Source organism: Acinetobacter sp. 243_ASPC, assembly GCF_001054715.1.
Lineage (GTDB): Bacteria > Pseudomonadota > Gammaproteobacteria > Pseudomonadales > Moraxellaceae > Acinetobacter > Acinetobacter soli.
This window is the reverse complement of sequence record NZ_JVOR01000086.1, coordinates 1-57,671: the sequence shown is the minus strand read 5'-3', so window position 1 is coordinate 57,671 and position 57,671 is coordinate 1. Positions and strand designations below refer to the sequence as shown.

52 protein-coding genes and 1 pseudogene (1 of these 53 running past the window's edge) are annotated in these 57,671 nt (G+C 41.5%); 35 read left to right on the top strand and 18 right to left on the bottom strand.

From position 1 onward, the window contains the following. The 9 genes from ADA42_RS10220 to ADA42_RS10180 form a co-directional block, all read left to right on the top strand. Window positions 1-614, top strand: partial view of an MFS transporter gene (locus tag ADA42_RS10220; RefSeq protein ID WP_048765049.1) — the 3' portion only. The gene continues 742 nt to the left of window position 1, outside the view; 614 of the gene's 1,356 nt are visible here — the last part of the coding sequence; the start codon falls outside the window, past its left edge; it ends in the stop codon at window positions 612-614. 15 nt (window positions 615-629) lie between these two features. Next, complete coding sequence (pcaC, locus tag ADA42_RS10215) at window positions 630-1,034, top strand: 4-carboxymuconolactone decarboxylase (protein ID WP_004937808.1); 405 nt, start codon at window positions 630-632, stop codon at window positions 1,032-1,034. Window positions 1,035-1,063: 29 nt separating this feature from the next. Next, window positions 1,064-1,789: a protocatechuate 3,4-dioxygenase subunit beta gene (pcaH, locus tag ADA42_RS10210; RefSeq protein WP_004937806.1), complete on the top strand. Its 726-nt coding sequence runs from the start codon at window positions 1,064-1,066 to the stop codon at window positions 1,787-1,789. A gap of 17 nt (window positions 1,790-1,806) precedes the next feature. After that, on the top strand, window positions 1,807-2,436 hold the full coding sequence (pcaG, locus tag ADA42_RS10205) for a protocatechuate 3,4-dioxygenase subunit alpha (protein WP_004947542.1): 630 nt from the start codon (window positions 1,807-1,809) through the stop codon (window positions 2,434-2,436). A gap of 170 nt (window positions 2,437-2,606) precedes the next feature. Beyond that, entirely contained in the window at window positions 2,607-3,380 is a 774-nt protein-coding gene (gene aroD, locus ADA42_RS10200) for a type I 3-dehydroquinate dehydratase (RefSeq protein WP_371863860.1), read from the top strand. A gap of 25 nt (window positions 3,381-3,405) precedes the next feature. Continuing rightward, window positions 3,406-4,860, top strand: a complete 1,455-nt coding sequence (locus tag ADA42_RS10195; RefSeq protein ID WP_025094434.1) for a NosD domain-containing protein — start codon at window positions 3,406-3,408, stop codon at window positions 4,858-4,860. Window positions 4,861-4,921: 61 nt separating this feature from the next. Continuing rightward, a complete protein-coding gene (locus tag ADA42_RS10190; RefSeq protein ID WP_048765047.1) occupies window positions 4,922-6,241 on the top strand; it encodes a carbohydrate porin in 1,320 nt (439 codons plus the stop codon). Between the two features lie 178 nt (window positions 6,242-6,419). Next, complete coding sequence (locus ADA42_RS10185) at window positions 6,420-8,849, top strand: glucose/quinate/shikimate family membrane-bound PQQ-dependent dehydrogenase (RefSeq protein WP_048765046.1); 2,430 nt, start codon at window positions 6,420-6,422, stop codon at window positions 8,847-8,849. 144 nt (window positions 8,850-8,993) lie between these two features. Further along, a complete protein-coding gene (locus tag ADA42_RS10180) occupies window positions 8,994-10,274 on the top strand; it encodes a DUF2254 domain-containing protein (RefSeq protein WP_241485702.1) in 1,281 nt (426 codons plus the stop codon). Between the two features lie 27 nt (window positions 10,275-10,301). Here ADA42_RS10180 and ADA42_RS10175 read toward each other — a convergent pair whose 3' ends face one another. Then, the gene (locus ADA42_RS10175; RefSeq protein WP_048765042.1) at window positions 10,302-11,117 is read right to left on the bottom strand and encodes an IclR family transcriptional regulator; all 816 of its coding nucleotides are present in this window, start codon (window positions 11,115-11,117) and stop codon (window positions 10,302-10,304) included. Window positions 11,118-11,251: 134 nt separating this feature from the next. Here ADA42_RS10175 and pobA point away from each other — a divergent pair, with 134 nt between their 5' ends. Further along, window positions 11,252-12,466, top strand: a complete 1,215-nt coding sequence (gene pobA / locus ADA42_RS10170; RefSeq protein ID WP_048765040.1) for a 4-hydroxybenzoate 3-monooxygenase — start codon at window positions 11,252-11,254, stop codon at window positions 12,464-12,466. Window positions 12,467-12,513: 47 nt separating this feature from the next. On the opposite strand, the gene ADA42_RS10165 is transcribed toward pobA, so the two are convergent. The 8 genes from ADA42_RS10165 to ADA42_RS10130 all read right to left on the bottom strand — a co-directional run bounded on the left by ADA42_RS10165 (window position 12,514) and on the right by ADA42_RS10130 (window position 22,122). Then, a complete protein-coding gene (locus ADA42_RS10165; protein WP_048765039.1) occupies window positions 12,514-14,256 on the bottom strand; it encodes a tannase/feruloyl esterase family alpha/beta hydrolase in 1,743 nt (580 codons plus the stop codon). A 23-nt stretch (window positions 14,257-14,279) separates the two neighbouring features. After that, the gene (locus tag ADA42_RS10160; protein ID WP_048765038.1) at window positions 14,280-14,681 is read right to left on the bottom strand and encodes a PaaI family thioesterase; all 402 of its coding nucleotides are present in this window, start codon (window positions 14,679-14,681) and stop codon (window positions 14,280-14,282) included. Window positions 14,682-14,701: 20 nt separating this feature from the next. After that, a complete protein-coding gene (locus tag ADA42_RS10155; protein WP_048765036.1) occupies window positions 14,702-15,241 on the bottom strand; it encodes a DUF3237 domain-containing protein in 540 nt (179 codons plus the stop codon). 57 nt (window positions 15,242-15,298) lie between these two features. Next, window positions 15,299-16,549, bottom strand: a complete 1,251-nt coding sequence (locus tag ADA42_RS10150) for an OprD family porin (protein ID WP_048765034.1) — start codon at window positions 16,547-16,549, stop codon at window positions 15,299-15,301. Window positions 16,550-16,624: 75 nt separating this feature from the next. Further along, complete coding sequence (locus ADA42_RS10145) at window positions 16,625-17,764, bottom strand: acyl-CoA dehydrogenase family protein (protein ID WP_048765031.1); 1,140 nt, start codon at window positions 17,762-17,764, stop codon at window positions 16,625-16,627. Between the two features lie 70 nt (window positions 17,765-17,834). Beyond that, window positions 17,835-19,724, bottom strand: a complete 1,890-nt coding sequence (locus ADA42_RS10140) for a feruloyl-CoA synthase (RefSeq protein WP_171249932.1) — start codon at window positions 19,722-19,724, stop codon at window positions 17,835-17,837. Between the two features lie 76 nt (window positions 19,725-19,800). Beyond that, window positions 19,801-21,252 (bottom strand): aldehyde dehydrogenase, encoded by a 1,452-nt coding sequence (locus ADA42_RS10135; RefSeq protein WP_048765027.1) that lies wholly within the window; start codon window positions 21,250-21,252, stop codon window positions 19,801-19,803. A 36-nt stretch (window positions 21,253-21,288) separates the two neighbouring features. After that, window positions 21,289-22,122 (bottom strand): p-hydroxycinnamoyl CoA hydratase/lyase, encoded by an 834-nt coding sequence (locus ADA42_RS10130; RefSeq protein WP_004926700.1) that lies wholly within the window; start codon window positions 22,120-22,122, stop codon window positions 21,289-21,291. 256 nt (window positions 22,123-22,378) lie between these two features. Between ADA42_RS10130 and mhpT the strand changes: the two genes are divergently transcribed. Continuing rightward, window positions 22,379-23,611 (top strand): 3-(3-hydroxy-phenyl)propionate transporter MhpT, encoded by a 1,233-nt coding sequence (gene mhpT, locus ADA42_RS10125; protein WP_004947506.1) that lies wholly within the window; start codon window positions 22,379-22,381, stop codon window positions 23,609-23,611. Window positions 23,612-23,674: 63 nt separating this feature from the next. After that, entirely contained in the window at window positions 23,675-24,160 is a 486-nt protein-coding gene (locus tag ADA42_RS10120) for a MarR family winged helix-turn-helix transcriptional regulator (RefSeq protein ID WP_004937747.1), read from the top strand. On the opposite strand, the gene ADA42_RS10115 is transcribed toward ADA42_RS10120, so the two are convergent. Further along, the gene (locus tag ADA42_RS10115; RefSeq protein ID WP_004937745.1) at window positions 24,161-24,778 is read right to left on the bottom strand and encodes a TetR/AcrR family transcriptional regulator; all 618 of its coding nucleotides are present in this window, start codon (window positions 24,776-24,778) and stop codon (window positions 24,161-24,163) included. A gap of 381 nt (window positions 24,779-25,159) precedes the next feature. Between ADA42_RS10115 and ADA42_RS10110 the strand changes: the two genes are divergently transcribed. The 4 genes from ADA42_RS10110 (at window position 25,160) to ADA42_RS10095 (ending at window position 29,174) form a co-directional block, all read left to right on the top strand. Next, window positions 25,160-26,122: a metal-dependent hydrolase gene (locus ADA42_RS10110; protein WP_048765024.1), complete on the top strand. Its 963-nt coding sequence runs from the start codon at window positions 25,160-25,162 to the stop codon at window positions 26,120-26,122. Window positions 26,123-26,163: 41 nt separating this feature from the next. Continuing rightward, on the top strand, window positions 26,164-26,997 hold the full coding sequence (locus tag ADA42_RS10105) for an SDR family NAD(P)-dependent oxidoreductase (RefSeq protein ID WP_004937737.1): 834 nt from the start codon (window positions 26,164-26,166) through the stop codon (window positions 26,995-26,997). A gap of 23 nt (window positions 26,998-27,020) precedes the next feature. Then, the gene (locus ADA42_RS10100) at window positions 27,021-28,550 is read left to right on the top strand and encodes a flavin-containing monooxygenase (protein ID WP_004937734.1); all 1,530 of its coding nucleotides are present in this window, start codon (window positions 27,021-27,023) and stop codon (window positions 28,548-28,550) included. 114 nt (window positions 28,551-28,664) lie between these two features. After that, window positions 28,665-29,174 carry a hypothetical protein gene (locus ADA42_RS10095; protein WP_004937731.1) on the top strand — a complete coding sequence of 170 codons (510 nt, stop codon included), beginning with the start codon at window positions 28,665-28,667 and terminating at the stop codon, window positions 29,172-29,174. Window positions 29,175-29,237: 63 nt separating this feature from the next. On the opposite strand, the gene accC is transcribed toward ADA42_RS10095, so the two are convergent. The 6 genes from accC to ADA42_RS10065 form a co-directional block, all read right to left on the bottom strand. After that, window positions 29,238-30,638 (bottom strand): acetyl-CoA carboxylase biotin carboxylase subunit, encoded by a 1,401-nt coding sequence (accC, locus tag ADA42_RS10090; protein ID WP_004937728.1) that lies wholly within the window; start codon window positions 30,636-30,638, stop codon window positions 29,238-29,240. 16 nt (window positions 30,639-30,654) lie between these two features. Next, complete coding sequence (accB, locus tag ADA42_RS10085) at window positions 30,655-31,074, bottom strand: acetyl-CoA carboxylase biotin carboxyl carrier protein (protein WP_004937725.1); 420 nt, start codon at window positions 31,072-31,074, stop codon at window positions 30,655-30,657. A gap of 27 nt (window positions 31,075-31,101) precedes the next feature. Next, window positions 31,102-31,551, bottom strand: coding sequence for a type II 3-dehydroquinate dehydratase (gene aroQ / locus ADA42_RS10080; protein ID WP_004937721.1), 450 nt, complete (start codon window positions 31,549-31,551; stop codon window positions 31,102-31,104). A 931-nt stretch (window positions 31,552-32,482) separates the two neighbouring features. Continuing rightward, window positions 32,483-33,367, bottom strand: a complete 885-nt coding sequence (folE2, locus tag ADA42_RS10075) for a GTP cyclohydrolase FolE2 (protein ID WP_048765022.1) — start codon at window positions 33,365-33,367, stop codon at window positions 32,483-32,485. A gap of 17 nt (window positions 33,368-33,384) precedes the next feature. Further along, on the bottom strand, window positions 33,385-34,602 hold the full coding sequence (gene zigA / locus ADA42_RS10070) for a zinc metallochaperone GTPase ZigA (RefSeq protein ID WP_048765020.1): 1,218 nt from the start codon (window positions 34,600-34,602) through the stop codon (window positions 33,385-33,387). A gap of 160 nt (window positions 34,603-34,762) precedes the next feature. After that, on the bottom strand, window positions 34,763-35,470 hold the full coding sequence (locus ADA42_RS10065) for a YcbK family protein (protein ID WP_048765019.1): 708 nt from the start codon (window positions 35,468-35,470) through the stop codon (window positions 34,763-34,765). Between the two features lie 227 nt (window positions 35,471-35,697). Between ADA42_RS10065 and ADA42_RS10060 the strand changes: the two genes are divergently transcribed. After that, window positions 35,698-36,537: an ROK family protein gene (locus ADA42_RS10060; RefSeq protein ID WP_048765017.1), complete on the top strand. Its 840-nt coding sequence runs from the start codon at window positions 35,698-35,700 to the stop codon at window positions 36,535-36,537. A 90-nt stretch (window positions 36,538-36,627) separates the two neighbouring features. Here ADA42_RS10060 and ADA42_RS10055 read toward each other — a convergent pair whose 3' ends face one another. Continuing rightward, window positions 36,628-37,632 (bottom strand): NAD(P)H-quinone oxidoreductase, encoded by a 1,005-nt coding sequence (locus tag ADA42_RS10055; protein WP_048765016.1) that lies wholly within the window; start codon window positions 37,630-37,632, stop codon window positions 36,628-36,630. 199 nt (window positions 37,633-37,831) lie between these two features. Continuing rightward, window positions 37,832-39,250: an aspartate ammonia-lyase gene (locus ADA42_RS10050; protein ID WP_025096067.1), complete on the bottom strand. Its 1,419-nt coding sequence runs from the start codon at window positions 39,248-39,250 to the stop codon at window positions 37,832-37,834. Window positions 39,251-39,385: 135 nt separating this feature from the next. Here ADA42_RS10050 and ADA42_RS10045 point away from each other — a divergent pair, with 135 nt between their 5' ends. The 18 genes and pseudogenes from ADA42_RS10045 to ADA42_RS09960 form a co-directional block, all read left to right on the top strand. Further along, window positions 39,386-40,285: a LysR substrate-binding domain-containing protein gene (locus ADA42_RS10045; protein WP_004947478.1), complete on the top strand. Its 900-nt coding sequence runs from the start codon at window positions 39,386-39,388 to the stop codon at window positions 40,283-40,285. 350 nt (window positions 40,286-40,635) lie between these two features. Continuing rightward, the gene (locus ADA42_RS10040; RefSeq protein WP_004947475.1) at window positions 40,636-41,772 is read left to right on the top strand and encodes an amidase; all 1,137 of its coding nucleotides are present in this window, start codon (window positions 40,636-40,638) and stop codon (window positions 41,770-41,772) included. Between the two features lie 2 nt (window positions 41,773-41,774). Then, entirely contained in the window at window positions 41,775-42,944 is a 1,170-nt protein-coding gene (locus ADA42_RS10035; RefSeq protein ID WP_004947472.1) for an acyl-CoA dehydrogenase family protein, read from the top strand. A gap of 19 nt (window positions 42,945-42,963) precedes the next feature. Next, complete coding sequence (locus ADA42_RS10030) at window positions 42,964-43,323, top strand: hypothetical protein (RefSeq protein WP_004947469.1); 360 nt, start codon at window positions 42,964-42,966, stop codon at window positions 43,321-43,323. 14 nt (window positions 43,324-43,337) lie between these two features. Then, on the top strand, window positions 43,338-43,880 hold the full coding sequence (locus tag ADA42_RS10025) for a nuclear transport factor 2 family protein (protein ID WP_004947464.1): 543 nt from the start codon (window positions 43,338-43,340) through the stop codon (window positions 43,878-43,880). 2 nt (window positions 43,881-43,882) lie between these two features. After that, complete coding sequence (locus tag ADA42_RS10020) at window positions 43,883-45,160, top strand: aromatic ring-hydroxylating oxygenase subunit alpha (protein WP_048765014.1); 1,278 nt, start codon at window positions 43,883-43,885, stop codon at window positions 45,158-45,160. 11 nt (window positions 45,161-45,171) lie between these two features. Beyond that, window positions 45,172-45,657 carry an aromatic-ring-hydroxylating dioxygenase subunit beta gene (locus ADA42_RS10015; protein ID WP_004937693.1) on the top strand — a complete coding sequence of 162 codons (486 nt, stop codon included), beginning with the start codon at window positions 45,172-45,174 and terminating at the stop codon, window positions 45,655-45,657. Window positions 45,658-45,668: 11 nt separating this feature from the next. Beyond that, a complete protein-coding gene (locus ADA42_RS10010; protein ID WP_004947458.1) occupies window positions 45,669-46,406 on the top strand; it encodes an SDR family NAD(P)-dependent oxidoreductase in 738 nt (245 codons plus the stop codon). 36 nt (window positions 46,407-46,442) lie between these two features. Further along, window positions 46,443-47,399 carry a PDR/VanB family oxidoreductase gene (locus tag ADA42_RS10005; protein ID WP_048765012.1) on the top strand — a complete coding sequence of 319 codons (957 nt, stop codon included), beginning with the start codon at window positions 46,443-46,445 and terminating at the stop codon, window positions 47,397-47,399. Window positions 47,400-47,443: 44 nt separating this feature from the next. Beyond that, a complete protein-coding gene (locus tag ADA42_RS10000) occupies window positions 47,444-48,400 on the top strand; it encodes a p-hydroxyphenylacetate 3-hydroxylase reductase component (RefSeq protein WP_048765010.1) in 957 nt (318 codons plus the stop codon). A gap of 514 nt (window positions 48,401-48,914) precedes the next feature. Continuing rightward, complete coding sequence (locus ADA42_RS09995; RefSeq protein WP_048765009.1) at window positions 48,915-50,138, top strand: OprD family outer membrane porin; 1,224 nt, start codon at window positions 48,915-48,917, stop codon at window positions 50,136-50,138. 445 nt (window positions 50,139-50,583) lie between these two features. Continuing rightward, window positions 50,584-51,729 carry an ABC transporter substrate-binding protein gene (locus tag ADA42_RS09990; RefSeq protein WP_048765007.1) on the top strand — a complete coding sequence of 382 codons (1,146 nt, stop codon included), beginning with the start codon at window positions 50,584-50,586 and terminating at the stop codon, window positions 51,727-51,729. A 97-nt stretch (window positions 51,730-51,826) separates the two neighbouring features. Continuing rightward, window positions 51,827-52,864, top strand: coding sequence for a branched-chain amino acid ABC transporter permease (locus tag ADA42_RS09985; RefSeq protein WP_004947448.1), 1,038 nt, complete (start codon window positions 51,827-51,829; stop codon window positions 52,862-52,864). After that, window positions 52,861-54,663, top strand: a complete 1,803-nt coding sequence (locus ADA42_RS09980) for an ABC transporter permease subunit (RefSeq protein ID WP_048765004.1) — start codon at window positions 52,861-52,863, stop codon at window positions 54,661-54,663. The genes ADA42_RS09985 and ADA42_RS09980 overlap by 4 nt, the downstream gene beginning before the upstream one ends. After that, entirely contained in the window at window positions 54,660-55,433 is a 774-nt protein-coding gene (locus ADA42_RS09975) for an ABC transporter ATP-binding protein (RefSeq protein ID WP_004937677.1), read from the top strand. The genes ADA42_RS09980 and ADA42_RS09975 overlap by 4 nt, the downstream gene beginning before the upstream one ends. A 13-nt stretch (window positions 55,434-55,446) precedes the next feature. Continuing rightward, window positions 55,447-56,439, top strand: coding sequence for a ketopantoate reductase family protein (locus ADA42_RS09970; RefSeq protein ID WP_004937675.1), 993 nt, complete (start codon window positions 55,447-55,449; stop codon window positions 56,437-56,439). A gap of 14 nt (window positions 56,440-56,453) precedes the next feature. Continuing rightward, the gene (locus ADA42_RS09965; protein WP_048765002.1) at window positions 56,454-57,203 is read left to right on the top strand and encodes a class II aldolase/adducin family protein; all 750 of its coding nucleotides are present in this window, start codon (window positions 56,454-56,456) and stop codon (window positions 57,201-57,203) included. A 227-nt stretch (window positions 57,204-57,430) separates the two neighbouring features. Continuing rightward, window positions 57,431-57,671: pseudogene (locus ADA42_RS09960) on the top strand (MarR family transcriptional regulator); the annotation flags it as partial.

Below are 57,671 nucleotides of genomic sequence, written 5' to 3'. Positions count from 1 at the left end.
ATGCTTCAAGTAAAAAAGGTGTCTTTGGCATGCTGTTTTCTGGCAAATACGCCAAAGGAACGGTTTTGCTGTGGGTGACTTACTTCATGGGTCTGGTCGTAATTTATCTGTTGACCAGCTGGTTACCAACCTTGATGCGTGAAACCGGGGCATCGTTAGAGCGTGCAGCATTCTTAGGGGGCTTATTTCAGTTTGGTGGTGTGCTCAGTGCGCTATTTATTGGCTGGGCGATGGACCGTTTTAATCCGAATCGAATTATTGCGGGTTTTTATTTGGCTGCCGGTATTTTTGCGGTAATTGTTGGTCAAAGTCTTTCAAATCCAACTTTACTTGCACTGTTTATCTTGTGTGCGGGTATTGCGGTAAATGGCGCGCAGTCGTCTATGCCGGTTTTAAGTGCGCGGTTTTATCCAACGCAGTGCCGTGCAACTGGTGTTGCATGGATGTCGGGCATTGGCCGTTTTGGGGCCGTGTTCGGTGCATGGATTGGAGCAGTTCTGCTGGGTAATAACTGGTCGTTCACCATGATTTTAAGCATGTTGTTCATTCCTGCCGCAGCTGCCGCGATTGCAATTTTTGTTAAGTCTATCGTTGCACATACTGATGCAACTTAAGGTGAGAGTTCTCTAATGAATGATGATGATCGTTACAAACAGGGCATTGAAGTCCGTACAGCAGTCCTCGGCGAAAAACACGTCAACCGTTCGATTGAGAATCTGAACGATTTCAATGAGGACTTTCAGAATTTTATTAGTCGATTTGCTTGGGGTGAGGTGTGGTCTCGTCCGGGCTTACCTCGCCATACACGCAGTCTAGTGACAATCGCGGTTTTATTGGCGCTAGGTCGTGAAGATGAGTTGCGTATGCATTTACGTGCATGTTTCAACAATGGCGTGACCAAAGACGAGCTCAAAGAATTGATCCTGCATTGTTCACTGTATGCGGGCCTACCAGCATCAAATGCTGCCATGCATATGGCTGAACAGGTGTTTGAAGAGCTTGGTATCGCACCAGAAAAACTGAACAAAAAATAATGGATCAGCAGATTTAGAGGGAGAAAAATATGTCTCATTTTAACTGGGGCGCTTACGCTCAACGCAATACAGAGGATCATCCGCCAGCCTATGCACCAGGTTATAAAACCAGTGTATTACGCTCGCCAAAAAATGCACTGATCTCGATTGCAGAAACATTGTCGGAAGTGACTGCACCACATTTTAGTGCAGATCAGTTTGGTCCAAAAGACAATGACTTAATTTTGAACTATGCCAAAGACGGTTTGCCAATTGGTGAACGTGTGATTATTCATGGTTATGTTCGTGATCAGTTTGGTCGTCCTGTAAAAAATGCCTTGGTTGAAGTCTGGCAGGCAAACGCATCGGGTCGTTATCGTCATCCGAATGACCAATATGTTGGTGCGATGGATCCAAACTTTGGTGGATGTGGACGTATGCTCACAGACAGCAATGGATATTACGTTTTTCGAACCATTAAGCCAGGTCCATATCCATGGCGTAACCGTATTAATGAATGGCGTCCGGCGCATATCCATTTTTCATTGATTGCAGACGGCTGGGCTCAGCGTTTGATTTCACAGTTTTATTTTGAAGGTGACACTTTAATTGATTCGTGTCCAATCTTAAAAACTGTGCCTTCAGATGATCAACGTCGCGCTTTGATCGCACTTGAAGACAAAAGCAACTTTATTGAAGCTGACAGCCGTTGTTATCGTTTTGACATTACGCTTCGTGGTCGTCGCGCGACTTACTTCGAAAATGACTTAACTTAATGGATGGAGTGAAAATAATGAACGGTTGGAATTTTCAAGAACTCAAAGAAACCCCATCTCAAACAGGTGGTCCCTACGTACATATTGGCTTGCTTCCAAAACAGGCCAACATTGAAGTGTTTGAACATAACTACGGCAATATGCTGGTTCAAGATCAAACACAAGGTGAACGTATTCGCTTGGAAGGTCAGGTATTTGACGGATTAGGTTTGCCACTGCGTGATGTTTTGGTTGAGATCTGGCAAGCAGATGCCAATGGTGTCTATCCAAGTGAAGCAGATACTCAAGGTAAAGCAGCAGATCCGCATTTTCATGGTTGGGGACGTACGGGTGCAGATTTTAAGACAGGTTTTTGGAGCTTCAGCACCATTAAGCCTGGCGCAGTACCGGGACGTAAGGGAACAACGCAAGCCCCTCATATTTCAGTGATTCTTTTCGCTCGCGGAATCAACATCGGGTTACATACTCGTGTTTATTTTGAGGATGAAGTTGAAGCAAACGCCAAAGATCCAGTACTTAACAGTATTGAGTGGGTAACACGTCGTCAAACGCTTATCGCAAAACGTGAAGAGCGTGACGGTGAAACAGTGTATCGTTTCGATATTCGCATTCAGGGCGAAAATGAAACGGTATTCTTTGATATCTAAGGTTTTTGGGACCAAAGTTGTATGTCATGCTTGATGTGCAACTTCAATTTTTTACAAGGGAACGTAAAATGAACAGTTCAAAAAAGTTAGTTAAACAGTTGCTGATTAGCACGGCTTTAAGTCTCTCCCTACCTATGCTGTCTGTTACGCATGCGGCTGAAAATGCTGCGATGAACAAGGCAACATATGTTGTTAAAAATCTCAATATTGGTGATTTGCCTGTCAAGACTATTGTCCCGATTACGGCAAAAACCAAAGAGCAAGCCATAGCTCAGGCCAAAGTGATTGCAGCGAATAAAGATGCGGATATTGCTGAATTTCGTATAGATTTGCTGGAATTTGCAAGCGACACCAAACAAGTGATTGCACTTGGTCAAGAACTGAACCAGATTTTAAAAGACAAACCGTTGCTCGCAACGATTCGTACTTCAAATGAAGGTGGCAAACTCAATGTAACCGATGAACAGTATGCAAAAATTTACAGCGATTATTTAAAAAAGCCATTTATGCAGTTACTTGATATCGAAATGTTTAGAGATCAGGCAGCAGTTGAAAAGCTGACCAGCTTGGCACACAAGAAAAATGTGTTAGTGGTGATGTCTAACCATGATTTTGATAAAACCCCAAGTGAGCAGGACATCGTAAATCGCTTACTCAAACAAGATCAAATGGGTGCAGATATCTTAAAAATTGCGGTAATGCCAAAGTCGAAGCAGGATGTCTTTACGCTAATGAATGCGACACTAAAAGTAAGTGAACAGTCGAAAAAACCGTTACTTACGATGTCGATGGGGCGCTTAGGTACGGTATCGCGTGTTTCAACCGCCAATATGGGCGGAAGTTTAAGTTTCGGTATGATCGGCGAGGCTTCGGCACCGGGTCAAATCGATGTCACTACGCTTAAACAAATCTTAAAAACAGTTCAACCAACTCAAACACCATAATCCTGACAAGGAAACTGTCATGAAATTGAATTCTTTGCGTTTATCAGCATTTGCTTTGGGCTTAATCTCTTCAGGCTTTGCGTCTGCGGAAACTTATATCGTTGATCGTTATCAGGATGATAACGACAAAGGCTCTTTACGTTGGGCAATTGAGCAATCAAACGCCAATACGGCTCAAGAAAATCAAATTTTAATTCAAGCGGTTGGCAAAGCACCGTATGTGATTAAAGTCGACAAGCCACTTCCACCTATCAAATCAGCAGTCAAGATTATTGGGACTCAGTGGGATAAAACTGGTGAATACATTGCGATTGATGGTTCAAACTATATTAAAGGTGAAGGTGCTAAAGCTTGCCCAGGAGCAAACCCAGAGCAATACGGCACAAACGTCCGTACCATGACTTTACCGGGCTTGGTCTTGCAAGATGTAAACGGCGTAACGTTAAAAGGCTTAGATGTACATCGCTTTTGTATTGGTGTTTTGGTCAATCGCTCAAGTAACAACTTGATTCAACATAACCGCATTAGTAATAATTACGGTGGTGCGGGTGTGATGATCACAGGGGATGATGGTAAAGGCAACCCGACATCGACAACCACCAATAACAATAAGGTGTTAGACAATCTGTTTATCGATAACGGCGATGGTCTTGAGTTAACTCGCGGTGCAGCATTTAACTTAGTTGCCAATAACTTGTTTACTTCAACAAAAGCGAATCCTGAACCATCACAAGGCATTGAAATTTTGTGGGGCAACGACAATGCCGTGGTCGGTAACAAGTTTGAGAACTACTCAGACGGTTTGCAAATCAACTGGGGTAAACGTAATTACATCGCCTACAATGAGTTAACCAACAATTCGTTGGGATTCAATTTAACAGGCGATGGCAATATTTTTGACAGTAACAAAGTGCATGGTAACCGTATTGGGGTGGCGATTCGTTCTGAAAAAGATGCCAATGCTCGTATCACATTGACCAAAAACCAAATTTGGGATAACGGCAAAGACATCAAGCGCTGCGAAGCGGGTGGTTCATGTGTACCGAATCAGCGTTTAGGCGCAATCGTGTTTGGTGTGCCTGCGCTCGAGCATGAAGGTTTTGTTGGCTCTCGTGGTGGTGGTGTTGTCATTGAGCCTGCAAAGCTGCAAAAAACCTGTACTCAGCCGAATCAGCAAAACTGTAACGCTGTACCAAACCAAGGTATTCAGGCGCCGAAGCTCACTGTATCTAAAAAACAAATTACGGTAGAAGTAAAAGGTATGCCAAATCAACGTTATAACGTTGAATTCTTTGGTAACCGTTCGGCTTCCTCTAAAGAAGCTGAGCAGTATCTAGATTCTGTAGTTGTTGTTACAGATGCTCAGGGCGTTGCAAAAGCCAACTGGACACCAAAAGTCGCTATGCCATCGATCACGGCAAATGTGACTGATCACTTGGGTGCGACTTCAGAGCTCAGTTCAGCGGTGATGATGAAATAATGTTTGTAGTATACGGTGTTTCCAGAAATTGGAAACACCTTGAATAAAAAGGGAATTTTCAATGCAAGATTTTTTTAAATTGGGCTTAATTTCTGCTGCTTTACTCAGTTGTCAGTTTGCTTCGGCAAATGAATTTTATTCTCAAGATCGTCAGTGGCTTTTGGGCGATTGGGGTGGGAATCGTCAGCAACTTGAACAACAGGGATACAAATTCACGGCTTCGATCATGAGCCAGGCGGCAAGTAATATCTCTGGTGGCTTTAATGACAATACAACTGTTGAAAATGCGGGACAACTGACGCTGGGCGCAAATTTTGACTTGAGTAAAATTGCAGGTTGGAAAGATACAAGCGCAGCCATCATGATCACCAAACGTGATGGAAACGCAATCACTTTGGAACGTATCAAAGATCCACGATCATCGACACTCGGCAATTCACAAGAGATCTATGGGCGTGGAAAAATCTGGCGTTTGACGCAGGCTTGGATCAAAAAAGGTTTTGACGACAATACGGTACAAATCAAGATTGGTCGTATGGGCATGTCAGACGATTTCAACAGCTCGCAATGTGAGTTTCAAAATCTATTGCTTTGTGGTGGTCAGCTCGGTAAGTCGATCGGATCGATCTGGTATAACTGGCCTGTAGGATTGTGGGGGGCAAATGTGAAGTATCAGTTTGCACCTGAATGGACATTGGGCCTTGGGGTATATGAAGTCAATCCAGATAATGTCAAAACACAGTCGAACAGTGACGGCTTTAATCTAGATATGAACAACGTTAAAGGCGCGACCATTCCGGTGGAGTTGGCATGGAAACCTAAACTTGCTTACTTTGGTGGGCTGCCAGGTGAATATAAAATCGGTGCGCTATATTCCACAGCAGAAGCAACAGATGTTGCCAATCCAAGTAAAGTACATGATGGTAAGCACAGTTTCTGGATCAATACACAGCAGCAACTTACGCAACAAGGCAATGATCCAAAGCGGGGTTTGTATATCAGCTTTAACGGTGTGCTAAACGACAAAGCCACGACAACGGTTCAAAGTACCCAGCAACTTGCACTTTGGTACAAAGGTGCTTTCGATAGCCGTCCAAATGATTCGATTGGTTTTGGTTTGGCCAATTATGTGGTAAACGAGCGCGCACGAGATCGTCAAATTGCAATTGATGAAAGCCGTGGTTATGACCAATACGATGCGTTGGCATCGAACTATATTCCTGTTCAGCACGATGAGCTGAATATCGAACTGAATTACACCTATCAATGGTCCCCAGCAGTCATGCTTCGTCCAAATATTCAATATATTCATCAGCCTGCTGGTGTAAAGGAAGTGGATGATGCATGGGTCGCTGGATTAACTATGCGTTTAAATTTCTAGCAATGACACAAAATGAAGAATAAAAATGTCTAAAATATAGTCAATATCGTTGCTGGTTTTTAAACTTAATTCGAACAGCTAAAGTGGCTTATCCCACTTTAGCTGAATGTGTTTATACATGAGCGCCTTACTTTGAAAACATCAAAGAATGGCAATCATGATAAGTGGAGAAAGATGTATGTCTGACCCTCAAGCGAAGTCTCACATCATATTTAAAATATGGTGTTTTATACTTGGGCTGGCGTTACTCATTACTGGTGTATTTTATATCATTGGTGGTGGAAAACTGATTAGCCTGGGTGGTTCATGGTACTTCCTGATTGCTGGTTTAATTATTACTGCCTCAGCTTTTTTTATTTTCAAGAAAAAGGCAACAGGGGTGTGGTTATATGCTTTGGCCTTCATCGGTACTGTTATTTGGGCGTTAATTGATGCTGGTTTTGAATTTTGGCCATTGCATTCACGTTTGATGTTCCCGGCAGGTTTATTTGCTGCGGTCATGTTAACCTTGCCATCTATTCGAAAATACCAATATCAAACTCCAATTAATGCGCCAGCATATATCATTGGTGGTTTAACCGTTTTAGGAATGTTTGGCGGTTTATATGGCATGTTTATTCCGCATGCAACAGTAAAAGCATCTGGTGAAGAGTTACCTTTGATTCCGGTTGATCCTGCAAAAAAACAGGTGGATTGGGACCATTATGGTAATGATGCAGGCGGAAGCCGCTTTGTTGCGCTAGATCAGATTAACCGTAACAACGTATCTAAGTTGAAAGAAGCTTGGCGTTTCCGTACGGGTGATTTTACCACTGGTACGGGTAACGGCGCAGAAGACCAGATGACACCATTGCAAGTTGGCAATAAAGTATTCTTGTGTACACCGCATAACAATATTTTTGCATTAGACGCAGATTCTGGTAAGCAGCTCTGGAAAGCAGAAGTGAATTCTAAAGCAGATGCATGGGAGCGTTGCCGTGGCGTCGCTTACTTTGATTCGACCAAAGCGTTGACTCAACCGACATTGGCTGGTGCAACTCCTGTTACAGCGGTCGCAACCAATACCCAGTGCCCACGTCGTGTGTACACCAATACACCAGATGGTCGTCTGATTGCAGTGAATGCAGATACAGGTGAGCGTTGTAAAGATTTTGGTGTAAATGGTACGGTTGATTTGTTAGAAGGTTTGGGGGATGGCACCAAAGCACCACGCTTTGAAGTCACTTCTGCACCGACCATTGCAGGTACTTCTATTGTTGTGGGTAGCCGTATTGCCGATAACGTTGCAGCAGATATGCCGGGTGGAGTCATTCGTGCATATGATGTCATTACAGGTAAATTGCGCTGGGCGTTCGACCCACGTAATCCAGATCCAAACTATGTGTTGAAGCCGGGTGAAATTTACAAGCGTAGCTCTGCAAACTCATGGGCAGCGATGTCGTATGATCCACAAATGAACACCGTATTCTTACCTATGGGCAGTTCATCTGTCGATTTATGGGGTGCAAACCGCCAGCCACTAGATCATAAGTACAATACGTCTGTTTTAGCGCTAGATGCAACGACTGGTAAAGAAAAGTGGGTGTATCAAACTGTTCACAATGATCTATGGGATTTTGACTTACCAATGCAACCAAGCTTGGTAGACTTCCCAATGAAAGATGGCAGCACTAAACCTGCGGTTGTGATTGGTACAAAATCTGGTCAGTTTTATGTACTTGATCGTGTAACGGGTAAACCGTTAACCAAAGTGATTGAGCAAGAAGTAAAAACTGCCGATATTCCGGGTGAGCAGTACAGCAAAACGCAGCCGCGTTCTGTAGAAATGCCACAAATCGGAAACCAGACTTTAACTGAGTCTGATATGTGGGGTGCAACGCCATTTGATCAGTTGATGTGTCGTATCAGCTTTAAATCGATGCGTTATGAAGGGCTTTATACCGCTCCGGGTACCGATGTTTCATTAAGCTTCCCAGGTTCTTTGGGTGGAATGAACTGGGGATCCATCGCATTTGATCCATCGCATCGTTATATGTTTGTGAATGATATGCGTCTAGGTCTATGGATTCAGTTGATCAAACAAACCCCAGAAGACTTAGCAGTTCAAGCCAATGGCGGTGAGAAAGTTAACACGGGTATGGGCGCAGTGCCGATGAAAGGTACACCGTACAAAGTGAACAAAAACCGTTTCTGGTCTGCACTGAGCATTCCGTGTCAGAAACCACCATTTGGTACGATGACAGCGATTGACATGAAAACACGTCAAATTGCATGGCAAGTACCATTGGGTACAGTTGAAGATACCGGCCCGATGGGCATTAAAATGGGCCTAAAAGCGCCAATTGGTATGCCAACCATTGGTGGTCCAATGGCAACTCAGGGTGGTTTGGTATTCTTTGCTGCAACGCAAGATTACTATCTACGTGCATTTGATACATCAACAGGTAAAGAATTGTGGAAAGCACGTCTTCCTGTGGGTAGCCAAGGTACGCCTATGAGTTATGTGTCACCGAAAACTGGAAAACAATACGTTGTGATTTCAGCAGGTGGTGCACGTCAGTCTCCAGATCATGGTGACTACGTGATTGCATATGCCCTAGATAAGTAATTCTCTAGAATGTAATCTAGATGGTCATGCCCAAAAGGTATGGCCATTTTTTATGACCATTATTTCGTTTCATCGCGTTAAAATAAATCAACTTATCTAGATGAATGACACATAAAGTTATATAAATAAAAAGTAAGAAAAATAATGGATATAAAAACAATGTGGTATCGCTTAAAACTACTACTTTCAGATCCATCTAAAAATTTATGGGTTCATCCCACATTGGGTGCTATTTTTGCAATTCTCTTTTCACTCTTGGCAAGCGTTGGCAATTATTTACTGCCGGAGCACTACGTGCCACATATTTCGGCAGAAACTTTATCTAGTTTATTGGATATTATTGCCTCAAGTATGTTGGCAGTCACAACATTTTCGCTATCCATTATGGTTTCTGCTTTAGCATCGACATCTAATACAGCCACACCACGTGCCAGATTATTAATTATTGAAGATGACTATACGCGTATTGCGATTGCAAGTTTTATTTCGGCATTCATCTATTCTGTTATCGCTAAAATAGCGTTGGGGCTCAAGTATTATGGTACAGAGGGTCGTTTTTTACTTTTTTTAAGTACAATTATTGTACTGCTTTATCTGATTTATACTTTAATTCGCTGGGTACAAACCATTTCAGGACTCGGTTCGTTAAATGATGCTTTAAGTAAAATCGAGAATAAATCTCGAACTAGCTTATCTATTTATAGAGCTCAACCTGACTTGGGAGCCAAACATTCAAAACCTATTTTAGATACACGTTGGCATATTTATAGTCAAAAAACAGGATATATTTGCAACCTTAATTTGGAAGAAATTCAAAAAGTAGCCACTAAATACCAATGTCATATTCATATCTGTGTTCGAGCTGGAAAGTTTGTTGAACCTCGAGCTAAAATTTTTGCCGTATATCCTAAAGAAAGTTTTTCAGATCATGAGTTTGAAAAAATTGAATCCGAACTCGATCCATGTGCAGTGATTGGTTTAAACAGAACCTATGAGCAAGATCCGCGGTTTGGTCTTCTGGTGATGAGTGAAGTGGCACAAAGAGCTCTATCACCTGCGGTCAATGATCCTGCTACAGCAATCAATGTTCTAAATGCCTTAACTAGATTGTTGGTCGATACACATGCAAAAGATAAACATGAATTCCCAGAATATGATCTCTTGAGTATTGAAAAGTTAGATATGGAAGATTTAATACGACCTGTTTTTTCACCAATCTCAAGAGATTCTATTGCAAATTTAGAAATTGGGATTCGATTAATCAAAACACTGGCTATTATTTCTCGTCATGCACCTGAAATACAGATACGCCAATATGCATCGAAAGAGGCGGCTGATTGTTATCATCGAAGTAAAGCTGGATTGTCTTATGCACCAGATCGTGATTATCTCAAACATGAATTTGAACAGAGCTTCAAAAACTAACAAGTCATAATACATAAATAAGCGATGCTAGATCATATTTCTCAGCTCATTCGCAGTATTGCGTAATAAAGGTAAAACTTGATCGATAAGATACTGTGGCTGCACCCGATTGGTTTGTGACATACAATTCAGTGCTGCAACGGTAAGCCCCTGTGCGTTTAAAACGGGTACCGCAATCGCAATCACACCCAGTTCATGTTCCTCAGTCGACAAACAGTAGTCCGATTGCCGAACAGCATCTAATGTTTCTAAAAAAGTGTACTCATCTGTAATGGTATAAGGCGTGAGGCGCTTCAGACCATATTTTTTAATCCATTCAATTTGTACTTCACGATCCAGAACAGAAAGTAATACTTTACCGGTGGAGGTGGCGTGGGCAGGTAAACGATTACCCAAATGCATCCCATATGGGCTCACGCGAAGATTATCTTGCAGGGGTAAATAACTACGCGCAACAGGTACAACTTCATGCTCATCGAGCACCACAATTGAAAAGGTGAGGCTGGTTTGAGCACACAGTAGATTTAAAAATGACTGTGCCACTTTGGGTAAATGTGCCGAGCTTAAATAAGAACTAGAAAAACGTAAAACACGATGTGTAAGCCAAAAATAGTGCTCATCGGTATCTAAATAACCCAAAAATTTAAGTGTCTTTAAATAACGCCGTGCAGCTGTTCTGCTTATGCCAGTACGCTCTGCAACCTGTGTCACGTTCAGTCGTTGTCTATCAATTCCAAATGCTTCTAAAAGCGCTAAGCCTTTGGCCAAGCCTGCAATGTAATCTTCCGTGCGTATTTCTTCACTTGAATGGGGATGTGCAAGGTATTGGTGATGTTGTTCCATAACATTCAAATCCAAAATGATTTTGTCCGATCATCGGACAGTTGTAGTGCTAATCGGATAATTTTGAGCCTTAAGTATAGATGTCTTTTTAATGAGGCGGTACTTTAAAAATAGAAAATAGCAAGGATGATGTTATGCAAACTATGAAAACCAAAGTTGCAATTATTGGTTCTGGCCCAGCGGGATTACTACTCGGTCAGCTGCTTTATAAAGCTGGAATCGAGCACGTTATTGTGGAACAGCGAAGTGCCGATTACGTTGCATCACGCATTCGTGCAGGAATTTTAGAGCAAGTATCGGTCGATTTACTCGAGCAAGCTGGAGTTGACCAGAACCTCAAAGAAAAAGGATTGCCACATTCGGGCATTGAAATTCTGACCAATGGCCAAAAATTCCGTGTCGATTTATCGGCATTGACCCAAGGTAAACAAGTCACGGTATATGGGCAGACCGAAGTTACTAAAGATTTAATGCAAGCACGTGAGCAGGCTGGTCTTTGCTCATTTTATAAATCGAATGATGTTCAAATTCATGATTTTTATAATGCGCCAAAAGTGACCTTTGAATCTAACGGAACTCACTATCAAATCGAATGTGATTTCATTGCAGGATGTGATGGTTATCATGGCGTGTGCCGTGCTAGCGTGCCTCAAGATAAAATTAAAACCTTCGAAAAGGTCTACCCATTTGGTTGGTTAGGTGTACTTGCCGATGTGCCGCCTGTGGCAGACGAATTAATTTATGTTCAATCAGAGCGTGGTTTTGCACTGTGTAGCATGCGTTCAGAAACGCGAAGCCGTTATTACATTCAAGTTCCTTTAACCGATCATGTAGAAAACTGGTCGGATGATCAATTTTGGGAAGAGCTTAAGAATCGCCTCGACCCTGAAAGCCGTGAAAAACTCGTTACAGGCCCTTCAATTGAGAAAAGCATTGCACCCTTGCGGAGCTTTGTCACAGAACCGATGCGATTTGGAAAATTATTCTTAGCTGGTGATGCCGCACATATTGTTCCACCAACGGGTGCCAAAGGATTGAATCTTGCAGCTTCAGATATTGCATATTTGTCCAGTGCGCTCATTGAATTTTACACGCAAGGATCTGAGCAAGGTATAGATCAATACTCAGAAAAATGCTTGCAACGTGTATGGAAAGCAGAGCGTTTTTCATGGTGGATGACCCATTTGTTACATCGCTTTGAAACTGAAAGCGAGTTTGATCATAAAATTAAACAAGCAGAATTGAGCTATATTTTAGGTTCTACGGCAGGTCAGACCACACTCGCTGAAAACTATGTGGGCTTACCCTATGAAATCAAATCCCTTGACCATTTAAAATATGCCAGCTAAAACAAAAAGAGAGCGATTCGTCGCTCTCTTTTTTATCTCGGTTGTGTTTATTTACAAGTGAAGTTTTCGGCTTTTTCACTGTCACCTGTGCCGTTATAACGTGCGATTTTTGGATATGGACACAGTGGTCGAGTTCGATTGGCCGACCAGCTCGATGGTAACTCACTATTGATTTCGCCACTTGCATTACCGACACCGCGTGCAGAAGCGAGAATTTGATCTGGTGCTTGACCATATTCTACCCAGTTCACCAAAGCAGTAAGTGCATCAAACTGGTCGGTCGCAAGCCCACCACGCGAATGATTCATTCCCGGAACGCGATAAAAACGAGCAAAACTTTGTGCATCACCCAAACTGCTGCTCTTGTATTTTGCCATCAGCTTATCGTACCAGTTTTGTGTGTCATCTACCGAAAATACGCCATCTGCTGTGCCTTGCACCGCAATCATTTTACCGCCATGCAAGCGTAATTTATCCAGATTGAGCTCATCTGGCGGGATCATAAATGACATCGCGCTTTCTGAATAGGTCGAATTGGTTGCAGAAAGTTTTGGGTAATCAGTATCAAAATTATAGTTAAAGGCAAATTGTCGTGAATTTTGCACAATTGTTGGATCTGGTGGTACCTGAAATATAATGCCTACCGCTACTGGGTCGCGTGCCGTACCCACTGAAGAAACAAATTTCCAGCTTGCCCAATTGCTGCCAAGTAATCCTGGATCGTAAGGCTGGGTCGCATACAATGCTTCGCCAGATGAATTGACAGGGCCGCGGTAAATATTAGCCACGACATCGATCTGGTCTTTACTCAAACAGCTTCCATCACGTGAACCCGAGCAGACAGGCACATCTTTATGAATATCAAAGGCGGTTCGGCAGGCTTCAACGTCTTGTACCATACCATCTGCTACACCATCGAGTGCATCACAGCGTGTTAAAATCGCATTGGCAAGTACGTTACGTTCTGCATAGGTGAGGGCAGTGCTTAAATCATTTTCATCGGTGGCAACACGACGTAATTGCTGCGCCGTATATAGCTGTGCCGCTGCTGCACGTGGTAGATGAAATCCTGGTGTACTGGCTAAGATGCCATCGTACTGATCGCCTAGGCGTGTTGCAGCCATCATGGCATGTCGACCGCCGTTAGACGTACCTCCTGCATAAGATCGATCTGGCAATTTACCGTAAGCTGTTTTAATCAGATCTTTGGCCATAGGCGTTAACTTTGTAATAGCACCATAACCATAGTTGATGCGAGCTTGCGGATCTAAACCAAAAAGAGGATTTTGTGCAGATGAATGTCCGGCATCGGATGAAATTACCGCGAATCCGTCGTTTAAAGCATTGCTTAACATCCCGCCGCTGCCCACTTGTCCGGTCGCTGTGGCGATGTTGCCATCGGTACCGCCATTTCCTTGATATAGAAAACGTCCGTTCCAGCTCACTGGAAGTCGCATTTCAAAGCCAATCTGATAGGTTTGACCATCGATTGGGCTAATACGTTGCTCCATATAACCTTTGACCAAACAATGCGCCGGAATATTTTTTCCTGCAACAGTCAGAGCGCCTGCATTTTGTAAAGTTGCACTTTCAACTACGGTGGTGTCAAATTTGAAACCGCTTAAATCTGTACAACTGCCTTTGAGCTGAGCACCTACTGCTGGGCTTAATTGTGGAATACTTTGGCTCGACTGTGCCGTATCATGATCGTTATTGTCATTACATGCAGCTACACTGATGCAGACGCCGAGCAATGCAGCATGTTTAAAAAGATGTTGAAGTTTTTTCATTGCAATATCCTTATGCCTGAAATTTATGCATGTGCCAAGACCATGAAATTTGCGGTACTACGCGCCACAAGTTTATGGTTTTGCCACGCTTCACTTTCGATGTTTAAAATGGATTTTCCTTGTTTGATAAATCGACATTTCGTCACTACAATCCCCACCAGACACGGCCTTAAAAAATCTGTGGTCAGATTAATAGTCGTGGCTGCTTGCTGCTGATTGGCATAGTAGGCAAAGAGCCCCATGACATCGTCCAGCATGGCGCAAAGCATTCCACCTTCAATTGTGCCTCGCGGGTTGGTAAAGCTCTCAAGTGCCTGATATCTGACTTCAAGTTCAAGTTGATCTGGGTTCCATTGAATGCTATGGCCACCTAGCAAATGATGAATGGGGGGTAAGTGTGCAGGAACAGATAGATCTGGCAGCATAATGAATCACTCCTCACGACTTATTGAAGCGCATACGCGTCATATACAACAGCTTTTCCCAGACGCATGGCACTTCCCACGCCAATGGTATGGTTCAACCACGCGTATTGAGGCGAACTGGTTTCAAACTGCATGGTGACTTTAAAATAATAAGTTTTGGGGTCGACCTCTTTGCCTTGAGCCAGTTGTTTTAAAACGTCTGGCGGACCATATCGATAACCTTTGGTTTGCAGGTAAATCAGTGCACCATCATCGGTTTGAAGTAAATAGCGCGTATCAATAATGGCATGACCTTGCGCATCAACAATTTGCCAATCTGCACCATTATTCAAAATTTTGCCTTTGAGTATTTTGCCTTCAAAAGTGCCTCCTGTAATGGGGATAATACGTCGCTTGCCTGCATCACTGGTTGAACCAAGTTCCCAGACAGGCGCGTTTAAATCGACACTAAATGTGGCCAATGGTTGAAGATGTAGCGGTGGTGGTGCAAATTGGGGTACTGCATGTGTTTGGTGTGCACAAGCAAGACTAAAGCAGAGCGCTATTATTTTTTTATTCATATTATTGTTCCTGAAAAAACAAGGCGCTAGCATTATGCTAATGCCTTGTTTGAGTCATTATTTAAATTTCCATGTGTAATCGATGTTAATTCGGGTTTCATTCACTGGTTTGATATTGGCTGTGGCCAGCATGTTGTTGTCATAGATCGCATAGCGAGCACGAAGGGAAAGGTTTTTAAGCCAGCCAGTTTGTACGGTGTAGCCAATATCGAAATCTGTTTCGCGCTCTTTTAAATCCGTTCCACCCAAGTTAGGCCCATAAATATTGCGGCCCATGGTGTAGCGTGTCATGAAGCGTAAACCCGGCACATAATCTTTAAAGTCATACTCATAACGAAAGCTGTATGCTTTTTCTTTCGGATTTAAAAATTCGCCCGGCCATGTATCGATGAGCAGTCCTGTTTCACCGCCCGTTAAATATGGAAAAGCGGTTTCACCAAAATGCTGAAAGGTACCAAAAATAAATTTATGATTTTGGCGTTTAAGCTCAAAATGCGCATGATATAAATCGTTGTCGACCAAACCAGCCTTTGCTTGGCCTTCATCGCGGCTACGATAGTAATGTAGATAGCTGCTTAAACGAGTTTGCGGATTTATGTCCCATTTGTATAAAAAGCCAGTTGTCATCTGATCGTATAAATTATTAACATCCAGATAAAATAATCCTAAACGTAAAGCCGGACTTACATTGTAATAGCCACCTGCGTAGTAAAGACCATTTGTTTCAGCACTTTTGAAACGCCCATTCACCGCTGAAATCTTGATATTTTCATAATTGGTCGAGTCGCGCTGATTCACCTTGTCTATAAATGCTCCTTGCAGCTCAAAATTCTTAATATCTTTCGATTCCAGTGAAATACCCCGGTAGGTTTGCGGTAGTAGGCGTGCAGGAGAGGCCACCAGCACGGGATTCATCGGTCTGAGTGTTCCTACTTTTAATTCGGTCTGACTGACTTTTGCTTTACCGGTCAGGCCAATTTCGCCGTAGCTGCTGGCGGGTTCATTGGTGACCGTGTCGCGAGGTAAATTGCCTGTACCCGCATATTTGGCACTGGCATCGAGCTTAAATCCTGCTGTAGCCAGAACATCGAGCCCAAAACCAATGGTTCCTTCGGTATAACCAGAATTTGCTTTAAAAATAAAGCCTTGTGTCCAGTCTTTTGCAGCGGGATATTTAGAAACTTCTTGATAATCGCGATCGAAATAGAAATTTCGTGTGGTGAGTTCGACTGTACTTTTATCAATAAAGTCTGAAGCAAATACAGAACCCGAGAGCATCACAGCAGAGTACATCCATAATTTTGACATTGTATTTCTTCCTGAAACATCTTTGTTGTTTTGACAGGGTTGGTCGTACCAACCATGAGGTTTAAAAAATATTGGTTATTTTCCGAGTACGTCTCGCGCCACGATTTCCTTCATGATTTCGTTGGTGCCACCGTAAATTTTTTGCACACGTGAATCGACAAAAAAACGAGAAATCGGATATTCCTGCATATAGCCGTATCCCCCAAATAATTGCAGCAGTTGATCGATCACGTCGCACTGGGTATCGGTAATAAAGCATTTCAATGCAGCAACATGGCCCACAGTCAGCGCCCCCTGATGGTACATTTGGGCACATTCATGAATAAACGCTTGCGCTGCTTTTGCTTTGATTTGTGCATTGGCAATCACAAAGCGCGTGTTTTGAAGCTGTGCCAGTGTTTGGCCAAATGCCTTACGCTCTTGTACATAATTGGTGGTCAGGTCAATCGCGCCCCAAATCGATCCCATACCCATCATCGCGATACTTAAACGTTCACGGGGGAGCTCTTGCATCAGATATGCAAAGCCTTCGCCTTCTTGACCAAGGCGCTGAGTTACTGGTACATGAACGCCATCAAAAAAGAGTTCGGCAGTGTCTTGTGCATGCAGTCCAATTTTTTTAAGCGAACGTCCTTTTTCAACGCCTTCAAGTTGCGCATCGACCAAAAACAGAGAAATACCTTTTGCGCGTGCCTGTGGGTCTGTTTTGGCAACCAGAACAATTAAATCGGCATGTAGTCCGTTGGAGATAAAGGTTTTTGAACCATCAATGATGTAATGCTCGTTTTTTAAAATCGCTTGAGTGCGAATAGCTTGAAGGTCTGATCCGGCATTGGCTTCGGTCATGGCAATTGCTGTTACCACTTCGCCCGATACCATTTTGGGTAACCAGTATTTCTTTTGCGCCTCACTACCCATATTTTGGATATAAGGAGAGACCAGTTCATTTTGTCCACCAATGGCAACCGCAAGTGAGCCAAATCCTGCGCGTGCAGTTTCTTGCACCAGCATGAGCGAGTAGTGAACTGGTGCGCCATATCCACCGTATTCTTCTGGAACATCGACACACAAGAACCCATTTTCACCGAGTAAGTTCCAGATATGTCGAGGAATCAGGCCATCGTGTTCCCATTGCTCGTAATAGGGCGCAACATGATCGTTTAAAAAACGTTTGTAAGTATCGCGGAACAATTCAAAATCAGTATCTTGCTGCATATTTCACCTTTTTTTTAGCATGATCAAGGCCTAAGCCCATACGAAATGAGCTTGAGAACAAGAAATAAACTTAGGAGTGATTTAAAACGGGTATACGTACAATCAATGGATTATCTGTTTGTTTGTTATACAGTTCTTCGACCAGTGCAGCACGACGTTTTAAGATGTTACTCTGATTTAAATTGCCTTTATCGGTTACTTCACCTGCATCGAGCTGTGGTGCTTCAGTCATTAAATACAACATTGATACCCGATTTGAACTGCCCGTGGCATCTTTGTTGTACTGAATTAAAAACTGTCGAAACCACTGCTGTACTTTAGGGTGTTGCAAGATATCTGTTGCACTATGATTTTTCATATTCAGACCAGCAAAATCTGCACAGGCATCAAGCTTAGGAAAAACCAAGAAGCCAATCGCATTTAGATTTGAACCGGTAATACAAACATCTTGAATTAACAAATTACCTTGAATGAGTGCCTTGTTGCGTAAAGTACCGACATTAACAAAGGTGCCCGTGTTGAGTTTAAAATCTTCTGCAATACGGCCGTCGTACATCAGGCCCTGTGCAGGGTCGTTTGGATCGACCAGACGTACCGCATCGCCGGTACGGAAAAAGCCGTCTTCATCAAAAATTGTGCTTTGCTGATCGGGTTTTAGTCGCCAGTAGCCTTTCATGACATGTAAGCCACGCACGCAAAATTCAAGTTTATCGCCATATGGTACGAGCTTGATTTCGCAGCCCGGAGCAGGGTAGCCAATAAAACCAGCCATTACCCGCGGGCCTGTGGTAAAGGCGCACGATGGTGCCGTTTCGGTCATGCCCAAGCCACTCATGATGCGGATTTTTTCACCGCAATGTGCCTGTGCAATTTTATCGAGTCGGTTCCAGCCTGCTTCAGATAATGCAGCACCAGCAAAAAACAAAATTTTAACGTTGGCAAAGAAGCGATCTCTGAGTTCGGCATCTTTTTCCAGTGCATCGGTGAGTTCTTCCCAGCCTTTGGGTACATTTAGATAAACCGTCGGTGAAATTTCTTTTAAATTTCGAATCGTTTCATCAAATTTTCCCGGAACGGGCTTACCGTCATCGATGTAAATGGTTCCGCCGTTATAAAGCGCAATCCCAACATTGTGGCTTCCACCAAAGGTATGATGCCAAGACAACCAGTCCAGCAATACAGGCGGTGTGTCTTCAAACTCTGGAAAAGTTTGAAGTAGCATTTGTTGATTGATACACAGCATCAAATGTGTGGTCGGAACAGCCTTTGGAAGCTTGGTCGAACCGGATGTAAATAAAAACTTGGCAATCTGATGCTCATCTAGCGTTTCATAATGCTCTTGAACATCGGTCACGGGGGTATCTAATAAAGACTGAAACGATGTACAGACTTGATCGCCTACAATGCCTTTATTGGTCACAATTTCAATATGATCTTGCGTACAGCTTTGAATGGCTTTAGCAAAAGTTTGTCCATCATTTGCATATACCATGCCTGGGGTGAGCACATCAAAGACATGTTTTAATTTGCCAAAATCTTGAGATACCAGTGAGTAGGCTGGCGAAATAGCAGAAAATGGTACACCTGCCAACATCGCGCCCATCGAAAGCGTTAAGTGTTCAAGATCATTTCCCGATAAAATTACCAAAGGTCGTTCTTGGCTTAAGTTGCGCTGATGCAAAGCTTGTGCAATATGCCAAGCACGTTGCAAGGTTTCTGCATAACTGAGCCTGACCCATTCGCCTTGCGTATTGCGTTTAGCGGCAAAGGTATGGTCGGGCTTAACTTTAGCAAAATGAATCAAACGATCGGTCAGTTTTTGCGGATAAGCCTTGAGTTGTTCTTTGGGTTGAATATGTAAAACCGGACCTTTATAAAAATAGTCAATTGCATGTTGTCCAAGTTTTACAAAGCGCTCTCTGTCTTGTGATTGAGTGGCATTCATTTGCATTTCGTTCACTCCATGTTGTACATCGCTGTACTTTTTTGCATCATGCAATTTTTATATCGTTATTTTTTAAAACCATACCCAATGTTTAAATTGGGTAATGGCGTGGCTGTGTTTGTACGGTAATCCAGCGAAGCTCGGTAAATTCAGCAATGGATGCTTTACTGCCAAAGCGACCATAACCACTCGATTTAGTGCCACCGAAGGGCATCTGTGCTTCATCGTGTACGGTTGCGCCATTGATGTGGCAAATCCCGGAGTCAATCTGTTTGGCAACATCCATCGCCAAACCAAAGTTTTGACTAAATACAGCCGAAGATAAACCAAACTCACTGTCATTTGCCAAGCGAACACCGTCTCCAATGCTAGCAAAACGTTGTACCGTACAAACTGGCCCAAATGATTCTTCGCGATACAACAACATTTCGGGTTGAATATCCAGTACGAGTGTCGGTTGCATGAGGGTATCTTGAATCTGGATACCCAATGGAAGGTTGGCACCTTTTTGCTGTGCATCTTCAAGTAAGTGCTGAATTCGCTCTGCTGCGCGTCGGCTTTCAAGTACACCCAACATACTGTCTTGCTGCGTTGGATTACCTGCTTTAAGTGAGGCTGTTTTTTGAATGAGCTTTTCAATAAAGCGATCTGCAATGCCGTCTTGAACCAAAACGCGTTCTGTCGACATACAGATCTGGCCTTGATTGAAAAATGCACCAAATGCAACCGCATTCACAGCTTCATCCAGATCGGCATCATTTAAAATCACCATAGGCGCCTTACCACCAAGTTCTAATAAAACAGGTTTAAGATGCTTTGCTGCTGTTTCGGCAATAATTTTACCCACTTTGGTCGAACCGGTGAAATTAATGCGTTTAACTGCAGGGTGTTCAATCAGACGCTCAACGACTTGTGGTGCATCTTGAGGTGCATGTGTAATGACATTAACCACACCTTCACCCAAACCAGCTTCATTTAAAATTGCACCTATCAAGCGATGGGTTGCCGGGCAAGCTTCCGAGGCTTTGAGTACTACCGTATTGCCACAAGCTAAAGGCATTGCAAGTGCTCGGGTTGGCAAAATAACAGGTGCATTCCAAGGCGCGATCCCGACTACAACACCACATGGCACCCGAATTCCCATTGCCAGATTGCCCGGTACATCAGACGGAATTAAGCTTCCGTCAATTTGAGTGGTCATCGCGGCGGCTTCACGTAGCATATTGGCTGCCAGATGTACATTAAAGCCATACCATGTGGCTGTTGAACCTGTTTCACGCATACCGATTTCGATAAACTTTTCGGTATTTTGATCCATCAGATCTGCCGCTTTGAGCAAGCGTAAACGACGTTCAGTCGGCGAAACTTTCGACCAGATTTGAAATGCACGGCTAGCCGATTCAAGTGCACGATCAACATCCTCAAGTGTTGCAGCAGCCGCAACACTTGCAACATGACCGTCTATTGGGCTAATGCGTTCAAAGGTGGCTTGATTGGCAGCATCGACAGACTGACCATCAATAAGTAACTGTACATGTTGCATCGAGTGTATCCTTACTTGAGCATTGATGTTGCGAACTTAACCTGTACGCTTATAGCTTTGCAAACCTGGCTTGATCGATTTTTCATCTAAGAACTGTTTTAGACCCTCTTGGCGGCCGCCCTCAGTATCTCGATGATTACATTGATCCAGTTTGGCATATAGATAATCTTCATTCTGATCCCATGTCAGCTCACGACAGCGCTTAAAGCCATTTTTAGCTGTACGTAAAACGACAGGGTTTTTCTCGACCAGACACTGTGCCAGTTCTGTCACTTCTGCCTTTAGCTGTGCAAGCGGGACGCTTTTATTAATCAGGCCCATTGCTTCAGCTTCTTTACCAGTAAAAGTTTTACCGGTCATAATGTAATACAGTGATGCACGATGCCCAACCGTATCTGCCATCGCTTTGCTGACAAGGTTGCCCGGTGGAATGCCCCAGTTTATTTCTGACAGTCCGAAAGTGGCTTCATCGGCTGCAATGGCTAAATCACAGGCCACCAGTGGCGAGAAACCACCACCAAAACACCAGCCGTTAACCATGGCAATTGTTGGTTTAGAGTACATACGAAGTAATTGCCACTGCCAGCGACACGAATCACGTCGAATACGTTCTTGGAAAATTTCAGGTTGAGCATCTACTTCACGGAAATATTCTTTTAAATCCATGCCAGCAGTCCAAGAATCACCGGCACCAGTTAACACCAGCACTTTTGCCTCTGAATCTAGCTCGAGAGTTTCAAGCACATCGATCATTTCACGGTTAAGTGTTGGGCTCATTGCATTTTTTTTGTGAGGGCGATTAAGTGTGACCCATGCAATTCCATGTTCTACTTGTACATCAACGGTTTCCCAACGTTTATCGTATGTCATTTGTTTTCTCCTTGAATGACAAATTGTGCTGTCTTGGATTTAATTTAATATCAGTTAAACTTACATTCAAGCGTTTTTTGAAGAATTTTATAATTTTTTTATAATCTTATGATTTTTAATGTTAAAAATATTTTTTAGAAAATTTAATAAAAAAACATATTGATTTTTTTATAAGCTTAACTGATATTTTATGTGTGTTCTTTGAACATTGACAATAAAAACGTAAAGGATGTTTAGTCAAAATAAGGAAGAGACTATGGATACCGTATCGAAGGCGTCGGGAAGGGCGAAACTTACGTTACTGCTGTGCTTTGCTATAGCGATATTTGAAGGCTTTGATCTTCAATCGATGGGTGTAGCAGCACCGCGAATGCGTGCCGAATTTATGTTAGATAATGCCCAAATGGCTTGGGCATTTAGTGCTGCAATTATTGGAACTCTGCCAGGCGCGATTATCGGTGGTCGTTTGGCAGATATTGTAGGCCGTAAAAAGATTTTAATTTTGAGTATTATGCTGTTCGGGATCATGTCATTACTGACAGCTTTTGCAACCAACTATAACTTATTGCTGGTGATTCGTTTTCTTACTGGTTTAGGTATGGGCGGTGCATTACCCATGATGATTACGGTTGCATCAGAAGCTGTGGCTGAAAACCGCAAGGCCACCGCAGTCAGTATTATGTACAGTGGCATTCCATTTGGAGGGCTACTGACCTCTGTTGTGGCTATGCTTATGGCAGGCGATGCAGAGTGGCGGCATATTTTTTATGTGGGTGGTATTGCACCGATATTACTCATTCCACTCTTAATGAAGTTCTTACCTGAATCCAACAGCTATCTGCAGAAAAAAACACACCTGCAAAGTACAACACCATTTTGGGAAGTGCTGTTTGCAAAAGAAAGACGGATGTCGACCATTCAATTATGGATCAGTTTCTTTTGTACGCTGGTGGTGCTCTATTTCTTACTGAACTGGTTACCACTGCTTATGGGTTCACAAGGATTGTCTAAACTTGAAGCCAACTATGTACAGATGGGATACAACGTAGGCGGAATTTTTGGTTCTATTTTGATGGGTATGCTGCTCGACAAGATGCGTATGAGCAGTGTGATTAAGTTTATCTATGCGGGTATTCTGGTCGCTTTGTGTTGTCTGTCGATTTCACCAACAGTTGCATTGCTGGCACTTTCTGCAGTGGGTTGTGGCTTGTTTATTGTGGGTGGACAATCTGCTTTATATGGTCTGGCAGCAATGTATTATCCAACCGAAATGCGTGGCACGGGTGTGGGCGCAGCAGTTGCAATTGGACGAATCGGTTCTTTTGCCGGGCCGTTGGTTGCAGGTTTCCTACTTTCGTTAGGTCAGAGCTCGACCATCGTCATTGGTTCAAGTATTCCGATTATCCTGATTGCTGCAATATCTGCACTAATGCTTGTCAGAAAGCCCAAACACCCTGTACATTTGGCGCATGGCTCAAGCGCTCAGTAACATTCTTTTAAAAGTATGGGGCTGATTGGCCTCATACTTTTTAATTTTTTATGAAGATAAATTATGCTACGTTCAAGTTCAGTTGATAGAAAAAGAGAAGAAGAGCCACGCTTAAGTTATATGATTGCTCGGGTTGACCGCATCATTAGCAAATATTTGACTGAACACCTAAGTGCGCTTGAGATTAGCTTGCCGCAATTTACTGCGCTTTCGGTGCTGGCGGCCAAACCGAATTTATCTAATGCCAAGCTTGCCGAACGTTCATTTATAAAACCGCAATCGGCCAATAAAATTTTGCAAGATCTACTCGCAAATGGCTGGATTGAAAAAGCACCAGATCCAACTCATGGTCGACGTATTCTAGTCACGGTGACACCGAGTGGACTAGACAAACTAAATCAATGCAACCAAGTGGTTCAGCAGCTCGAAGCGCAAATGTTGCAAGGGGTCGATATTAATCTGGCTTTTCTGATTCGTAATAATCTTGAATTAATGGTGAAGAATTTAAGTACTTTTTCTAGTTTGGACCAATCAAAAGAGGAGCTTTAATTATTGTTCAGCTTTCTTAAGCTCGGCATTAATATAGCTCATAATCATGGTTTTCAGTCCATCTACCAACTCGTCAAAACTGATGTAAGGATTGGGCAAAATCAAATGCCGTGCAATATTAAAAATGCCGCTGTTAATACTGACATAGGCTGTAACTGCAAGATTATTCACCTTTAAGTACTTTGGATTATGCATCATGTATTTCATGACAATATTCATCAGTTCCCGCTCAATCTGATTAATATACTTGTCATAACGCAGCTCATTGGCATGTCGTAAACAAATCAGATAGCGTTCATTGTTTCGGGTGAGCAAATCTCGAAAATTATAAAAAATAAGTTCAATGACAGATTCTAGCTCCATATCCATAATGACAGGCGTAAGATCTTTGATCATTTTTAAAATTTCTTGTACAAATGATGCCGCCATCGCATCGTAAATTTCTTCTTTATTTTTAAAGTATTCATATAAAGATCCAACACTGACACCTGCAATATCTGCAATATGCCGAGTTGTAGTTCCACTCATACCATGCAATGCTACAGATATAAATCCAGCTTCAATAATGGTATCTACCGTGACTTTTGCTCGTGTTTGACGTGGTTTTCGAGTGCTCAATGGATATTCCTTAAATCCGAACAATAATTCAAATTATCATGTTAGGCCAAATACAACAATTTAAAAAACATAAATCCGAACAGCAAAAAACACAACAAACTTCAGCCAGTAAGCACATCAAAAATCGAAGATTGTCAGTTGCGCAAAGCATCAAATTTAATGGTACTTTTAGTCAATATATTAAATAAATTTATTAAAAATTAATAATTTAAAATAGATGAAGGTTTGAGTATGAATAAATAGCCTAAGCTACATTAAAGTTTATCAGATGATCTAGACCCGAATTGAATCCGAACAACACATCGGATTAGCATGAAGATATGTAAAAAGTCTGAACAATCTTTCAGCTTAATCCATTGAATGCTTTAAGAAGGTGTCGCCATGATCTCGACCGCAGTAAAAAAATCAGTCCAAGCTTTCAAGCCCATGCCTAAATTTGAGTTACCAGATTATACCCAAAAACCTGCAATTCCAATTCGTCATATTGCAGTTGGATTTGATGGAAAAGAGATTGATTTTGCGTTTTACATGAACAATCAATTTGCCAGTACTTTTTTCGCAACGCTCTCTGTGTTTTTGACGTATGGTGAAGATCTGGTCATTGAAACCGCACGGTATCATCGTGATTTCGTGAAAGATCCGCTATTGAAACAGCGTGTGACATCACTGATTGGACAAGAGGCGATTCACTCTAAACTTCATAATGAATTTAATGACGCGATTGCACATGAAGCCGTTAATTTTCCGGTAAAACTATATCGCTTTTTGGGAGAGAAGTTTTTTGACAATATTTTCTTAAAATTTCCACAACCACTTAAGCTCTCCATGATGGCCGGAATCGAGCATTTTACCGCCGTGCTTGCAGAATACATGATGAAGCACGAGAAAAATTTCTACTATTCAAATGATGCCAAAACACGTGCGATGTGGATGTGGCATATGCTTGAAGAGTCGGAGCATAAAGATATTGCGTATGATGTCTATCAATTACTCAATGGAAACTATGCATTACGTGCAGCAGGCTTCTTTATAGCCTTTGGAACTATTTTGGGATTGATTCCGTTTTCAACATTGTTTGTGCCAGTTTTACGCCAACCAAAAGACCTTGTGACACGCAAATTCTGGAAAGATGCCAAACGCGGTGTAACACTGATCTTTAGTCCAAATGATGGTGTTTTTGGTAGCACTATGGGGCAAATCTTTGACTATTTACGTCGCGATTTTCATCCAAATGATCACGATACCAGTGAATACCTTGAGTATTACAAAGAAAAACTACTCAAAGAAGGTGGTGCCATTGCGCCGTATCTTGTGAAAGTTTTTACACCGGCGCTTCGTAGTTAAATCGATGCAATTGCAATGCTCAGAAAAAAGGACACATCACGATGATGCTATTTGGACGGAAAAATAAAAAACCAAGTTTTAACGCCTATGCAGTGGTTACAGGTGCGGGAAGTGGTATCGGGCGCAGTTTTGCTTTGGAGCTTGCGAAACGCAAAGCTACAGTTGTCTGTGCAGATATTAATCTGACTGGTGCTGAAGAAACGGTACGCTTAATCGAGCAATTAGGTGCAAAAGCGTTTGCGATTCAATGTGATGTGAGTCAAGCAGAACAGGTCAAGTCTCTGGCGGAACAGGCCGAGCATCTCATGCAGCATCCGGTAACGTTGGTGATCAACAATGCTGGGGTTGGCTTGGGTGGAAAGTTTGATGAAATCAGTTTAGACGACTGGCAATGGGTGACCAATATCAATTTATGGGGTGTCATTCATGGTTGTCATTACTTTGTGCCTAAGTTTAAGCAACTTGGTTATGGTGCCATCATTAATGTTGCATCTGCGGCATCGTACACTGCGGCACCTGAAATGACAGCCTATAACGTCACCAAAGCCGGTGTTCGTGCGTTGTCTGAAACTTTGTACGCAGAGCTTGGTAAGTTCAACGTAAAGGTGAATGTATTGTGCCCAACTTTAGTACCCACCAACATCATCAAAAACGGCCGTATACCGGGGCGCTATTCAAAACTTGCAGATCATGCCCTGATGAATTTTGCCTTGACCACCAGTGATGCAGTAGCACGTTTAACACTCAATCGTCTGGATGCGGGTGAGCTTTATACCATTCCACAACTTGATGCCAAACTTTTCTGGCTGATGAAACGGACGTCACCTGTGCTTTACACCAAATTTTTAGGTCTATCGTACAGTTTATTTAAGTAAGTTTGATTTGAAGGTAAACCACCATGACAGCAAAATTAAAAGAAGTGACAACTGCTGAAAATGCATCAAAAATGCCGCAACATATTTATGATACTTTTATTGTAGGCGCAGGTATTTCAGGCCTTGCTGCTGCAAAACGTTTAGATGATGTAGGCTATGAGAATTATAAAATTATAGAGAAAGCCACTCGTGTTGGCGGGACATGGCGAGAAAATACTTATCCTGGCTGTGGTTGTGACGTGCCATCTGCCTTGTATTCGTACTCTTTTGCGCCCAGTAGTAAATGGAGCCATTTATTTGCACGCCAGCCTGAAATTTTGAGTTACTTGGAAGAAGTAAGCCAAACCTTTCATATTGATCAAAAAATTGAATTTGGAACTGAGCTCATTAAAGCCAGCTGGAACACCGAACAAAATCTTTGGGTACTGGAAACTTCAAAAGGAACCTATTTGTCACGTACAGTTATTTTTGCAACAGGCCCGATTACCGAAGCACAAATTCCCAAGTTAGACGGTTTAGATACATTTAAAGGTGAAATGTTTCATTCTGCAAAGTGGAATCATGATTATGACTTAACTGGAAAACGGATTGCGGTCATTGGTACCGGTGCTTCGGCCATTCAGTTTGTGCCGCAAATTCAGCCCTTAGCCAAAGAACTGTATGTATTTCAGCGTACTGCACCATGGGTTATTCCAAAACCTGATATGGAATTGGGTAATGTAAGTAAATCGCTGATTGAGCGCTTTCCTATTATTCAGGCCACGTGGCGTCAGGCCGTGGCGCAGTCACTTAACGCAATCAATTTCGGTTTACGTAATCCTGCTGTATTGAAGCCAGTGGGCGAAATATTTAAGCAAGTACTTAAAACACAAATTAAGGATACTGAACTACGTAAAAAAGTTACACCAGACTTTACCATTGGTTGTAAGCGTCTATTGTTTGCAAACAACTATTATCCAGCATTGCAGGCAGAAAATACCCAGTTGATTCCTCATGGCTTGGTCAAAGTTGAGGGCAATACCGTGATTGCAGCCAACGGTGAAAAACATGAAGTCGATGTCATTATTTGGGGTACGGGTTTTGAAGTTTCACATCCTCCGATTGGACGACGTGTTTATAACGAAAAAGGTCAGTGTTTACACGATTTGTGGAAAAGCACATCACCGGAAGCATATTTAGGCACTAATATTGAAAATGTACCCAATGCATTTTTGGTTCTTGGTCCGAATGTACTGGTCTATGATTCTTTTATTGGCTTGGCAGAGGCGCAACTTAATTACATTGTAGATGGTTTGCAAAAAATCAAAAAACATAAAATTAGTAAACTGACCGTCAAACCGCAAGTTCTTAAATATCACAATGAGCAGGTTCAACAACACCTTCAAACCACGGTTTTTAATGCTGGTGGCTGTAAAAGTTACTATTTAGATGCCAATGGCCGTAATTTTGCTGCATGGCCGTGGTCGTTGAAAACATTAAAACAGCGTTTAGCGCATTTGAACTTACGCGATTATGAGGTGAGCTACGAGACTGTTGGCACACATATTCGCTAGGTAATATCTTTTATCGGCATCAATCCGGCATATAGTCGGGTTGATGCCGATTTAAATTGTTCATATATGGTTATGATTAGATGAAAGCAATTAAAAATATGCTAATTTAAGTGTATGCATTTAGTCGTTAATAAATCTATGAAAAATATCTATATTGTTGGTTTATTGTGCTTCTGTTCCACATGGGCCATGGCTGAGGCGCCTTTAAAAGCACCTGAGGCTTCTGAACAACCGCAAACTATGGATTTAAATCCGAGTACCATTAAAATTGTGACTCGTCCTGAAATTATGGGCTTGTGGGGAATGGAAATTCCTAATAATAAAAAATGTACTGAATATTATAACTTTCGAAATGCCAACGAAGTGATTGTAAAAAGTGGCCAAGAGTGGTCTTACGGTATTTATGATTATCAACCATCACCAGATAAAAATGAGCAGTTGGCTGGTTTGATTATGCAAATCAAATACGACAACAACGAAACTGATTGTTCTGGTCAAAAAGTCGATCAGTCAGGTGAGGTGTCGCAGTATTTTGTACACTGGAAAAATGCAGACACCATTAACTTCTGTGCCAATGAAAAAGGTCAGCAATGTTTTGCAACACTGCGCAGAGTTTTACCTTAAGCAAGAGCACAAATAAAAAAACCTCTCATGAATCCATGAGAGGTTTTTTTTATGAAATGACGATTACGCCTTTTCAGTTGTAGCATTTTCTTGTGTTGCAGCTGCAGCAGGCTTTTCAGCTTCAAGCTGTTTTAACAAGTGCTTTTCAAGATAATGAATATCCATGGCTTGTTTTAAAAACTCTGGATCTTGTAAGATCAAGTCTTTATGCAATGGAATATTGGTTTTTACACCTGTCAGAATCATCTCGTCTAATGCTTGACGCATACGAGCCATAGATGTTTCGCGATCTTTACCATGTGCAATGAGTTTTGCAATCATTGAGTCATAGTAAGGCGGAATGCTGTAGCCCGAATAAATATGCGAATCTAGACGGATGCCTGCACCACCTGGTGCGTAGAAGCTATCGATCTTGCCTGGAGAAGGTAAGAAAGTGGTTGGATCTTCTGCGTTGATACGACATTCGATGGCATGGCCATGAACTTCAATTTCTTCTTGTTGCAGTTCTAAACCTAAACCAGCAGCAATACGTAATTGTTGTTCAATAATATCGATACCTGTCACCATTTCAGTTACAGGATGCTCAACCTGAACACGTGTGTTCATTTCGATAAAGAAGAATTCGCCGTCTTCAAACAAGAATTCAAACGTACCAGCACCGCGGTATTGCATGAGTTTACATGCATTCACACAAGCTTCTAAAATATCGGCACGTGCTTGCTCAGGTAAACCAGGAGCAGGTGCTTCTTCTAGCACTTTTTGGTGACGGCGCTGAAGCGAGCAGTCACGATCGTACAGGTGAACTGCATGGCCATTACCATCGCCCAAAACCTGAACTTCCACATGACGTGGCTTCTGCAAGAAACGCTCCATATAGACCGTATCGTCGCCAAACCACATTTCTGCGTCACGCTGAGCAGCCTGAACAGATTCAAGCAACGTATCTACACGCTCAACAATACGCATACCACGACCACCACCACCAGAAGCAGCTTTTACAATCAGCGGAAAACCGATTTCTTTTGCTTCTGCCAAGGCATTGTGAATAGTGACGGCATGATCACATCCTGGTACGGTTGGTACGCCTGCTTTTTTCATGGCAATAATCGCCGAAACTTTATTACCCATCAGGCGAATATGTTCAGGACGTGGACCAATGAAAATAAAACCAGAAGATTCTACAATTTCTGCAAACTCTGCATTTTCAGAAAGAAAACCGTAGCCAGGGTGGATGGCATCTGCACCTGTAATTTCTGCTGCAGTAATAATTGCTGGGATGTTTAAATAGCTATCACTACTCGCACCCGGTCCAATACATACCGCTTCATCAACAAAACGTAAGTGCATCAAGTCTTTGTCGGCATCTGAATAGATACCCACAGTCTTAATGCCTAATGATTTGCAAGCCCGGGTAATTCGTAACGCGATTTCACCACGGTTTGCAATTAATACTTTTTGCAACATAGCTATCCCCGTGAGATTATGCGCGGAAGCGGAATAATGGTTGACCAAACTGGATTACATCACCATTTTTTACCAAAATTTCTTCAACCACGCCACTTTGAGTTGCTTCGATCGGGTTCATGATTTTCATTGCTTCGATGATACCCAAAGTTTCACCAGCAGAAACCGTTTGACCAACTTTTACAAATGGAGCTTCACCTGGGCTTGGAGCAGCATAAAATACGCCGACCATTGGAGAAGTCTCTACCGCACCACGAGGGGTTTTAGGCGCTGGAGCCGCTGGCGCTGCCGCCGGCGCAGCTGCAATTGCACCTGCTGCAATTACTGGTGTTGGACGAGTAAGAGCGATAGATTGATCACCTTCTTTAACCTCAATCGCTTGTAAGTCAGATTCAATCATCAAATCGATGAGTTTCTTAATTTTGCGAATATCCATAGGTGAATGTTCCTAAATCGTGTTGGATTAAATAGATGGTTGAATTTTTTGGATGGCGAAATCGAGAGCAAAGGCATAACCTTTGGCTCCCAAACCGCAAATTACGCCAACCGCTTTATCGGACAAATAGGAATGATGTCTGAAAGCTTCTCGAGCATGAACGTTCGATAAATGAACTTCAAGAAAGGGGATATCTACACCTAACAGTGCATCCCGCAGCGCAACCGATGTATGTGTGAGTGCTGCTGGGTTAATAATAATCAGTGAAATTCCGTCAAGTCTGGCTTGATGAATACGATCAATAATCGCACCTTCCCAGTTACTTTGAAAAGTTTCTAATCCGATACCTTGAGATTCTGCTTGGGTTTTGAGTTGCTGATTGATATCATCAAGTGTCAGATGACCGTACACCTCTGGCTCTCTTGTTCCTAAGAGGTTCAAATTCGGTCCATGAATTACCAAAATGGTTGAACTCATTCAACTTGCTCCAATTTATCAATATGCAAACCATACTTGCAAAATCTATGCAAAATTTGCTCTTTCAGGCATATATTTCTGCTTTTGATTATCAATCTTGTTAGTAATTGAGCAAAGACTATATGCCAAATTTCATAGCATATATTGTAAACTTTGCGAGAAATGCGCAATGTTAAAAAATGACAAAATTCGAGTCTGTTTGTTTGTCACACAATTTAAACAGAATTGACTAAAACATCACGCTGAATGGACAGTAATTAAGATGTAGCGAATCGATATATAATATCCAAAATGAGAAAGCTTTAAATTCGAAATGTGGAAAAGGGATTAAAAAGTGTGCTCAATTCTGCATTTTATAGGTCTTTTTTTGTTGCCAAAGAATGCGTAATCAATTCAAGTGAAGTTAAAAAATTAGTAGAATTATTAAGAGGAAATAGCTTTTTATATTTATAAACTATTGAAAAAAATAAAAATTATTATGAAGCGTAAAAATTCAATCTATTTAAAATCCTTTTTAAATTTAACTAACATATTGTTTTTTAGTCTGAAAACTCAATGACTCTCTGAAGTTATACGCTTCGATTTTTTTTCGTGGTCTGGCTTAAATAAATGGCCTTTAAAGTCATGAACTGGCTGTAGTTCATATTACAAGACAATGCTAAATGACTTTTTTGATCATTTTGACTGATCAAAAATGATATAAAAAGTCATTAACGATTTAGATCGTATTGGCAAAAGATAAAAACAAGCAATTTCAGTGATTTCCTAGACACGAAAGAATGATCTTTTTCTAATCAATTGTATTTATATCTCAAAGATTCATCCGATATTTTATTGAAATTGAGCTATTTTGATACTACGTATCAAAATAGCCTAAGCAAAGTAAATAAATTTATAAAAGATCGTGAACTCACCTTTAAAAAATTACGAGTCAACAAGACATCGAAATTGCGACTGCATCATGTGCGTGCAAACTTTCTTGATGAATCACTTTAATTGACCATTTAAATGATGTTTTATCAAGTTCACTCGATAAACGTCTGGCGGCATCTTCAACAAACATTAAATTTTGTCCGTTTAATTGCGCAAATGCTTGTTCATCAGCTCGTTTTACCGCAGTTTGAGTCGGTGTCTTTAAGGCTTGCTCAACGTTATCAATCAATTCAGTTAAATTTATCAATTGTTTGGCATCATCTGTTTCAATCTTAATCTGTGCAATACTACGTTGGCTATGAGGCGTTGCATATGTTGCATTTTCTTCAAGCCATTGCTTCACGTCTGATCTTGGCAGTGTGTGCGTGTCTTTAAATTGTAGTTCAAATGCCTGTGCAATCAATTGCCGCGATAAAGCCGCTGAGCAGGGGCAGGTCGATGAGTACGAGACATCAACTGCATAATTTATCTGAAATTTATGATTGATCAGCTCTGCTTCGATGCAAACAGGATAGCTTTTCCATCCATTCAGATCTGCGCTGACCAGTGCAGATCTGCTTAGCATCAAATCAAATTTCAGCACAATCTTTGCAGCATCACTACCACAATCTTGATGGCTAGAAATGATGTCTTGCAAAAGTGAATGAATGACCGAAGCATCTAAGTCATGTAATTCATTGAGTAAGCGATACAGACGCGACATATGAATGCCTTTAATATCACTTTTTGGCAGATTGACATATATATCAACTTTGGCACTTAATGGATAATAAAATTGTTGAATAGAAAGGGGAAGGTCAATGCCTTCCATACCAACCCATTTCAGTGCGATCAAATTATTTGGTAATTGTGAAACGCAAACGTCTGGAAGTGATGAGTTCATAAAAGTTTATACATCGGTTAATTGAGTGAAGGCCAGTTAAATGGATTTGAAAATTTGATCCATTGCTGTGGACCAAGTGCCATTTCGGTGTCTGTGAGTAAGCATTGATCGAATTGCATGATCAGATCTTGCTCATTCATCTCCATACCAATCATGACAATCTCTTGACGAGCATCACCCACTTTTTCATCCCAATTTTTTTCAATTGCCGCCAGCGATTGATCATCTTGAGGCCAGTTTTCAGGCTCAGTTGCCGCCCACCAACTACCCGCTACGCCATGGCGTGCCATTGCACCTGCTTGCGACCATGAGCATGCAAGTGTTGGCTCACATGCCAACCAAAAAAAACCTTTTGACCTGACAACCCCAGGCCATTCAGAATTAATAAAGGCATAAAAGCGCTCGGGATGAAAAGGACGGCGTGCACGATAAACAAAACTGCTAATACCGTACTCTTCAGTTTCTGGAACATGCTCTCCACGGAGTTCTTTTAACCAACCCGGTGCCTGAGATGCTTGATCGAAATCAAATAATCCAGTGTTTAGCACAGTATCTAGTGATACGCGTCCAAATTCAGAAATTTCGATTTTTGCGCGTGGATTAAGCTTGTTCAAAATAGCAATCAGACGTTCTTTTTCTTCGCTATTAATTAAATCAATTTTATTAAGGATAATCACATCACAAAATTCAATTTGATCGATCAATAAGTCGACCACGCTACGCTGGTCATCTTCACCTAAAGATTCCCCACGATCATTTAACTGATCATAAGAGCTGTAATCTCGAAGAAAATTAAATCCATCGACTACAGTCACCATGGTATCTAATTGTGCAAACTGGTTAAGAGAAATACCGTCTTCATCTGCAAAAGTGAAGGTTTCAGCCACAGGGAGAGGCTCTGAAATACCTGTAGATTCAATCACCAATTGATCAAACTTATTTTCTTCTGCCAAGCGTTTAACTTCAATCAGTAAATCTTCCCTTAAAGTGCAGCAGATGCAGCCATTACTCATTTCGACCAGTTTCTCATCGGTTCGAGAAAGTTCTGCGCCACCATTTTTGACCAGCGCGGCGTCGATATTGACTTCTGACATATCATTGACAATGACAGCCACACGGCGACCTTCACGGTTGTTTAAAATATGATTCAGTAATGTGGTTTTTCCGGCGCCCAAAAAGCCTGAAAGTACGGTAACTGGGAGTTTATGTGACGGATTGGCTAAGGAGCTGACCATTTGCTATGTCCTTTTTAAAGAAAACACACCGATATCACTGCGACGGGTTGCCAAAAGCAGTGATTTAATATCTTAATGTTATGTTATAATATAACAAATAATCAATCAGATTTTATGTGTTTATCTTTCTTGGGCTACTTTAGCTGCTTAAATGGCTTATTTATTCAATTTTTTCACCACAAATTGAGCTATGCCAAGTGTGGTCTGGTCCCCATGTTCTAAATCCCTTGGTGTCGATATGAATTTGACCAGAGCTATAAACGCCTAAGCCCATGTTGTAGTGCTGACCTTCAGTTTGCCAAAATTTACATAATTTGCGTTTGCTGCTGGCGATGCGCTGCTGATCTGAATCTGATGGAAATTCTGGCCCAATGCGAAAATCTATCGCCGAGTTTTGCATATGAGAAGACTCTTTTGCGCCACCTACGCAAGCATTAAGCACTGGCGAACGATAAGCAGAGGTCAGTTCGATATCTGAAATGATATTGGAATTTACCAAATAGGCGAGTAACTTGAGTGTCGGTACAGCATTATTCCATACAGATGAATCAGGAACATCGTATTGATCGTACTGACATGCTTGCCAGCCACGCGCAGATCGGAATAACTCAAAATCTGGTGCAACCAGATTAACGCCTTGACTTATTAAATAGTTTTTATAGTCAGAAACACGCTTCTGATTGGGATTACGTTCTAACCATACAATATAAGAGACAGGTGTTGGTTTGGCGAGAGCAGAGGATTGTATTGCATTTGGGCGTATAGATTGAATCTGTTTCGCCGATTTTGGTGGATGTTGTATAGATGTACAAGCGCTTAAAGTTAGCCCAAAAAAAGTGAAAACGGTTAAAACGTAAAAATGCTTCATTTTTGTTCATGATTAAATCTGATGTTATAGTATAACAATTAATTTGGTGTCACTCAGTCACTTTTTTTGCCATAAATGATATCTCTTTGTTTAATAATCGAGATTACTTCTAGTCAAATAAATCATTCAAAGCACATAACATTAAAGAGGAACAGACAAACTTCAACTGTATTTCAACTCTTTTCATTTTATAAATAGAGCAAGAGACTATATTTTTTAGGAAAAACATGAGAAGCAGTTCTATTGGGATAGATCTGGGCGGTACAAAATTATTATTACTCTGTGAACATGCCGAGGCAATTTATAGTACTGGTATTGGGTTTACACCAGATCAACTTTTGGCTCATCTTGATAATTTTATTACGCAAAACGAACTCACGCCGAGCAGTATTGGTCTTGCAGTTCCGGGGTTGGTCAATGCTTCGGGTGATATAGTGTTATCTGATGTGTTGCCAGCATTTAATGGTTGGCAAGCGACTCAAGCGTTGCAGCCTTGGTGTAACACTATAGCTGTACTAAATGATATCAAAGCAGCACTTATACAAGAATTTTCGCACGCTTCGAAAGATGTAACCGCTGGTGTTGTAATGGTGGGTACGGCTATAGGCGCTGCTTTAATGGTGCAAGGGCAACCGCTCACTGGTACATGTGGATGGGCAGGGGAATTGGGTTATTTGCCGATTGTACAGCATGATCAGATTCGAAGATTAGACGATTTGGCAAGTGGTGCAGCACTGGTCAAAGCATCTGGCTTACAACCAACAGATCTGGCTTTAAGAGCACATGCAAACGATCGCCAAGTTTTAGACATGATTCAAACAGCAGGAGCTGCATTGGGTTTGGGTCTGGCCAGTGTAATCCACCTGTTTAATCCATCAAAATTGAGTTTAGGAGGTGGCACCTTGCAATTGCCCGGTTATTGGGAGGCTGCTTTACAATCAGCACAAGAAAATACCTTGCCTATGTTATGGCAAGCATGCGAGCTGAACCGGATAAAAAATGCAGCGCATGTTGTGGCGCTGGGCGCCATTCAAGCTGGCTTAAATCATCCTCAAAATCATTCATAATTTTTCACTTTCTCCATTCTAAGCTATTAAACAAAGCTGAATCAAAGCAGCCTAAAATGGAGAAATGAAAGCAATTACTCAATACTTTATTTAAGTTTTACTCATCGAAATCACAATTTTTCCAATATGTTCGCTTTTCTCCATCGCGGTATGTGCCTGCGCTATTTGATCAAAAGTAAATGTTTTATAAATGATCGGTCGGCATTGACCTTGCTCAATCAATGGCCAGACTTTTTCTTTTAAGGCTTTGGCGATGGTGTATTTTTCTTCATCGGTGCGTGCACGCATGGTTGAACCCGTCACTTTGGCACGTTTTAAAATAAGCTGCTGAAGATCAAAGTCTTTCGCGAAACGCCCTCCCATAAAGCCCAAAATAACCAAACGTCCGTCGCGTTTTAATACATTCATATTTTGCTGAAAGTATTTACCACCCACAATATCTAAGATGACATCGACACCTTGCTTTTGAGTCTGTTCCAGAATCACGTCTTCAAAGTTGTCTGTTTTGTAGTTGATTGCAGTGGTGATCGCATTTAAAGCCTGAACCTTATCGTCTGTGCCGACCGTGGTAAACGTTTTGATTCCCATGGCATGGCATAAACTCAGTGCTGTCGTTCCTATTCCGCTGGCTCCGCCATGAATAAGTGCCGTTTCGCCAGTAGTTAAACCACCAATATCGAACAAGTTTGCCCAAACGGTAAAGTAAGTTTCTGGAACGACGGCCGCTTCTTCAAAACTTAATGAGCTTGGAATCGGTAATGTTTGAGTTTCAGGGACAGCACAAAACTCGGCATAGCCACCACCATTGGTGAGCGCACATACTTCATCGCCTATATTAAAAAGCGAGACGGTACTGCCTTTGGCAACCACAACACCTGCGACTTCAAGTCCGGGAATGGGGGTTACACCTTTTGGCATTGGGTACAGCCCCATGCGCTGCAATACATCTGGGCGGTTAATTCCAAAAGCTTTCACCTGAATCAACAGCTCATGATCTTTGATTTCGGGTAGATCAGCTTCGGTTATTCTAAGTACATCGGGATCACCGGGTTCTGAAATTTCAATGTGTTTCATGCGTGTTGGTAAATCCGTCATGTTTAATCCTTATTTATAGGCCTAAAAGCGATGGTATCTTAAAGTAGATACGGATAATTTTGATCAATGCTACCGTTTAACTTGTGATTGCTCTATTAGATTAAAGTGAATAAATGAAAACTTGTTATCGTGTTTTAGATGAAAAATAAGTGCAAAAAAAAAGGAGCGATATACGCTCCTTTTTTTATTATTTGAAAGATTAAGCTGTTTCAGCTTTAGGTTGTACCATGTTATCAATGGCAAGAATTTCGGCCAATTGATCATCAGATAACAAATTTTCTGCTTTAATCAGGCTTAAAACACTCAATCCGCTTTCATTGGCTGTTTTAGCAATACGGGTCGTGGTTTCATAACCCAAGTACGGGTTCAATGCAGTCACAATCCCGATAGAGTTATCTACCAAAGCTTTACAGTGTTCTTGATTCGCTGTTACGGTATCTACACATTTGGTTTGGAACATCACCAACGCATTTGATAGTAACTCAATTGATTCAAATAACTTGTATGCAATCAATGGTTCAAAAGCATTTAATTGCAATTGACCTGCTTCTGCAGCCAAAGTTACAGCCAAGTCGTTTGCGATTACTTGGAAGCATACAAGGTTAAGTGCTTCAGGAATCACTGGGTTTACTTTACCTGGCATAATTGAACTGCCTGGCTGGCGTGGTTCAAGATTGATTTCGTTGATACCAGTGCGTGGGCCACTTGAAAGTAAACGTAAGTCGTTTGCAATCTTAGACAATTTAGTCGCAGTACGTTTAAGCAAACCAGAAAGTAAAACGAAGTCGCCCATATCGGAGGTTGCTTCAATTAAATCTGGAGCAGATTTAATGTTTTTCTGGCTAATCTGAGCAAGTGCTTCAATTGCTAGCTCTGTATATTTTTGCTCAGTATTGATACCTGTACCAATCGCGGTACCACCTAAATTCATGTAATTTAAAGTGCTCGGTGCAATTTCTTTGAGCTTAACCAAATCTTTTTCAAGCGTTGTCGCAAATCCGTTAAACTCTTGACCAAGGGTCATTGGCACAGCGTCTTGTAATTGAGTACGGCCCATTTTCAAGATATGTGAAAATTCGTCGCCTTTTTGACGCAAGCTTGCAATCAGGTTTGCAAACGGGGTGTACATTTCATCTAAACTGAACAATAGACCTAAGCGAATTGCAGTTGGATAAACATCGTTGGTCGATTGCGACATATTGACGTCGTTATTTGGGTGCAGGTGTTTATATTCACCTTTTTTGTAACCCAAATGCTCAAGACCAATGTTTGCAATCACTTCGTTGGCGTTCATGTTAGTTGAAGTACCTGCACCACCTTGAATAAGGTCGATAGGGAACTGTTCATGGTAAGCACCATGAATCAACTGATCGCAGCTGTATTTGATGGCGTTTAGTTTTTGATCGCTCAATTTGCCCAGTGTATGGTTTGCTTCGGCACAGGCATGCTTGACCATAGCCAAAGATTTGATCAAATTCGGGTATTGGTTAATTTTATTTGAGCTTAAATTGAAGTTTTCAATTGCTCGTAGTGTCTGGATTCCGAAATAAAACTGGTTTGGTACTTCACGCAGACCAAGTAAATCCTTTTCTGTACGAGTTTGAATTTCAGCGTTCATTCTAGTATCGCTATCTAAACAAGATAATTCATCATAGATTTGGGTATGCATAATTTCTAATGCATAGATTAATTTTAGTATGCAATTTTTGCATAGCATGATTATAATGCGCCAAACATCATATGACATGAAGCAATGAGTCTTGAAATTCGCTGGATTGAAGATCTACTCACCCTGGAACAAGAACGTTCATTTTCAAAAGCAGCAGAACGTCGGTTTGTCAGTCAGTCTGCATTTACCCGACGTATCCAACAACTCGAACAAGCATTAGGTTATGCAATTCTTGAGCGCAATTCGAGATACATGGAGTTTACAGATGCTGGACAGATTTTGCTGGCAACGGCCAAAAGCATCGAACAGCAACTTAATGCAACCTTGGCTTTGCTCAATAACTTAAATCGAAGCAATGAAGTGACGATTAAGTTTGCGGTGGTGCATTCATTAAGTTCTACTTTCTTTTCAAAGTTTTTAAGATTATTTCCAGATTATATTAAAGATTTTAAAATTGAATTGGTGGCTGCAAATGTGGGGGAAGGATTTAAACTATTAAAAGAAGGTGCTTGTGATTTTTTAATTTGCTATTCAGATGAAACTAAGCTTAAAGCTATTAATAGTGATGTACTTACCCATTTAAAACTTGGTGATACAGAAATTGTTCCTGTGACATTGATTGATGAAGATGGTAATGCAAAATATGATATAAATCATCGATTTCCGCTTCTTTCGTATAGTAAAAACGCATATTTAAGAAATCTGGTTGATCAGGTAATTTCAAACAAACTTGAATATCGAATTTTATATGAAACCGATCATGCAAATAATTTGAAGGATTTTGTTTTACAGGGCGCAGGAATTGCATGGTTACCTAAAATTACCATTGAAGAAGATTTACTCAAGAAGAAATTGAAAATCATTAATGCACGTGAATATATTATCAAACAGCAAATTTTTATTTTTAAAAATAAAATTCGAAAAGATGATTATTTAAAAATCTTCTGGGATTCACTCCGAAATATTGAGTTTAACACTGACTGATTTCGCTTTTGACCCTGATCAAAAAGCCCAAGGATGCTTGATTGCAAACTTGGGCTTTTTTTTGGTCTCAATTACAATTATCTTTGAACAAAAATAGTGCAATCTAAAATTAATAAAAAATTTAATTGAAATAAATAGCTTTTTTCATGATTGCTTAAAAAGTGTCTGGGTGTATATTTTTTGTTTAAATATTTGTTTTTATTTATTTTAAACAGATATGTATCAAATTAGTGCAACGAGAAAAACAAAATAAAGCACTAAAATCTATTTAAAAAATTAGTTGACATTTCAATTAAAATGATCAAATTTAATAAGCATAACTGTATAGCATGTGACCAGTTGAGGGCGACATGGATCATATTTTTTCAAAAAAAATAAGCGTAGGAAATGGCATTCACACTGTAGCCATAAAAGACACCATTCATATTCAAGGATTTCAAACTTGTGCGGGAAGTGCAGCATTGTCGAACACACAAGAAGAACAGCATCATGCTGATATCATTGAGTATTTGGTTAAAAATAATTGTAGCGTTGTAGGCAAGACCAATCTTCATGAACTGGCTTTTGGTATCACAGGGATTAATCATTTTACCGGTACTTCCATTAATCCAAAGTATCCAACGCTGATTCCTGGCGGATCGTCAAGTGGTTCAGCCGCCGCTGTAGCAGCAGGTTTGGTTGATTTTTCAATTGGTACCGATACGGGTGGGTCAATTCGTATGCCAGCAACCTGCTGTGGTGTCTTTGGTCTGAAACCAACTTATGGGCGTGTGAGTCGAAATGGAGTTCTACCAGAGTATAGCTCGCTAGATTGTGTCGGGCCGTTTGCAGCTAAGATTGATCTTTTAACACATGCCATGACGTGCATCGATCCAAGCTTTGTAGCTGCGGATGTACCAAAAGCGTCGCCTAAGTTTGCATTGTTGGACGTTCAGGCGGATGAACTCATCTGGAACAGTATTCATTCATATTTAAAAGCATGTGGCCTAGAAAATTTACCTAAGTTATCAGTTACACATTTTGAAGAAGCATACGATGCAGGAATGCAAATCATTAATTATGAAAACTATCAGGCATTTCATCATTTGATCGATACAGATCTGTTAGGGACAGATGTTGCATCTCGATTAAAAAATGCAGCAAAAACAAGCTCAACAGATGTCATGCAGGCCAATCAAATTCGTGAACAATTTAGGCATGCACTCGATGTTATTTTAGAGCAATACGATGCCGTATTATTGCCTACTTTACCTCAGTTACCTCCAAAACTTGAAGATGCTGAAAACACAGCGGCATTTTTAAATCTTACTGCATTGGTACGTCCTTTTAACTTATCGGGCCACCCAGCTGTGTCTATTCCACTTGAGACGACCGCCGGGCAGCCAGTTGGATTGCAAATGGTGACGCGTCATTTCAATGACCCACATTTATGTGCTTATGCCGCGTATCTGGTTCAAGCATATACCTCTAATTCAAAGGAGATGTAGCAATGAATGGATTATCTCGAATGAGTTTAACCCACCAGATCAATCATGATGTTCAGCTCGATGATTTTTGCATCGAGATCAGGGAGCGTGCCTGTACTGGTGAATTCGATGAACAAGGCTATGTGTCGCTTGACGTAATTGAGAAGCTCAAGGCATTAGGAGTGTACCGTGCTTTGGTACCCAAACGTTTCGGTGGAGACGAGTGTTCGCCGCGAGAATTTTGTGAACTCATTGAGCGTATTGCTATGGCTGATGGCTCGGTGGGATGGGTAGCGAGTTTCGGAATGAGTCCTGCCTATTTGGCGGGATTGCCAGAGGCAACGCTACACGAAATTTACAAAGATGGGCCTGATGTTGTGTTTGCAGGCGGTATTTTCCCACCCCAAGCCGCTCAAATGACACAAGAGGGTATACGGGTGACTGGACGCTGGAAATTTTCAAGTGGATGCATGGGAGCCGATATAGTCGGTGTGGGTATTTCTCCACGCAGCGATGAGGGTGTGGCACAGTTGCCACGGATGGCGGTGATTCCGGCGAACCAAGTACAAATTGATATGACATGGGACACCGTGGGGCTTAAAGGTACCGGCAGTCATGACTTGATTGTAAATGATGTAATGGTGAAAGAAGACTGGACCTTTATTCGCGGTGCTGCTTCTACATTGCCTGAGCCTTTTTTTAAATATCCATCACTTTCTTTTGCCACACAGGTGCTTTCGGTGGTGGGAATTGGTATCGCAGCGGCAGCGCTAAACGAATTTAAACAATTAGCTCCCGGCAAAGCATCAATTACTGGGGGTGCCGAAATCGCACAGCGTCCCGTAACACAATATGAATTTGCTAAGGCCGATGCCGAATTTCAATCTGCGAAAGCATGGTTCTACCAAACAATGGATCGGGTCTGGAGTGAGATCATTACAGGGCAAACACCCATTCCAGAACATATTCGCGATATGCGTTTGGCTTGTACGCATGCCGTCCGTATTTCTGCAGAGGTGACGCGCACTATGCAAATGCTGGCGGGTATGACTGCAATTTATACCCACAATCCGTTTAGCCGTTTTGTCAATGATGCCAACGTGGTCACTCAACATGCCTTTATGGGAGATGCATCCTTACTCAATGCGGGTGCAATGAGTTTTGGTTTAGATCCAACCCCGGGTTATTTGTAATTTTTAGGAGCTTAAAACAATGGAAAAAAAATCATCGCTACGTGTTTTGTTTTGCATGGGGATCAACCAGAACTTCTTCGATGCAGAACCATCAGAAGCTAAAGCGGTATGGGCTGCATTTGGTGAAATGTGGCATGGAATTCATACGCTTTCAGGGGTAACGGTGTTGGGTAATCTTGATGATGACCAAAGTATGGTTGGGCCAAGTTCAGGTTGGCCATGGACAACCTATCTGCTGGCAGATGTACCAGATATTGAAACCGTTCATGCCGCATGTAATCTGTTTCGAACCACCGTGGTGGGAGACGGCCCGTACAAACTCTGGAAATACTGCAAAGTTGAAGCGCGTGTAGGGCGTGAATTGATTATTCAGCACTGATCAGAGAGCACATCATGATTGAACATCATATTCTTGAGCGTCTTGATCAGCTAGAAGCCATCAATACAGTGCGCCATATCTTGCATCGTTATATGGAGCTTTGCGATGGTTTAGGTGCAGATACAGATCTTCAATTATTAATGGCATTGTTTGATCAAGATGCGATCTGGGAAGGTATTGGTCAGCGTTATCAAAATACCTTTGGTCAGTATCGAGGAAGCGAAGCAATTGCAAATATGTTTGCAAAATACACTCAACACAACTCACATTTTTTGATGAATGCTCATTTTGTGAACTCGGAACAAATTGAGGTCGATCAAGATTGCGCCACAGGGCGCTGGATGATGTTGCAAACATCGACTTTTCGAGATGGAAAAGCACATTTAAATGCCGCAAAGCTGACCGTTCAATTTAAACGTGACCCTGTGGGGTGTTGGAAAATCAGCCATTTTCAAACGCAAAATATTTTTAGCCGGCCAGTTGCGTATTGGGATAGTGAAGATCAACTACCTGTCCCCGAAACGGCAAGCCAAACAATAGAGAGTTTAAAGGAATAAGTATGAACAGTTTAATTCCAATGCGACCGGATGAAACCGATTACGCCCATCTGGTTCAGACAGACCGCGCACATACCTCGTTATACACAGACGCAAAAATTTTTGACGATGAAATGCAAAAAATCTACTACAGCACATGGGTATGGGTGGCGCATGCCAGTGAAATTCCGGAAAGCGGGAGTTACAAAACCATTAATATCGGTCAACAACCCGTGGTGGTGGTACGCGATCGCAAAAAGAATGTTCATGTGTTGCTAAACCGTTGTCGTCATCGCGCAGCGACCGTATGTGAGCACAAAAAAGGTAAAACCAACAGTTTTGTTTGTCCTTATCACGGCTGGAGTTATGCACTCGATGGTTCGTTACGTGGCGTACCATCACCTGAAAGCTACGGAGAATGTCTGGATAAAAGTGAGCTGCCATTATTTCGTCTTCGGGTGGAAGAGTACAACGGCATGATTTTTGCCACCTTTAAAGATGATATTGAACCATTAAGTGACTTTTTAGGGCCTGCAAAAAAATGGATTGACCTGTTCATGAAACAAGGTGCAGGTTATCCAATTAAAGTGCTGGGTGAGCATCGCTTTCGTTTTCCTGGAAACTGGAAAATCCAGCTAGAAAACACCACAGATGCCTACCATTTTCCTTTGGTACACAAATCATTCTTAAGTTCGGTCGATCAGCAAACCGAAGCGCTCTTTAATTTTGAAGATCAGCCGGGTTATGTCGAAGATCTAGGCAATGGCCACAGCGTAATGGTGATGATTCCAGAGCTGGTTGATCTGGATGAAGAACTGATGGAGCGACCAATTCAGGAGCGTTTTGAAGATTTAGCTCAGGCACTTCGCGATGAAGGTCATGCAGAGCTTGAAGTACGCCGTATTGTACGAGCGGTAGGTGGTTCTGGGTTCAATTTAAATCTTTTTCCAAATATCGCTTGCTCCATGGCATTTTTCCGTGTCATGCAACCGATTTCTGTAGATGAAACCGAAATTCATCACGCCGTCATTACTATGGACGGTGGTCCGCAAATTGCCAATCAGTACCGTTTGCGCTTGCATGAACATTTTCAGGGGCCATTTGGCTTTGGTACACCAGACGACTCTGAGGCGTGGGAACGAGTTCAGCATGGTGCTAAAGCTGGTCAGGATCTATGGATTATGCTCAATCGTGGTTTACCAGAAGAAGTAGCCACTGAAGATGGTTTAAAAAGTGATGTCAGTGCAGAAACCGGCATGCGTGCTGCGTATCAGCAATGGAAAAAGATGATGACGGCGTAAAGGAGAGCAGCATGAATATAAATTTAAATGTACTGAATGAAGTGACCGCTTTTATCTGGGCAGAAGCCGATATGCTTGATCACGCCGAATACCGTGACTGGTTATCGCTTTGGGAAGAAAAAGGAACCTATATTATTCCTATCGATCCGAAACTCACCGACTACGAAAATCATCTGAACTATGCTTATGACGATCATCATATGCGTAAGCTCCGGGTCGAGCGGCTTGAAAATGGCGAAGCGATTTCGACGTCTCCGAAAGCCAATACCGTGCGTAGTATTTCAAGGGTGCGAGTGATTGAAGATAAAGACAATCAAATTGTATTGCGCTGCGCACAAAACCTGCGTGAATTTCGTAAAGAAGCTTTAAAGCACTACACCGCCGATATTACCTATCACTTGGTACGCCAAAACGAAGGCCATCTTAAAATTCAGCGAAAGATCGTCAATCTGGTCAACTCAACCGATACGCTCTCAGGTATTAGTTACATCTTGTAGGAGATCTGGATATGCAGCAAGTTGTATTAGTGACCGGAGCATCCTCAGGGCTTGGTTATGTAATTGCAGAGCATTTTGCGCAGTTGGGGCATCAGGTCATTTTATCTGCCAGTACGTTGGAAAAAGCACAGCAGGCCGTAAGTTTAAGCGCTTATGCTCAAAATCTGTATCCGCTCAAGCTAGATATTTCAAAAGAGCAGGATTTTAAAGCGGCTATTACATGGATTGATCAACAATTTAATGGCTTAGACGTACTGATCAACAATGCCACCATGACCAAGGCAACGCCTGTGCTTGAAATCACCGCAGATGATTTTGACCAGATTACACAAGTCAATCAACGAGGAACCTTTCAGGCATGTCAGTTGATTGGCAAGTATATGGCCAATAAAGGCTTTGGTCGAATCGTTAATATTGCGTCTCTTGCAGGTCAAAATGGAGGAACCGCAACAGGTGCTCACTATGCCGCATCTAAAGGCGCAATTGTGACTTTAAGCAAGATTTTTGCCAAAGAGTTTGCAGCCTCGGGTGTGACGGTAAACGCGATTGCACCCGGTCCGTTAGAGTCCCCAATGGTTCATAGCGTGGTTCCAACAGCGAAAATAAATCAATTTATCGACAATATTCCAGTCAAGGCTTTAGGCAATATGGAGTTTATTGCTCAAACATGCGCGCTTTTGGCCAGTCCAAATGCTGGTTTTGTAACGGGTGCCACTTGGGACATTAATGGTGGCTTGTTCATGCGCTAAACCGCATAAAACATCAACATAATCAGTGAGGCAGCAATGACTGAACTTTATGATGTAATTGTAAAAAATCGTCAGATTCAAGGTGAAAATGTAGTCGTGCTTGAACTTGAATCAGCACAAAAGGGTATTTGCTTACCTCGTGTAGAGGCGGGTGCGCATGTCGATTTACATCTGCCAAATGGTCTGATTCGTCAGTATTCTTTATGTCAAAACCCACAGCAAGAAGGGATTTTTCGACTAGGTATTTTAAATGATCCCGACTCACGTGGTGGATCGCGTTCAGCATATGACGAGATTCAAATTGGCATGCAGTTAAAGGTCAGTCAACCTAAAAATTTATTTCCATTGCACAAAGCACGCCACAGCATCTTGGTTGGGGGTGGAATCGGTATTACGCCGTTAATTGCGATGGCGTATGCGTTACACCAAGAAAATGCATCATTTGAGCTGCATTACTGTGCTAAAAGTGAACAAAGTAGCGCATTTGTGGATGAGCTTAAACACGGACCACTGGCCAGCTACACCACCTTTCATTTTAAAGATCAGGGTGCAAATCACCGGGAATTTTTTGAACAATTTATGCAGCATCTTCTGGAAGATACACATATTTATACCTGTGGCCCAAATGGATTCATGGACTGGGTAATTAATTTAGCCAAAGCTCATAAGCTTCCAGATCAGCAGGTTCACAAAGAATATTTTCAGGTTGAAGCTGATCTGAGCGGCGATGCTTTTGATGTGGTCGCCAAGCGCTCCGGTAAAACCATTCGCGTGCATGCAGAAGAAACCATTTTGTCTGCCTTGGCGCGTGAAGGAATTTGTATTGAAATGTCTTGTGAACAAGGTGTATGCGGAACGTGTATGTGTGATGTGCTTGAGGGTGAGCCAGATCATCGGGATGTATATTTTACCGATGAAGAAAAAGCCGATAACGAGCAGATTCTGGTGTGTTGCTCGCGCGCCAAATCGGCCCGACTGGTCTTGGATATCTAGATCAGATGAGATTTAAAAAATAAAAAACAATCAAGGAGTGCCTGATGAACACACATCATACATTAAAAGAGATTCAGATCGATCCGTTACAATTCAGACGTGCGCTTGGCAACTTTGCAACAGGCGTGACCATTATGACGGCGCAAAATGAGCAAGGTGAGAAAGTAGGGGTCACTGCAAACAGTTTTAATTCGGTATCCTTGGATCCACCGCTCATTTTATGGAGTATCGATAAAAAGTCATCAAGCTTTACTGTATTTGAGCAGTCCTCTCATTTTGCCGTGAATATTCTGTCTGGCTCGCAAATTGAACTTTCAAATAAGTTTTCGCGTCGTAATATCGATAAATTTGCGGAAACAAACTATAAACTCGGTCAGGGTTTAGCACCTATTTTGGAACAATGCTCAGCCGTTTTTGAGTGTGAGCGCCATGCAATTATTGAAGGTGGTGATCACTGGATTATTGTTGGAAAAGTTGTCAACTTTCAAGATGAAGGGCGCAGTCCATTGCTTTATCATCAAGGTGCATACTCTAGTGTGATACCACATCCGAGTTTGCAACTTAAAGAGAGTATCTCGACAACCGATCTAAATGCTGCCCAGCAAGGACAACTCTATAGTAATGCCTGTTATTTGATGAGTCGTGCTTTTAAAAGTTATCAAGCCGATTATCTACCAAAACAGCTAGCATCTGGTTATAGAACCAGTGAAGCCCGTTTATTGTTGGTTTTGGCAAGTGGCACTGCTGCTAGTAAGCATGATTTACCCCGCGATATTGCAATGCCTATGCAGGAAGTTGAACAAGCTATCGCTATTTTAGCGGCTGATGGATTAATTAAAAATAATTCTGATTTTTTAGAGTTAACTGAAAAAGGTAAACAAACAGCACACTATTTGTTTAAAATTGCCGATAGCCATCAAGAAGAAATCTTTAAAAAATATAGCCAGCAAGATCGTGAGATATTTATGAATATATTGCGAGATTTAGCAGGAATTCATTGAAGTATCATTTTTGGCATTCTTACTTAAATATTGAATGCCAAACTTTAAAATTTTATTAAAGCAACTATATAGATTGATTGAATCAATTCTATATTTTTTTTGTCTGTAATCTTTTAAAAATTTATAAAATCTAACTTTTTTATAATGTAATTTAAATTAATAAGATTAAAAATTAAAATTATTTAAAAAATCAATTATCAAAATAGTGCATTACTAATAAATTAATAACTTGTTTGAAACAAGAAATGTCTAAAACATGATTTGTTAGCCGTAAATTAGTTGAAAATTCAGTTTTTTACAGGTTTTAAATGATCATTTCTTTTTTGGTCGCTGAAAGTGAATCAAGATGGTGAAAATGTTGAATTTAAAAAAAATTTAAGTTAAATTTTGGACTTTAATGGTGCATCTAAAAAATTGACTTTTCAATCAATAAAAAGGATATTTTTTATACAAAAATAGTTCCTTTTTATTGGGGTGTTAAGTGAATCAATATTTTAATTTTAGATGTGTGAGCATGTTTTTTATAAGCACATGCTCTTTAAGTGTTGCCTATGCAGATTTTTTTAAAGATCAAAAACTTTCAGTTGATCTGCGTAACTTTTATATAGAGCGTGAGTTTAAGGATGTCGAAACTACAAATATTGGTAGTTGGTCACAAGCATTTATGGGGCGTTATGAGTCTGGTTATACAAATACACCAATTCAATTGGGCGTCGATGCAAGTGCACAATACGCACTACGTTTGAATAACCATAATGTATCACGTGCCGATACAATCATTCCTTATGATCTGGATACAGGTCGACAAGATCGAGATTATGCAAAGTTTGGCGCAACGCTTAAACTGAAATACAATAAAACTGAACTAAAAATAGGCGAATTACTTCTAAAGAACCCTATTGTGTATATCGATGATTCAAGACAGCTCTTAACTACATATTCAGGTGCAATGCTCGAAAGTTCAGAACTTGAAAAGCTTAAAATTACAGCTGGCCGTGTTACTCGAATTAATGCCAGAAATGATGATCATTTTCGCAAGTTGAGCTTGTTTAGACCGAATGCACTGCGTTACGAGAGTGATGGATTAAATCTTATTGGTTTAGATTATATGTTCAATACACATTGGACTGCATCGTATTGGTGGGGACAACTTGAAGATATCTACCGTCAACAATATCTAAACTTTGCCTATTCTACTCACGTTGGTTCAACCAAGATTAAGGTGGATGCTCGTTACTTTCATAACACTGAAGATGGTCAAGCCCTATATGGAACAATAGATAATCAGGCTTATGGAGTAATGACAACGCTTCAGGATGGAAATCATACGCTAATGAGCGGCGTCCGTAAAAATGACGGTGCTTCAACATTTCCAACGCTAGCAGGCTATGTACCTCAGCCATATCTACACGCATGGTCAAACCTAGGCTTTGTCAAACCCAATGAACTCACGTGGCATGTCTTATATCGTTATGACTTTGCAGAGCTTGGCATGCCGGGTTTAAAAAGTACATTACGCTATTTACACGGTAGCGATATTACTCAAGAAGGTTTCAAAGATAACAAGGAGACAGAAAAAAGTATTTCACTAAAATATATTGTACCCACTGGGCAATTTAAGGGGATTGGGCTGGAGGTGATGCATATTCGCACAGATTTAAAATACGGTACGGCCTACTCAAGAGGCACCGACTATAACGAAACACGCTTCATCGCAACTTATAGTTATCAATTTTAAATCAGCAACTACATGTCGGGTTACATTTAAGCAGCAACGCAAATGACGAATTTATCATTTGCGTTTTTTTATGATGATAAATTAATCATTATTGGTTGATCCTTTCAAACAAATGAATAGTTAATCAGAAGAGGAGATTTTAATTTTTCTTGCTAAAGAACAACAAGATGATGCGGTTTTTTGATGAAAAAATAGTCATTAAAATGGTGCTTTTTACAATAAAAGTGTAATAATTTAGTGCATAAAAATAGTTGAAAAATATACTTTATTGGTATGCTGTTTTTGAAAATTTATGATATTTTAAGTATATGATAAATATTAAATAATAAATTTAATTTTTTGGTTAAAAGTGGCATGAAAGCTGCTTAATTAATAAATGTAATATCTTAGATATTTCAACTAATTTTGAATATCTAGGGTCAAACTGATGAGGAGAAGGTTTGAAATGAAGTTAACCAAAATTATGAGCTTCACGGCAGTCATAAGTGTAGCTGTACCGATGGTACATGCCGACATAACCGTAGGTGTTGTGACATCATCAAGTGGCCCCGTTGCCATAGTGGGTATTCCACAGCGTAATACGATTGCACTGTTACCCAAAAAAATTGGCACGGAAAATGTTCGCTACATCTCACTCGATGATGGCAGTGATCCCACAGCGACTGTCAAAGCAATGAATAAACTGATTAAGGAGAATAATGTCGATGCCATTATTGGGCCGTCAGGTTCTCCAAATGCAATGGCAGCTTTGGGAATTATTGCCAAAGCAGGGGTTCCACTTTTGGCACCTGTGGGTACATCAGGTGTTGTGGTTCCAATGGATGCACAGCGTAAATGGGTGTTTAAAACCACGCAAAATGATGATTTGATTGCACAGGCTTTGGTGCAAGATATGGTCAAACGAAAAATTAAAACCCTTGGATTTATTGGCACAGCCGACCCATACGGTGAAAACTGGAGCCGTGTGATAAGTACATTGGCAGCCAAAAATGGCATTAGTGTGACAGTAAAAGAATCTTTTCAGCGTCAGGATACATCACTCACCGGACAAGCACTTAAACTTGTTGCGAAAAAGCCTCAAGCCATTTTAATCGCTGCGCCAGGAAGTTCGGCAGTTACGCCACAAGTGGCGTTATATGATCGAGGGTACCGCGGGCAAGTGTATCAGACACATGGTGCAGCTTTAGATCAGTTTTTAAAGCTTGGGGGCAAGAAGGTAGAAAATACCATTCTAGCAGCAAGTCTGATGCTGGTGATTAATGAAGTACCAAATAATCATCCATCTAAACAAATTGCACAGAAATATATTAACGATTACAAAGCATTATATGGCGTAGTTCCAGCCACCTTTGGTGCAAATGTTTATGATGCTGGACTATTACTCAATAAAGCCGTACCGATTGCACTTAAGCAAGCGAAGCCAGGAACAGCACAATTTCGTCAAGCCTTAAGAACTGCATTGGAACAAACCAAGGAATTGCCTGCCACGCAAGGGGTCTACACTATGACAGCTATGGATCATAGTGGTTTTGATCAACGCGGACGCGTAATGATTACGGTGAAAAACGGTCAATGGAAACTACTTAAATAGTAATCCTATTCAGAAAAAATCAAAAAATTGCTATGTCAGGAAAGTCATCAATTTTCCTGTGAGGTGATCACGACCTACATAGTAAGGATAGACCATTATGGATATGAATATTGCTTTGATTTTAGGGCAAGATGGCATTACCAGTGGGGCAATTTATGCCTTATTGGCGTTATGTATTCTGCTTGTATTTACCGTGACACGCATCTTGCTCATTCCTTTGGGCGAATTCACTGTCTATGGTGCGCTGACCTTAGCTGCCATTCAGGCAGGAACACCCAGTGTGGTGGTCTGGTTACTGGTGGCTTTTTACTTCACCAATATTATTTTAGACCTGTACGCATATTTTAAACATCAAACCAAATTTAACATTCAGGCAGCGATTGTGTGGGCGATCTATATCGCAGCGTTGGTTATTGCGATGTATACCTTACCGCTGATGAATATGCCGCTCGGCTTACAAATAATTTTTGCATTAGCCGTGATCACACCGCTCGGTCCGCAAATGTATCGAACTTTTTTTCAGCCATTGGTAGCAGCAAAGCCTTTGGTGCTACTGATTGTCTCAATTGCGGTACATGTGGCAATGGTCGGTGTCGGGTTACTTATTTTTGGGCCAGATGGCGCACAAACCAAACCCTTTAGTGAAGCAATTTTTGAAGTGGGCGCTTTAACAGTTAATAGTCAGACCCTGTTTATTGTAGCAGCTTTCCTCATCATGATTATTGCACTGTGGTATTTCTTCGAAAAAACATTATATGGCAAAGCTTTACATGCAACTGCTGTCAACCGAATGGGGGCACAATTAATGGGAATTTCTCCTGTTTTTGCGGGAAAACTGACCTTTAGTCTGGCTGCATTTATTGGTGCACTTTCGGGTATTTTGATTGCACCCATCACAACCTTATATTACGACTCTGGTTTCGTAATCAGCTTAAAAGGCTTTGTAGGCGCAATTATTGGTGGTTTGGTGAGCTTTCCAGTGGCCGCACTTGGTGCAGTCGCAGTGGGGATTATTGAAGCTTTTGCTATGTTTTGGGCCAGTGACTATAAGGAAATTATTGTCTTTACCCTGATTATTCCATTTTTGTTATGGAAATCATTAACTTCTCGTCAAATAGAGGAGGAAAGCGAATGAAATCAAATGCTATCTTGGCGGTTGTAGTGTTGCTGGTTGCACTAAGTCCACTGCTGTTACCCACTTATCAAGTGACGCTACTTAACTATATTGGTATGAATGCTTTGGTGGTGCTGGGGTTGGTTTTACTCACAGGTGTGGGCGGAATGACCAGCTTTGGGCAGGCTGCATTGGTCGGAATCGGGGCTTATACCACAGCTTATCTGAGCGTAACCCAACAATTGCCAACATTTCTGGCATGGACAGGCGGTGGGCCATGGGTGGGGTTATTCCTTGGATTGATCATCACCATCTTTTCTGCACTTTTGGTTGGCGGGCTCACGCTTAAACTTTCGGGTCATTATTTGCCACTGGGTACAATTGCTTGGGGTATTTCGCTGTACTACTTCTTTTCAACCATTCCAACATTGGGCGGGCATTCAGGCATTGCCAATATTCCTAGTATTGAAATCGCTGGATATGCCTTAGATACCAACAACAAGATGTTTTATCTGATCTGGCTCATCTTATTGATCGCCATGATTCTGACTCGAAATTTGCTTAACTCCCGAGAAGGTCGTGCGATCCGTGCGCTAAAAGGTGGACAAATCATGGCAGAGTCGATGGGAGTCAATACTTTTCGCTCGAAAATGATCGTATTTGTAACGTCATCGGTATTTGCATCGATCGCAGGCTGGCTTTACGCGCACAACCAATCCTTTATTAATCCGACGCCATTTGGTCTTCAGATGGGAATTGATTACCTCTTTATGGCGTTACTTGGTGGGGTAGGTAGTATTTGGGGCGCAGTGGTGGGTGCGGGTATTTTCACTATGATGCGTCAATGGTTGCAAGATGTATTACCCATGATATTTGGTGGTGAAGGTAATTATGAAACCATTGTGTTTGGCCTCATGATTGTGGTGCTAATGCAAAAATCACCGGCGGGATTGTGGTCACTACTTCTGAAACTTTTACCTACCCGTTATCAGTTAAAAGGTTCACATTTGTCGTTAACTCCAACATCTCATACCTTGGCAAAACCGACACTGCCTGCGCATGGTACCGAAATCTTGCAGGCTTTAGATGTCACAAAGGCATTTGGTGGATTGATTGCCAATAACCAAATGAATCTGAATATTCGTGCGGGAGAGATTTTGGCCTTAATTGGACCAAATGGTGCTGGAAAAAGCACTATGTTTAATCAGTTGTCAGGTGTCGATACGCCGACCAGTGGTGATGTAATATTTCTTGGACAGCGTATCAATGGAATTCCATCTCGTGAAATTGCCAAATTAGGTTTAAGCCGAACTTTTCAGCACGTAAAGATTTTGCCAGAAATGACAGTGCTCGAAAATGTAGTGATTGGTGCGCATTTACGTGGGCAACGAGGTGTTTTTGCTTCCATGTTTCGTCTAGATCGTGAAGAAGAAAATATTTTGTTAAATGAAGCCAAGCAACAGCTTGAGCGAGTAGGTTTAGGTGAATACCTATATACCGAAGCGGGTGCATTGGCTTTGGGGCAACAACGTATTTTAGAAATTGCACGCGCCTTGTGTGCTCATCCGTGTTTATTGCTTCTCGATGAGCCAGCAGCAGGCTTACGTTTGAAAGAAAAACAGGCATTAGCCGAGCTTCTTATTAAGCTTAAATCGGAAGGTATGGCGATTTTACTGGTTGAGCATGATATGGATTTTGTGATGAATCTGGTCGATCGAGTGGTGGTGATGGAGTTTGGACAGAAAATTGCCGAGGGCTTACCTCACGATATTCAAAATGATCAAGCGGTGCTTGAGGCTTATTTGGGAGGTGCTGCATGAAAGACATCCACAACAATACATCCGGCAACGCTTTACTGGAAGTGAAAAATTTAAGTGTCGCTTATGGTAAGGTCGATGCACTGACCAATTTTAATATGCGGGTGAATCAGGGGCAGATTGTTTCAGTGGTTGGTCCAAACGGCGCCGGAAAAACCACATTGCTATCTGCGATTATGGGGGTTCTGGGCTCGAAAGGAGATATTGAGTTCGATGGTGAAATAGGACAATGCCCTGAAATTGAACGCATGGTGGTGCGTGGATTAGGGTTGGTACCTGAAAAACGTGAGTTATTTGCGTCGATGTCGATTGAAGATAATTTAATGCTTGGTGGTTTCCAGCGTTATAAACACGGAGACCGGACACTCAAACAGACTTTAGATGAAGTCTATGGGTTATTTCCACGCTTACATGAGCGCCGTAAACAAGAGGCTGGTACGCTTTCTGGTGGAGAGCGCCAAATGCTGGCAGTGGGCCGAGCACTCATGGCAAAACCTAAACTATTGATGCTAGATGAACCAAGTTTAGGGCTAGCACCGCTGATTACCCGTGAAATTTTTAAGATCATTGATCAACTCCGGACTCAAGGGGTTTCGATTTTACTGGTTGAACAAAATGCACGCGCAGCACTTAAGCTCGCCGACTACGCCTATGTGCTTGAAATGGGCGAGTTAGCTATAGAAGGTCGGGGTTCAGATCTGGTCGAAGATCCTAGAATTATAGAAAGTTATCTTGGAATCAACAGTAAACACCAAGATGTATTGGCTATTTAAAAAGAGGGCACGTATGAATCAGTCAGCTAAAATTACCATTCTGGGTGCTGGTGCAATCGGATGTACCATGGCAGCCAGATTAAAACTTGCAGGATGCACATCGGTTTCGATAATTGCACGAGGAGAAAATTATCAGGTACTGTCTGAGCAGGGAATTTATCTGCAAGATCTCACTGGTGAACACCACATTATTCCTGATCGTGTGGTGAGTCATGCATCTGCGCTTGAACCACAAGACGTGATTTTTATTGCCACCAAATCCGATGCCTTAATTCATGTGTATGAAGATATTCAGTCTATTTTGCATGAACAAACTTTGGTGATTCCGCTCATCAATGGAATTCCATTTTGGTATTTCTATCAAAACACGACACAAGACCAAATCAAGCCAATTAAATGCCTCGATGCCGATCAACGCCTAATACAGCATTTTCCATTATCTCATTTGATCGGTGCTGTAGTATTTATTACAGCCACCTTAAAAAGTCATGGTCGGGTTGAATCAAAAAATCCGTATCTGCTTATTTTGGGTGAGCCTTCTCATCAAGTCACACCTCGTATTACCGCGTTGCAGAATATTTTTACAGACAGTGGCATTGAGGTGCGTATTTCAGAAACCATTCGCGATCAAATCTGGACCAAAGTCATCGCCAACTTAAGTTCAAATCCAATGTCTGTGATTACCGGTGCAACGCTTAAAGATATTTACTCACATCCTTACCTACAGAGCATCACCCGAGAAATCACGCGTGAAGTCCGTCAGGTGGCAGCAAGCTATGGCGCACGCGTCTCGATCGACCCAGATACCTTTTTAAAGCTGGGCTCTGAAATGGGCGATACCCGTACATCCATGTGGTATGACTATCAAAAAAAACAGCCACTCGAACTAAAAGGCATAGCAGATGCCGTGATTGAGTTAGCAGAACACTACGATTGTCCAATGCCAATGACCCGACATATTTGCGATCTGACCCAATATCTCAGTGAACAGTCTCGAAAAATTTAAAACAGGATATCAGAATGAACAGTGCAATTGCCCCACCACAGTGCTCACAAGAAGAATGGGCGCTTCGAACCAAACTGACACAGTGCTACCATTTGGTTGATCATTTTGGCTGGACAGAAACGATTTTCAACCACATTTCTGCGCGATTACCTGGCAAGGAACACCACTATTTGGTGAATCCGTTTGGTTTAAATTACACTGAAATCACGCCTGAAAACCTACTTAAAGTAGATTTGGATGGAAACAAAGTTGAACAATCTGAGTATGATGCCAATCCGGCTGGTTTTGCGTTACACAGTGCAGTGCATGGTGCAAGAGATGATATCCGCTGTATGATTCATACTCATACCACACCCATCAGCGCCGTGGTGCAAAAAAAGCACGGCTTCAAACATGATAGTTTCTATGGCGCACAGCTCTATGGTCGAGTTGGATATCATACTTTTGAGGGAATCACGCTGTTTGAAGATGAAAAATCACGCATGATTGCAAGCTTGGCAGACCATCATATTTTAGTTCTGCGTAATCACGGCATTGCTGTGGGCGAGAGCAGTATCGAAAAAGCCTTCTTTTTACTTTGGACCGTACAGCGTGCTGCCGAAGTACAGTGTCAGGCAGATGCGATGGCAGGAGAAGACATGCTTTTAAATCATGATGTTAAACAAAAATGTACAGATCTGACGGCCATGCTGATTCGGGAAAGTGGATTTGCCAACAAATTTTTTGATGCGATGGTTCGAAAAATGAATGCAAGTCGTCATTAGGCTAGAACATTGAAACAGGACTGCTCATCTAGAGTGGTCCATTTACAAAAACTTTATACATTTTGATTTAAAAAAATTATGACACTTATTAACTATATCGGATTGCTTTTATGTAATTAAAAACATGATTTTAATAAAAAATTTACTTTAAAAATAAAATAATTTGAATGCTTAAGCTAAAATATATGCTAATTTAAATCCATTCACTTTTAAGAAGCTTGACTTATATGACCAATAAATATGCCAAATATTTTCCTGTTCATGATGAATTTGATTTAGAAGAGTTTCCGTACTATCTCATTTCACAAGTTCACGCGCTTTATATCAATAAGATCGACAATTCATTAAAAAAATATGGTTTAGACAATTCACGCCGTAGAATCTTGCTTGCTGCTTCAACGCGTCCCGATGCCAGTATTTCGGAACTGGCGGATATGGCACTTATCAAAATTCCAACGGCAACCAAAA

Bases quoted from the DNA above. Each gene is read 5' to 3' on its own strand.
- pcaC (WP_004937808.1), top strand. From the start codon at position 630: ATGAATGATGATGATCGTTACAAACAGGGCATTGAAGTCCGTACAGCA.
- pcaH (WP_004937806.1), top strand. From the start codon at position 1,064: ATGTCTCATTTTAACTGGGGCGCTTACGCTCAACGCAATACAGAGGAT.
- pcaG (WP_004947542.1), top strand. From the start codon at position 1,807: ATGAACGGTTGGAATTTTCAAGAACTCAAAGAAACCCCATCTCAAACA.
- aroD (WP_371863860.1), top strand. From the start codon at position 2,607: ATGAACAAGGCAACATATGTTGTTAAAAATCTCAATATTGGTGATTTG.
- ADA42_RS10190 (WP_048765047.1), top strand. From the start codon at position 4,922: ATGCAAGATTTTTTTAAATTGGGCTTAATTTCTGCTGCTTTACTCAGT.
- ADA42_RS10185 (WP_048765046.1), top strand. From the start codon at position 6,420: ATGTCTGACCCTCAAGCGAAGTCTCACATCATATTTAAAATATGGTGT.
- ADA42_RS10180 (WP_241485702.1), top strand. From the start codon at position 8,994: ATGGATATAAAAACAATGTGGTATCGCTTAAAACTACTACTTTCAGAT.
- ADA42_RS10175 (WP_048765042.1), bottom strand. From the start codon at position 11,117: ATGGAACAACATCACCAATACCTTGCACATCCCCATTCAAGTGAAGAA.
- pobA (WP_048765040.1), top strand. From the start codon at position 11,252: ATGCAAACTATGAAAACCAAAGTTGCAATTATTGGTTCTGGCCCAGCG.
- ADA42_RS10165 (WP_048765039.1), bottom strand. From the start codon at position 14,256: ATGAAAAAACTTCAACATCTTTTTAAACATGCTGCATTGCTCGGCGTC.
- ADA42_RS10160 (WP_048765038.1), bottom strand. From the start codon at position 14,681: ATGCTGCCAGATCTATCTGTTCCTGCACACTTACCCCCCATTCATCAT.
- ADA42_RS10155 (WP_048765036.1), bottom strand. From the start codon at position 15,241: ATGAATAAAAAAATAATAGCGCTCTGCTTTAGTCTTGCTTGTGCACAC.
- ADA42_RS10150 (WP_048765034.1), bottom strand. From the start codon at position 16,549: ATGTCAAAATTATGGATGTACTCTGCTGTGATGCTCTCGGGTTCTGTA.
- ADA42_RS10145 (WP_048765031.1), bottom strand. From the start codon at position 17,764: ATGCAGCAAGATACTGATTTTGAATTGTTCCGCGATACTTACAAACGT.
- ADA42_RS10135 (WP_048765027.1), bottom strand. From the start codon at position 21,252: ATGCAACATGTACAGTTACTTATTGATGGTCAGTCTGTCGATGCTGCC.
- ADA42_RS10130 (WP_004926700.1), bottom strand. From the start codon at position 22,122: ATGACATACGATAAACGTTGGGAAACCGTTGATGTACAAGTAGAACAT.
- mhpT (WP_004947506.1), top strand. From the start codon at position 22,379: ATGGATACCGTATCGAAGGCGTCGGGAAGGGCGAAACTTACGTTACTG.
- ADA42_RS10120 (WP_004937747.1), top strand. From the start codon at position 23,675: ATGCTACGTTCAAGTTCAGTTGATAGAAAAAGAGAAGAAGAGCCACGC.
- ADA42_RS10110 (WP_048765024.1), top strand. From the start codon at position 25,160: ATGATCTCGACCGCAGTAAAAAAATCAGTCCAAGCTTTCAAGCCCATG.
- ADA42_RS10105 (WP_004937737.1), top strand. From the start codon at position 26,164: ATGATGCTATTTGGACGGAAAAATAAAAAACCAAGTTTTAACGCCTAT.
- ADA42_RS10100 (WP_004937734.1), top strand. From the start codon at position 27,021: ATGACAGCAAAATTAAAAGAAGTGACAACTGCTGAAAATGCATCAAAA.
- ADA42_RS10095 (WP_004937731.1), top strand. From the start codon at position 28,665: ATGCATTTAGTCGTTAATAAATCTATGAAAAATATCTATATTGTTGGT.
- accC (WP_004937728.1), bottom strand. From the start codon at position 30,638: ATGTTGCAAAAAGTATTAATTGCAAACCGTGGTGAAATCGCGTTACGA.
- accB (WP_004937725.1), bottom strand. From the start codon at position 31,074: ATGGATATTCGCAAAATTAAGAAACTCATCGATTTGATGATTGAATCT.
- aroQ (WP_004937721.1), bottom strand. From the start codon at position 31,551: ATGAGTTCAACCATTTTGGTAATTCATGGACCGAATTTGAACCTCTTA.
- folE2 (WP_048765022.1), bottom strand. From the start codon at position 33,367: ATGAACTCATCACTTCCAGACGTTTGCGTTTCACAATTACCAAATAAT.
- zigA (WP_048765020.1), bottom strand. From the start codon at position 34,602: ATGGTCAGCTCCTTAGCCAATCCGTCACATAAACTCCCAGTTACCGTA.
- ADA42_RS10065 (WP_048765019.1), bottom strand. From the start codon at position 35,470: ATGAAGCATTTTTACGTTTTAACCGTTTTCACTTTTTTTGGGCTAACT.
- ADA42_RS10060 (WP_048765017.1), top strand. From the start codon at position 35,698: ATGAGAAGCAGTTCTATTGGGATAGATCTGGGCGGTACAAAATTATTA.
- ADA42_RS10055 (WP_048765016.1), bottom strand. From the start codon at position 37,632: ATGACGGATTTACCAACACGCATGAAACACATTGAAATTTCAGAACCC.
- ADA42_RS10050 (WP_025096067.1), bottom strand. From the start codon at position 39,250: ATGAACGCTGAAATTCAAACTCGTACAGAAAAGGATTTACTTGGTCTG.
- ADA42_RS10045 (WP_004947478.1), top strand. From the start codon at position 39,386: ATGAGTCTTGAAATTCGCTGGATTGAAGATCTACTCACCCTGGAACAA.
- ADA42_RS10040 (WP_004947475.1), top strand. From the start codon at position 40,636: ATGGATCATATTTTTTCAAAAAAAATAAGCGTAGGAAATGGCATTCAC.
- ADA42_RS10035 (WP_004947472.1), top strand. From the start codon at position 41,775: ATGAATGGATTATCTCGAATGAGTTTAACCCACCAGATCAATCATGAT.
- ADA42_RS10030 (WP_004947469.1), top strand. From the start codon at position 42,964: ATGGAAAAAAAATCATCGCTACGTGTTTTGTTTTGCATGGGGATCAAC.
- ADA42_RS10025 (WP_004947464.1), top strand. From the start codon at position 43,338: ATGATTGAACATCATATTCTTGAGCGTCTTGATCAGCTAGAAGCCATC.
- ADA42_RS10020 (WP_048765014.1), top strand. From the start codon at position 43,883: ATGAACAGTTTAATTCCAATGCGACCGGATGAAACCGATTACGCCCAT.
- ADA42_RS10015 (WP_004937693.1), top strand. From the start codon at position 45,172: ATGAATATAAATTTAAATGTACTGAATGAAGTGACCGCTTTTATCTGG.
- ADA42_RS10010 (WP_004947458.1), top strand. From the start codon at position 45,669: ATGCAGCAAGTTGTATTAGTGACCGGAGCATCCTCAGGGCTTGGTTAT.
- ADA42_RS10005 (WP_048765012.1), top strand. From the start codon at position 46,443: ATGACTGAACTTTATGATGTAATTGTAAAAAATCGTCAGATTCAAGGT.
- ADA42_RS10000 (WP_048765010.1), top strand. From the start codon at position 47,444: ATGAACACACATCATACATTAAAAGAGATTCAGATCGATCCGTTACAA.
- ADA42_RS09995 (WP_048765009.1), top strand. From the start codon at position 48,915: ATGTTTTTTATAAGCACATGCTCTTTAAGTGTTGCCTATGCAGATTTT.
- ADA42_RS09990 (WP_048765007.1), top strand. From the start codon at position 50,584: ATGAAGTTAACCAAAATTATGAGCTTCACGGCAGTCATAAGTGTAGCT.
- ADA42_RS09985 (WP_004947448.1), top strand. From the start codon at position 51,827: ATGGATATGAATATTGCTTTGATTTTAGGGCAAGATGGCATTACCAGT.
- ADA42_RS09980 (WP_048765004.1), top strand. From the start codon at position 52,861: ATGAAATCAAATGCTATCTTGGCGGTTGTAGTGTTGCTGGTTGCACTA.
- ADA42_RS09975 (WP_004937677.1), top strand. From the start codon at position 54,660: ATGAAAGACATCCACAACAATACATCCGGCAACGCTTTACTGGAAGTG.
- ADA42_RS09970 (WP_004937675.1), top strand. From the start codon at position 55,447: ATGAATCAGTCAGCTAAAATTACCATTCTGGGTGCTGGTGCAATCGGA.
- ADA42_RS09965 (WP_048765002.1), top strand. From the start codon at position 56,454: ATGAACAGTGCAATTGCCCCACCACAGTGCTCACAAGAAGAATGGGCG.